This is a genomic window from Komagataeibacter melomenusus (assembly GCF_013155395.1).
Lineage (GTDB): Bacteria > Pseudomonadota > Alphaproteobacteria > Acetobacterales > Acetobacteraceae > Komagataeibacter > Komagataeibacter melomenusus.
Map to the genome: position 1 here is coordinate 1 of NZ_JABJWC010000011.1, position 56947 is coordinate 56947.

The following is a 56947-nucleotide window of genomic DNA, read 5'->3' on the forward strand; positions in this document are numbered from 1 at the left end:
GTGGGGGCGGGCCGGGCGGCCGGGCGGGCGACCTGCAACTCGACGCGGCGTATGGCGGGCACTTCGGCGTGCCACAGCGCGCCGAGCCGGTCGCCGTACTGCCCGCGCACCCAGTCGCGCAAAAAACGCGTGGGCAGGTAGAGGGTGATCTCGTCCTCCTCCACCGGGCCGACCGTGATCTGGCGCAGCCAGGTGCGGTATTCGACTTCGCCCACCTCGGCCTTCAGCCGCTCGCAGATGCGCGACCAGTGGATGGCGAGCACACTTTTCTGCGCGTTGGCTTCCGCAACCGCGTCGTAGCCTTCCAGTCCGCCCGTCATATCCGCTCCCCGCCACATGGGGCACGAAAAGGACACCGCCCGCGCGCATGCCCCTGCCGTCACCCCGCTCCATTCCACCACCCCGCGCCACCGGCCCGTAACCCTGCAGGGCAGGCCACAAGCCGTGCCATCGGCACGACACACAGCCCGACCCTTGCCGCCAGGACCATCGATGACGCTGGAATTATCCCCATAATTAGAGCACGGAATCGGGCGAAGCAACGGGAATCTGCCCCGCCCCCGCCAAAACCCGTTCACACCACCAAGATGTGGATAATAAAAAAAGGCCGCCATCGCCAATAATGGCGACAGACGACCTCCTTTATTACTTCCAGCCTTCTTTCAGATGAAAGAAACCAGCCGTATCTTACGCAGCAGCGAGAGACTTGATACGGGCAGACAGGCGGGAAATACGACGGGCAACCGTGTTGGCGTGAAGGACGCCCTTGCCAACGGCGCGCTGCATTTCGGGCTGTGCCTCACGCAGGGCCACCACGGCGTCTTCCTTCTTGCCGGTGGCGATCGCGGCTTCAATCTTCTTCACGAAGGTGCGAACGCGCGACAGGCGGGCGGTGTTGCGGGCGTTGCGGCGTTCGTTCTGACGGATGCGCTTGCGCGCGGATGCTGTATTGGCCATTGCTCTCAGTTCATCTGCATAAATCAGGTTACGGCGGTCCGCCACCCGATCGTGCGGACATCCCATATCAGGCTGGCGATCTAGTCCACCCTGACCGCATTCGTCAAGACAAGTCTTTGCCTAAATCGTCTCATGCCTCCTGCTGGCGGGGGCAGAAGAAGCTCGAACGCCCCGACTGGGTGATCCGTTCCACCCCGTCACACGCTGGCGGGCCGGGGCAATCGGGGCATCCCAGCCCTTCGCGCCCATATACGCGCCACGCATGCTGGAAATAGCCGAGCTCCCCATCGGGTTGCACATAATCACGCAGGCTTGAGCCGCCTGCGGCAATCGCCTCCTCCAGCACGGCGCGGATCTCGGTGGCCAGTGCATCATATTCCGCGGCACTGATCGCGCCCGCCGCCCGCGCGGGGTGGATGCGCGCGCGGAACAGCGCCTCGGACACATAGATATTGCCAAGCCCCGCCACCACGCGCTGGTCGAGCAGGAGCGCCTTGATGCTCGTGCGCCGCCCACGCCCCTTTGCCGCAAGCCACGGCCCGCCAAAGCGGTTGCCCAGCGGCTCGGGGCCCATGCCTGCCAGCAGGCGGTGGCTTTCCACGCCCGCCACCGGCACCAGATCGACCATGCCGAAGCGCCTGGGATCGACCAGCCCGCAACGCGCACCCTCCCCGGTCTCGATCACCAGATGCTCGTGCGGGGCGGGCGGGGCCGCACGTTCGGCGTCAGTCGGGCGCGAGAGCAGCACACGCCCGGACATGCCCAGATGCAGCACGACCACCATTCCGCCCGAAAGGGTGATGAGGATATATTTTCCCCGCCGGGCGAATCCATCGATCCGCTGTCCTTCCAGCGCCCGGGCCAGACCGGGGGGAAACGGCCAGCGCAGCCCCGCATGGTGCGTGCTGGCACGGGAAATAGTGTGACCTTCAAGATGCACTCGCATCCCGCGCATCACAGTTTCGACTTCAGGGAGTTCCGGCATGGCCTCATCTGGGGTTATACCTGCACATCATGACCGACAATAGCCAGCCATACCATCCCTCCCCTTCCGCCGGCCGTCCCGATGACCGCCATGCGGATACCACCGATTTCGGCTTCCGCGATGTGCCATTGCGCGAGAAGAAATCCATGGTGCGCGAAGTCTTTGACAGCGTGGCCTCCAAATACGACATCATGAATGACGTGATGTCGCTGGGCATCCACCGCGCGTGGAAGAAGATTTTCGTCAACGAACTCGCTCCCCACCCCGACCTGTCGCTGCTCGACCTGGCCGGTGGCACGGGTGATATCTCGTTCGGCTGGCTGCGCGGCGGCGGCGGGCCTGCCATCCTGTCCGACATCAATGTGAGCATGCTCACGGTGGGCCGCAACCGCGCGATGGAGCGCGGGCTGGTCTCGGGCCTCAACTTCATGGCCGTTGATGCCGAGGCCATTCCGCTGGCGGACAATTCGGTGGACCGCGTCTCCATCGCCTTCGGCCTGCGCAACTGCACCGACAAGCTGCAGGTGCTGCGCGAGGCACGCCGCATCCTGCGGCCGGGCGGGCGGTTCCTGTGCCTTGAGTTCTCGCGCGTGCAGGTCGCGGCCTTCGCGCCCGTGTATGATGCCTGGTCCTTCCACGTGCTGCCGCGCATGGGCGCGGCCATTGCAGGCGACCGCGAGAGCTACCAGTACCTGGCCGAGAGCATCCGCATGTTCCCCGATCAGGAAACGCTGGCCGACATGATGCGCGAGGCGGGGCTTGAGCGCGTGTCCTACCAGAACCTCTCGGGCGGGATCGCGGCCATCCATTCCGGCTGGAAGATCTGATGGGGGCACGGGCAGACCGTTCTGTCCTGCTGGTGGTGTGCGGGGGAATCGCCGCCTACAAGGCGCTTGATCTCATCCGCAGGCTCAGGGAACGCGGCGTGCGCGTACGCACGGTGCTGACGCAGGGGGGAGCGCGATTCGTTACCCCGCTGTCGCTTCAGGCCCTGAGTGGCGAGCGCGTGTTCAGCGACCTGTTCTCCCTGACCGATGAAAGCGAGATGGGCCATATTGCCCTGTCGCGTAGCAGTGACCTGATCGTGGTCTGCCCCGCCACGGCCGATATCCTGGCCCGCATGAGCGCAGGCCGGGCCGATGACCTCGCCACCACCGTGCTGCTGGCCACCGACACCCCGGTGCTGGCAGCCCCGGCCATGAACGTGCGCATGTGGCAGCACCCTGCCACACAGGCCAATGTCGCGACCCTTGCCGCGCGCGGGGTGGAATTTGTCGGCCCCGAAACCGGGCTGATGGCGTGTAACGAGCACGGGCCGGGCCGCCTGGCCGAACCCGACTCCATCCTTGCCGCCATCATGGCCCGGCTGGAGGGCGAAAGACCGCTGGCAGGGCGCCGCGCGCTGGTGACCGCAGGCCCCACGCATGAGCCGATCGACCCGGTGCGCTATCTGGCCAACCGCTCATCGGGCACGCAGGGCTATGCCATTGCGCGTGCGCTGGCGGCAGCCGGGGCCGACGTGATACTGGTCAGCGGGCCGACCACCCTGCCTGACCCGGCGGGCGTGCGGACCGTGCGCGTCGAGACGGCGCACGCCATGCTGGCGGCATGCACGCAGGCCCTGCCGTGCGACATTGCCGTCTGCACGGCTGCGGTGGCAGACTGGCATGTGGAAGAAACCCCGCAGAAGATCAAGAAAACCCCGGGCCAGCCACCGCCCACGCTGCGCCTTGTGCCCAACCCGGACATTCTGGCCACGCTGGGCCGCCCCTCGCCCACGCGGCCACGACTGGTGGTAGGCTTCGCCGCCGAGACGGAACATGTGGTCGAGCACGCCACCGCCAAGCGCCTGCGCAAGGGCTGCGACTGGATCGTGGCCAATGATGTCAGCCCCGAAAGCGGCATCATGGGCGGGGCGGAAAACGAGATCGACCTGATTGACGCCACGGGCTGCGAACACTGGCCCCGACTGGACAAGACGCAGGTGGCGCAGCGCCTGGTGGCGCGCATCGCTGCCTTTTTCAACGCCCCGCATGCTGACGGACACACTTCATGAGCCTTTCTCCCCTGCCCATTCAGGTCCGGCGCCTGGCCCACGCGCATGACCTGCCCCTGCCCGCCTATGCCACCGAGGGCGCTGCCGGCATGGACCTGCTCGCCGCCGTGACCGAACCCATGACCATTGCGCCAGGTGGCCGCGCGCTGGTGCCCACGGGGCTGTGCGTGGCGCTGCCGCGAGGCTACGAACTCCAGATCCGCCCGCGCTCGGGGCTCGCGCTCAGGCATGGGGTGATGCTGCCCAACGCGCCGGGCACGATTGATGAGGATTATCGCGGCGAGATCGGCATTATCGTGATGAATGCGGGCGATGCGCCCTTTGTGGTCGAACGCGGCATGCGCATCGCCCAGGGCGTGCTCGCCCCCGTGGTGCGTGGCGAATGGGTGGAATATGCCGAACTTGATGAAACCACCCGTGGCGCGGGCGGCTTTGGCAGCACGGGCACGGCAGGGTGAGCGCAGGCGGCCAACCGGGTAACCTGCGCGTCCGCCCCAATATGGCGGACCTGCTCGGCCTGCTTGCCATCATGGCGGGCGCGGTCGTGGTGGCCACGGCGGGCCGCCACATGCTCGTGCCCATTCCCGCAAGCGAGGCCGGAACCATCCATCTCAGCCCGGCCTACCTGCCCGGCTATGCCGTGCGCACCACGCTGCGCATGTTCGCAGCCCTTGCGGCGTCGCTGGTCTTCACCTTCACCTATGCCGTGTGGGCCGCCAAGAGCAGGCGCGCGGGGCAGGTGCTGGTGCCGCTGCTGGATGTCCTGCAATCGGTGCCCATTCTGGGCTTTCTCACCTTTACGGTCATTTTCTTCCTCGGGCTGTTTCCGGGGCGGATGATGGGGGCGGAACTTGCCGCCATCTTCACCATCTTCACCAGCCAGGCGTGGAACATGGCCTTTGCCATGTACCAGTCGCTGCGCACCGTGCCGCCCGACCTTGAGGAAGCCGCCCGCTGCTTTGGCCTGACACCATGGCAGCGCTTCTGGCGGCTCGAGGTGCCCTTCGCCATCCCCTCGCTGGTATGGAACACCATGATCTCGATGTCCGGCGGGTGGTTCATGGTCGTCTATTCCGAGACAATCACGGTCGGCAATACCGATATTGCCCTGCCCGGCATCGGCTCCTACGTGGGCGTTGCGATCGAGCAGCGCAACCTTGCGGCCATTTTCTATGCCATTCTTACCATGCTGGCCGTGATCCTGGCCTATGACCAGCTTCTGTTCCGCCCGCTGGTGGCATGGTCGGCGCGGTTCCAGACCGATGACGGTGCAACCCTTGCCGCCCCCGACCCGTGGGTGCTGGTGCTGCTGCGCCGCACGCATCTCCTGCGCCAGTTCTGCCAGCGCACGGGCGACCTGATGACCCGCATCGGCTGGCTGGCCCTTGGCCCGCGCCCGTCCGCCCCCGTGCGCGCGCTCATCCCGCCCCGCGTGATGGATGCCGCCTGGATAGCCGGGATCGGGCTATGCGCCCTCACCATCGGCTGGAAGACATGGACCTTCTCCCACACCCATTACAGCATGGGGCAGGTTGTGCATGTCATGGCGCTGGGCGGCCTGACGCTGCTGCGCGTCATGATCACGGTGCTGGTGGCCTCCGTGATCTGGGTGCCTGCGGGGATCTGGCTTGGCCTGTCGCCCCGGCGGGCGCGGCATGCGCAGATGGCGGCGCAGTTCATGGCCGCCTTCCCCGCCAACCTGTTCTTTCCGCTTGTGGTGGTGGCCATCGTGCACTGGCACCTGAACAGCAATATCTGGCTCACCCCGCTCATGCTGCTGGGCACGCAGTGGTATATCCTGTTCAATATCGTGGCCGGGGCCTCGTCCTATCCCGGTGACCTGCTTGAGGCGGCGCGCAACTTCCACGTCAGGGGGGGGCTGTGGTGGCGGCGGGTGATGCTGCCGGGCATAACACCCTATTTCATCACCGGCGCGCTGACCGCATCAGGCGGGGCATGGAACGCCGCCATCGCCACCGAGGTGGCGAGCTGGGGCGACACCACCCTGAGCGCGCAGGGGCTTGGCGCCTATATTGCCCACGCCACCGTGGCGGGTGCTACCGATGAGGTGGGGCTGGGCATGGCGGTCATGGCAGCCTTCGTGCTGCTTCTCAATCGCGCCGTGTGGCGCCCTTTATCCAACTATGCCGCCCGGCATTACACTTTTGACTGAGAGCGCCTGATGCCGCAGCAAGCCACTCCCCCCAAGCAGACCGGCGCGGAACTTGTCCGCATCGTCAACTGCAGGCAGGCCTACCCCAAGGAAAGTTCGACCGACCTCGTGGTGCTCGATGGCGTGAACCTGAGCATCCGCAGTGGCGAGATCGTGGGGCTTCTGGGTCGATCGGGGTCGGGCAAGTCCACCCTGCTGCGCATTATCGCGGGGCTTCTGCCGCCTACCGCGGGCGAGGTGATCTGGAAAGGCAAGCGGCTGGAGGGGCCTGCTGCGGGCATTTCCATGGTGTTCCAGTCCTTTGCGCTGTTCCCGTGGCTGACGGTGCAGAAAAACGTGGAGCTGGGACTCGAAGCACAGGGCGTGCCGCCTGCCGAGCGCGAGAAACTGGCGGAAGACGCGATCCACCTGATCGGGCTGGGCGGGTATGAGAATGCCTACCCCAAGGAGCTTTCAGGCGGCATGCGCCAGCGCGTGGGGCTGGCGCGCGCCCTTGTGGTGCGGCCCGACCTGCTGCTGATGGATGAGCCGTTCTCCGCACTCGACGTGCTGACGGCGGAAAACCTGCGCACCGACCTTGTGGAACTGTGGGCGGAGAAAAAACTGCCCATCCAGTCCATCCTGCTGGTCACCCACAATATCGAGGAGGCGGTGCTGATGTGCGACCGCATCCTCATCTTCTCCTCCAATCCCGGCCGGGTGGCCTATGAGCTTCAGGTGCCCTTCGAACACCCCCGCAACCGCGAGGACATGGCCTTTCGCCAGTTCGTGGACCGGATCTACGCCCTCATGACCCGCCGCGCCCCGGTCGTGTCGGAGGCGGACATGACCGACCCGGACATGAAGCACGTGCAGATCTCGGCCGATGCCGTGGCCCTGCCCGCCCTGCCGATGAACACCATCGTGGGCATGATGGAAACGCTGGCCGCCGACCCGCTGCATGGCCGCGCCGACCTGCCGCTGCTGGCCAGCCGCCTGCAGCTTGAGCTTGATGACCTGTTCCCCCTTGGCGAATCCCTGCAACTGCTGGGCTTTGCCGAGCTTGAGGATGGCGACATCCTGCTCACGCCCGAGGGCATGCGCTTTGTGCAGAGCGAGCACGACATCCGCAAGCACATCCTGTGGCAGAGCATGCTGCACAACATCCCCATGGTGCGCACCATCCGCGCCGTGCTTGACGAGCGCCCCAACCATCGCGCCAGCGCCGAGCGCTTCCGCGATGAACTCGAAGACAGCATGTCACCCAACTATGCCCGCCAGACGCTCCAGACCCTGATCGGCTGGGCGCGCTATGCGGAACTGTTCGATTTTGATGAGGAAGCGGACCAGCTTTTTCTTGATGATGATCCGACGGATCGTAGCTGAGCGCGGGCTTTTGAAGCTTTTTGGGGCCAGTCGGGAATTATCGTGACTTGATGATTGCGGGACAGGTTCCGGGTCATGCTGCATGGCGGCATGCGGCTGCCCGCCCGCACCGCGATTCAAGGATCTGCCAGTCCCACCGGCCGGGACGGGAAGCAGGCATCGCGGCCCGCCCCCACTGCCAGGTCACAACCACGACCGCCCCGGACAGGATTGAACCCGTGGGAATCCTCATCAAGAAGGGCTGAATGCCTGATCAGCCGCCGTCCTCTCCCTTGCTGGCGGCAACACAGGCATCACGGATGGACGTATCGCCATGCCCCACACATTCCATGGCCAGCAGGTTGGCATCGTTGGTGCGGTTCATCTTACGCAACAGATGAATACGGTAGATATAGAAAGAAGGGTCCTCGAAAGCCGCCTGCATCTTGGCCAGATAGGCAAGAGCCTGATCATTCTTTTTCTGGTCTTCCAGGTAGAAAGACTTGAGCAGCGCAATCTGGCGCGTTACGTCGGGGCGACTGGCCGCGCGCTCGATCATGCTGATCGCCACCGGGGAGGGATGATGCGCGCCATCATTGGCCACCGCGCCATAAAACAGCGAAAGCTGGCTGTTGGCCACTGGCGCGTGCAGGCGGGCCTGTTCCGCCATGACCGCCCTGAAATTCTGTGCCTGTATCTGGTCAGCCATCCCGTTCAGGTTCTGCACGTCCAGCAGCATGGTCTGCATGTGGGCGGTCCTGATGAACTGCTGGAATGGAGCACGATGTTCGGGATTGACCACATCGCCATAACTATGGGCAATGTACTGCGCCACACGTTCCTGCCGGGCGGAAGCCGCCGGGTGCGTTCCCGCCAGCGCATTCCAGTTGCGTACCAGCCACGCACCGGTATTGATCTGCACGCCGTAACCCTGCTGCCCGTTGGCATTGCGCGCGCGACCGGCTTCGAACAGGCTCTTCTGGCCCTTGGCCTTCTGTGCCTTGCTCTGTTCCTCATCCTGCGCGATCAGTCCCAGCATGGTCGTTGCGGCATCAAGTTCGTAACCGGCCCGTGCCATAAGGTCGACCGCCATGACATCGGCTTCCTTTTCCTGCTTGCGTGACCAGGCAGGGAAGGCAGTCTGTGCCGTTAGCAGGTTGCTGCCAAAATCGGACAGAAGCGCCATCTGCGCCATCTGCCCGGAGCCAGCGATATTGAGCTTGGACGCAACGGACGCCGCAAGGTCAAGCCCCCCCATGACACGCTGGGTAGTATTCTGTGTTTCGGTGCGGTGGCGGGTATGGCCCAGCAGGATATGGGACAGTTCATGCGCCAGCACGAAGGCGATCATGTCCTCCGTCTGTACGTCAGGGGTCTTGCGCATGTAATCGAGCGTGCCAGCATAGACGAACATCACGCCACCGGCCGAGACCTCGCTGGCAAATGACATGCTGGGCACAAGGAAAATAGGGATTTCAGGCCGCGGCCCGTTCCACCCCTCCAGCAGGTGATTGACGATCTTGCGCAGATAGGCCTCTGTCGAGGGGTCGTTAAACGTCCCGGTTTCCTGCAGGTTGAACGGCGCCAGGGCCAGTGTCTCGGGCGGTGGGGGCGGGTAGGCTGCGGGAACGCTGACCCCATCAATGAATTTGCCCCGTGCCTGTGCCGTACCCAACAGGCCAGGGGCGGTCAGTACCGCCGCGCTGCACAGGCCAAGGGCCAGGCGTGAAAGGAAGCTGCGCGCCATTGGTTCAGCATCCATCAGTCAGGCCGTTGCTGCCACGCATCTGGCTGGTGACGATACCAGGGGCGATGCCCTGCTTGCAGGTCAGCATCGGCAGGCTGCTGGGCGGCACATCAACCTTGACCGCAGCGGGACGGACAAGCACGACCCCCTGGTCCGTCTGGATCTTCAGCAGCTTGTAAGCACCCGGCACAATGCCCACGACCGGCTTGCCAATAACGGCGGATGCCGGAATCCTGTCCACCGGTTTGCCATTGGCGGTAAAACTGGTGACGGTCGGCAGATCAAATGTACCCAGAACCGTCGCGGCCGAAGCGATGGACGGAAGAATGGCCAGAGCCATGGCAATAAAATACTTTTTCATTCTTGAACTCTTCATATCCTGTATTCAGGTTGGATGTGGAGAAATGGACCGATCACTGGCAGCCGATGTTGCCTAGCTGCTTTCCTCGGGCTTTTTTTCACCCGTCAACGGGGTCAGTACACTCCATACAAAACCCGTATCCTCGCCCGCCTCGCTCAGAGCCAGCCACAGCAGGACAAAACCGATCCAGTCTTCCATGGGCCAGAGCAGTAAATCCTCGTTAATGACAAACATCACGGCCACGACAGTCACACTGAGCAGCAGCTTGCTGAAATAATAGCGCTTACCTTTTTCTCTCTCCTTTTCCGTATTCTGGTCATTCGAAGCAGAAGTAAGGATGGACAGGCACAGCAGCACCGCCAGCAGGCCATAGACCAGGAACAGCGCCCAGAACCCGTAGGTGCTGTGACGGAGCAGCCCGACATCCACCCCCAGCATGCTGGCGGAAAACACGAATGCCGCCATTATGGCACGGCTGCGGTTCGTGCTTATCCATAGCCCGATGCTGCGCGTTGCATGATGGGCATATGCCCACGCCGCCAGAGCCACGCCAAACAGGCCCAGCGCCGGCAGCATCAGCATGTGCCACCGGTCAGGGTTCGTGGCGTACAGCCCTGTCGCCACCCCCAGCAGGACGGACATGGCCACGCAGGCTGCCGTCAGGACCCTGCTGGCACGCGCGCTTACGCAAGCCGGTTCGTGGATCATGCTGTAGCTGTAGGCGGCGAAAAAAAGCCAGACGACGAATTCCAGACATTCCGCCGAATCAATCTTCAGCCACCTGGTACTGATCCACTCACCCGGTTCGCGAAAGTATCGTTCATTATAGGTCAGCAGGTTATCCAGGGCCATGGCATGCTCATGAACCCCGGGTTCCTGACCGATCATGGGAACATCCACCACATCGTGGTCGCCATTGATGCGGGTGCCGTAAAACACCACCCGGTTCCTGAAGGCGGGTTCCAGATTCCTGACATCGGGTTCCAGGTTCCGGTCCAGATACCGGACGGGAACCGTCAGATGGTACTGGCATTTCTGGCGGATATCCTCGCTGAAGTAACCAAAAAGGGCACGCGCCCCGATACGTGCGGCATCCCATACACGCAGGACGGGCATATCATGGGTATCAGGCAGGCAGCCGTCGGTCTTGGCATACAGTTCCTGGTATCTGGGCGCGCGCAGGCCCCAGCGTTCTACCAGCGGCTGCCCGAATGTATGGTCGGACATATCCGCCGGACAGGATTTCTGCCAGCCGGAGGCACAGAGCGTCCGGTACAGCGCGAAGGCTCCGACCGGCACGGTCTTGGGCGCTTCCTCCCCTTCTTCCTCGTCGCCACCGTCATCATCGGCCGCCTGCGGCGAAGGCGGCGCAAGCAGGAGCGGATAGAAACCGGCTGGCATTTTCCAGCCATTGATGATCTGGGACTGCGTCAGCGGTTCGGGCAGGTCATCATAGCCCCCGCCCAGCTGGCCACGGGCAAAGAACAGCGGCACCCCCATCCGTTTCGCACGTGCGATGACAGGGCCAAAGGTATCCTGCAGGCTTTCACCCGCACGTTCGGCATTGAAACGGATATCAACCATGATCGCCGCGGGGCCGGCATCCAGCATGCGGTCAATCACCTCGGCATGGCGGGCATAGGTCAGCGGCCATGTTGTTGCGAAGTATTCACCACTCAGGTCCTTGTCCGTCACTTCGACCACGGAGATCCGGTCACGCGCGGGCGAATCCTGCATGCCGTAGAACGCATCGGACAGACCGGCCAGGAAACGGGCGGATGACTGCTTTGTGGCACTTTCCATTGCCAGCGGATCAAGCAGCTTGAACAGCACCCAGAACATGATCATTATTCCAAAGTAACATACAGGATGCCACCAGGAACGGACTTTGCGGGATTCCACTACACCCAGCGGGTGTGGATTTGATGAGTTTGTCAATACAATACTATGTGTAATTAGGTTTGAAATCTTCCGTTACGTTTTTTAACAGACCATGTCAATCGCTTCATGCAGTACAGTGTTGATTTTCATCGAGCACTGATGGTGTGGACGGCTCCCTGTGGTCGTGGAAGGATGCCAAGGGGTTGAATATCCGGTAAAAAAACCATCATGCATCAGTTGGTCCGTAGCAGCATGAATACCTCGCAAAAAGTATTCCAGCGCCACGGTGCGGAGAGCGGGTTGTACTGCGCCAAAAACCAGGCCGACATCAGATGATCCGTTTTTTTTCGAGAGACGGCCGCCGGCAGTGACTGGCATTGAAGCCTGCGGTGCCCCCGTCACTGGGTCAGGCTCCTTGGCGCCCCCGGCCACGAGGGGCGACTGATGGCGCCCAGCGTGTCAAACCCTATGTCAGGCGCAGCAAGAAGGATGCGGCGGATGTCCAGGCTCTCTGCGAGGCAATGAGTCGGCCAACCATGCGCCTTGTGCCCATCAGGACTGTAGAACAGCAGGCTGCCCCCATGCTTGCCGGCCAGCGGGAGCGGCTCTTCTGCGCATAACGGCTCCGAATCCGCATCTGTTCCGTTCAGGTCGGGACTTTGCAGCCTGGATAGGTGGTCTCACCCCTTGGGATCATGCGCCTAGCGGCAAAGTCATACATACGTCATTTCCGCGACCCTGAGCGCGGCGCCCCATGTGCTCGACGGACGACTGCATCATGTCCGTCAGACAGACCTGCACAAAGCTGCACCGAAACCTTTTCTCCTTAACCGGCGGTGTCCACCAGCCGGTCGCGGAACAGGCGGCGCATCTTGGCGATCTTGGGCGGGATGACCGCGCTGCAATACGGATTGCCGGGGTTACGGGCAAAATAGTCGCGGTGATAATCCTCGGCGGGCCAGAAATGGTCCAGCTTCGCAATCTCGGTCACGATCGGGTCGGGCCAGACATGCTGGGCCGCGATCTCGTCGCGCACGGTATAAGCCGTCTTTTCCTGCGCCGCATCCTGCCAGAAAATGGCGGAGCGATACTGCGTGCCCACGTCATTGCCCTGCCGGTTGAGCGTGGTGGGGTCGTGCATGACAAAGAAGATGCGCAGCAGGTCGGCCATTGAAAGCTCGGCGGGGTCGAAGGTGACGCGCACCACCTCGGTATGCCCGGTGCGGCCCGTGCAGACCTGCTCATAGGTGGGATTGGGGACATGCCCCCCCGCATAACCCGGCTCAAACCCATGCACGCCGCGCAGTTCCTTGAAGGGCGCTTCGATGCACCAGAAGCAGCCCCCGCCGAGCACCAGTGTCTCCAATGCGTTTGCGGTCATGGTGGCTTCCTTCCCCAAAATGACATGAAGAAAATGTTTCAGAAGTTTCTGGTGAAGCTTTTTTCAAAAAGCTTTGAAAGAAAGCTGCCTTTTTGAAAAAAGGCAGCACCCAAAAACTTTTCTTCCTTTAGGCAATCCGCGCAAGGGCCGCCTTGAGCCGCACGCGCTCTGCCTGGAACGCTTCCAGCCGCTCGCGGTTTTCGGCCACGACTTCCGGCTTGGCGCGGGCGACGAAATCAGCATTGCCCAGCTTGCGCTCGACCTTGGTAATCTCGCCATCCACCTTGGTGCATTCCTTTTCAAGCCGCTGGCGCTCGACACTCAGGTCAATGATCCCGGCCAGCGGAATGACCAGCGTTGCTTCATCCACCACAAGCTGGGCTGCCCCCTGCGGCATCTCACCCACAAGCGGCTGCACTTCGGACACGCGGGCCATGCGGCCGATGGCTTCCGCCCATTTGGCGGCACGCGCTACGGTGGTGGCGGAGGCATCCCGCAGCAGCACGGGGGCAAGGCGCGAAGGCGGCACGTTCATTTCCGAGCGCACGGTGCGGATGGCGGAAATGAAGCGGATCAGCCATTCCATCTCCTCGCGCGCGTCCTTCGCCCCTTCCAGATGTTCGGGCTGCGGCCAGGCTGCGGTCATCAGCGAGCCTTCGCCGCCAAAGCCGAAATGCTGCCACAGGCGGTCGGTCATGAACGGGGTCACGGGCTGGAGCAGGCGCAGGATGGTGCCCAGCACATGGGCGGCCACCGCACGGGTCTCGACGGCCTCCGCCGTGTCGCCCGCGGCAAAGACCGGCTTGGCCAGTTCAAGGAACCAGTCACAGAAGCAGTTCCACACGAAGCGGTAGCAGGCACCCGCATATTCATCGAAGCGGAAGGCTTCCAGCGCCTTCGTGGCCTCTTCCACCGCCTGCGCCAGTTCGGCCAGAATCCAGCGCCCCAGCGGGGACCGCACGCTAGTCGGGCTGAATCCTGCCACGGGGGCCACGCCATTCATCTCGCAAAAGCGCGCGGCATTCCAGATCTTGGTGATGAAGGAGCGGTATTCCTCCACCTTTTTCGGGCCAAGCTTCACGTCGCGGCCAAGGCCGGTGAGCGAGCAGATGCAAAAGCGCATGGCATCCGCGCCGTAGCTGTCGATCATCTCCAGCGGGTCGATGCCGTTGCCCTTGGACTTGGACATCTTCTGCCCGCGCTCGTCACGCACCAGCCCGTGGATGAACACCTGCCGGAAGGGCACATCCTTCATGAAATGCAGGCTCATCATCATCATCCGCGCAACCCAGAAGAAGATGATGTCAAACCCCGTGACCAGCACATCGGTGGGGTAGTAACGCGCAAGCTCCGGTGTCTGCTGCGGCCAGCCCAGCGTGGAGAACGGCCACAGGGCGGAGGAGAACCATGTGTCGAGCACGTCCTCATCACGCGTGAGCACCGTGTCCTGCCCGTAATGAGCGCGGGCCTGTGTTGCGGCATCCGCCTCGTCACGGGCAACGAACACATGCCCATCAGGACCATACCAGGCGGGAATGCGATGCCCCCACCAGAGCTGGCGGCTGATGCACCAGGGCTGGATGTCGCGCATCCAGGCATAGAAGGTATTTTCCCACTGCCTGGGCACGAATTCGATCTTGCCGGTCTCAACCGCCTCGATGGCGGGACCGGCGAGGGTCTTGGCATCGCAGTACCACTGCGTGGTCAGGCGCGGCTCGACCACGGCGCCACTGCGCTCGGCATGCGGCACCTGGTTGGTGTGCGGCTCGATCTTTTCCAGCCATTCCAGCCGCTCAAGCTCGGCCACCATGGCCTTGCGCGCCTCATCGCGCGGCATGCCCGCCAGCGTGCGCACGAAGGCGGGGTCGGCCAGCCCGTCCTCGGCGCGGAGTTCGCCCTCGATCTCGGCCAGGGTGATGCGGGCTTCCTCATCAAGCACGCTGGGCATGTCGAGCTTGTGGCGACGCCCCACCTCAAAGTCATTGAAGTCATGCGCGGGCGTGATCTTGACCGCGCCGCTGCCCTTGGTGGGGTCGGAATGCTCATCGGCCACGACGGGAATGCGGCGGCCGGTCAGCGGCAGGATGACGTTTTTGCCCACCAGGTCGGCAAAGCGTTCATCATCGGGGTGCACGGCCACGGCCATGTCGCCGAGCATGGTCTCGGGGCGGGTGGTGGCAACCGTGATGGTGCGGCCCGGCTGGCCTTCAACAGGGTAGCGGATATACCACAGGCTGCCCCGGCTCTCGCGGTTATCGACCTCAAGGTCGGATATGGCGGAGCGGAAGGCGGGGTCCCAGTTGACGAGGCGGCGGTCGCGGTAGATCAGCCCTTCGCGGTAGAGGGTGACGAACACCTCCTTGACCGCATCCGACAGGCCATCATCCATGGTGAAGCGCTCGCGCTGCCAGTCGAGCGAGCCGCCAAGGCGGCGGAGCTGCTTGGTAATGCCGCCGCCGGACTCGGCCTTCCACTCCCACACGCGCTCGACAAAGGCGTCGCGGCCCATGTCCTGGCGTGATGTGCCTTCCTTTTGCAGCATGCGCTCGACCACAAGCTGGGTGGCGATGCCTGCATGGTCGGTGCCCGGCTGCCACAGCGTGTCGCGCTCCTGCATGCGGCGCCAGCGGATGAGCGTGTCCTGCAACGTCATGGTCAGGGCGTGGCCGATATGCAGCGTGCCCGTGACGTTGGGGGGCGGGATCATGATGGTATAGGGCTTTGCCGCGCTATCGGGCCGGGCGCTGAACGCGCCGCTGGCCTCCCACAGGGCATAGAGGGAGGTTTCTGTCCCGGCGGGGGAGAACGACTTGTCAAGCATCACGAAAAACCAGATCCACCATAATCAGACGCAGGGCAGGACAACGCGCCCGGCCATGGGCAGATATACCCCAAACCGGCGCGAAGGGAACGCCTGCCCGCACAATCTTTATGCCCAGACCCATGCCGGATGGATCGCGCTCCCTGAGTGCCCAGCCGCACTGCACCCTTGCCACGTTCCGGTTCGGCAGCGGTGCACGTGGCCTGCGGGGCGGCTTACCTGTCCATGCGGGCAGGAACAGTCGTGCCCGGGGCTGCACGGGATGGAAGTGTGACTTTGAAAAAAGTCCTTTTCCTACCCTTATCGACTGGCATTATCATCAGCCATGACGTGGCAGGTCAAGCTATTATGACTGTGATCGTAATCAATGACCGAACTGGACTGATCGGAATGAATGACCCTGGTCGATGACTTCAATGACTGAGAAAAAATGGACAGGGCAGGATCAAAATCTGAAAAGCGCAGGTCTGCCGAGTCAGCTATCGTATCTGACAGGACATGGGTAGTCATTGGCGTGTTGAGGTGACTTTTGGCCGCCGCGTATTCAGCCGGATGCTTATCGATCCATTCAGGGGAGAACCATGCGAGGAAGGGCACTTCATAGCTCTGCCGGATATCTCCGTGATATGCGCCGGGGACACATTCGTTAACACGCAATCCATGATCCGACACATAGAAGAAGGTTGTCTCTCCCTTCTGGGCGCGAGCCATGTCCAGCACCTGTGATATGATGTAATCTGAGTACAGGATACTATTATCGTACGGATCATCAAAACGCGAAAATGCAGACGGGTATCGATCGCTGGACAACTCATGGCTTCCATATATGTGCACCACGATAAGCTTGTTGCCGACCTGTTCTTTCATGGCTTTTTCTACGTAAGGCAACATTTCTCCATCCAGATGAGGTCGGCTCATCACACCGTTGCCTTCGGTTACATACTTGCTATGTTTGGCATGGAAGGCAAACAGACTGACCATGCTGTCATAAGGACCAAGCCGTGGATGGTTGCTGATCCAGTATGTCTCGTACCCCGCCGCATTGAAAATGGTCATCAGATCAGGATGCAGGATCGAATGATCCATGACCCGGTCATAACGTGACAGGATAACGGGCACTGATCCGATTGTATAATCAAAGGGCGTGATCATGTCGGAAAAAGCCAAAAGGTCCTTTTCCTGGTCCAGCATGGGTGTGTCAGGAACCTTGTAACCGAACAGATGATGGTGGTCACGCCGCCCGCTTTCTCCCAGAACCAGAACAACAGTATGGTTATTCTGGTATTTTTCCGGATAAGTAATGTGCAGGGAGGCGTGGTTCAAATTTTCCTCCTCTTTCGTGATGCGGGCAACCTCAAATTTTGCATCTAAATATCCAGAAAATATACTCCATGGAAATAAATTTGAAAAATATTTATTTATATCACCATAAGGCGTATAAAAAACTTCATGAAAAAAATTTGTTTTATTTTTATGTATTTTAATTATAGGAAAAATGAGCGGCAGGCAAAGCAGAATTCGTAGAATTTTTGACCTGAAGATAGGCCCCTTTCCCCACGAAACCCATATACAGAGATATCCAATAGAAATACAAACAATACACCATATTATTATATACAATATAACAGATTTTACATAACCAAAAGCAACCGGCACACTGCAATAAAACAGAATCAGCCAAAGATCGGTTCCTGGCGATACGCCAGAAATACCTTCATAAAACAGGGCGCCAGGGAGCAGAAAAATCAATATTGTGGATAAAAATAAAAGTACAGACTTTCTATTTATTATTGCTACGATCGGGATTAAGATAAATAAGCTTCTCTGTATGGGATGTACACCCCGAAAGCATGCCATTAACGGAAGCAGGAGCCATAACCAAAAAAGTGCATCTGATTTATTTTTATTTAATAAAAAAATAAACTTTTTTATCAAGGCATCTTCTTCCGACATCTTGCAAAGAACATTACTTTATTGATTTCATATTTTTAGTTTCAATATTGAAATCAGCCCATTCCATCCCGTTCATAAACACAACGGAGGGCAATCTAGGGAGCTTGAGAATGGCGGAACAGTATGAATTTTATTGCGAAATGTTACGTAGTTACTTTGTAACACGGCAGCGATTCCAACATAGCCTTCTTGCTGCAGTTCTTGAATATATCAGGGGCTGCCGCGCTTCGCGCATTCTCGGGCTGGTCATTCATTCTGCCTCCATCCCGTTCTGTCATCTCCACGAGCAGAACAGGCAGATAAGACGATGCAAGCCTCTTTCAGAATACCGGAAGGATCGGAGCACTACCTTATACGGGCAGGACACGCATCCGGTACGGCATCCATGCCCTGTGCCCACCCGCGATCCGGCACAGGTTCGCCACCCGGAGGTCACGATCCATGTGGCTTGATAAAAAAATGAAGATCGTCCGCGTCTTGCAGTTTACATGAAACTTCTTGGGGCTTTGCGCGCCGGATGACGGCATCGGTCAGCATCGATACCCCCACATGCCTGTCATTCGGCACCTCTCCCTGCCATCGGCTGCCACAGCCAGAGGGAAGAAAACGACAGATTTTCGGGAGTTATGCCAACGTCTGCCCTCCCCTGTCAGGGAAGGATTGGAGGTCTGGGCGGCCACTTAACGGTCCTAGCTGAGGCATGCTCAAACAGCCTTAAGTTAATTGATTTCAATAGGAAAATTATTTTCTGGCTGTCAAGTCCTATCTCAAGCTATCTAGGGAAAGCGTAATTTAAGAGGGGCGGCAAGATGGGCAAGATAGGTTAATGAAGGTAGCACCACATAGGCTAAAAGCACGGCAGGTTGACGCGCTTAAGGAAGGCTCATTGTCAGACGGGGGTAATCTCTGGGTCGTGGCGAGGGGCGGTTCTAAAGCATGGTCCTTCCGGTTTAAGTCCCCTGTCACCGGAAAGCGTCGGGAGATGGGTTTTGGCCCGACCCACGATATCTCTCTTGCTGAGGCTCGTGAGCTTGCCTCTGCTGCCAGAATATTGCTGCGGGAGGGAATCGACCCGATAGACAACCGGAGCGATGAGAAAGCCCAGCGTAAGCGGGAACGTGGCATCAGCTTTGAAGAACTGGCGGGGCGCTATATCACCGAACAGAGCGCAGGATGGCGTGATGAGCGGTGGCCCGCTCTCTGGCGCTCATCATTAGAAAAGCACGCTTACCCAATCCTGCGTCAGAAACCCGTATCGGCCATAGATACGGATGATGTGCTGGCCGTTCTACGTCCCATTTGGACCGAAAAGACTGAGACCGCCAGCCGGGTTCGAAGTCGCATCGAAAGAATATTGGATTATGCAAAAACACAGAACTGGCGGGAGGGTGAGAATCCGGCCCGTTGGCGCGGCCACCTGTCCAACATTCTGCCAGCCCCCGGCAAGGTGGCTCAGGCAGGCCATTTTGCAGCCCTTGATCGGAAGGACGTTCCTCGGGTTATGGCAGCACTTACCACATCGGAGGGTATTGCAGCCAAGGTGACGCGATTTATCTGCCTAACAGCAGCTCGGTCGGGAGAAGCACGTGGGGCGGTTTGGTCCGAGATTGATCTTGAAAATCACGTCTGGACCATTCCAAAAGAGCGGATGAAAGCAGCGAAGGAGCACCGTGTGCCGCTCTGCGATACTGCGATGGCAATCCTCCGGGAAGTCATGGCGCTCCGGGATCAGCGACACGGTGATTTCATCTTCCCGGGACAAAAAGCGGGCAAGCCCCTATCCGACGTCGCCGTTTCAAAAGCGCTCCATATTGCAGCCGGGACTAAGGACGTAACTGTGCATGGCCTCCGGTCGACCTTCAGGGACTGGGCTGCCGAGGAGACTGATTACCCCCGCGAGGTGGCTGAGATGGCACTGGCTCATGCTATCGGCGACAAGGTTGAGGCCGCCTACCGGAGAGGTGACCTGTTCGCCAAGCGGCGACAGATGATGGATGACTGGGAGAGGTGGTGTAGCGGGCCATGACAACGCCGGTGGAATGGGGGGCGTAAGTCTAATTTTCTTATAATAGTAACCCCGGTTAGCCCCTCCGATCACTCGATAGCTTGTGTCATGTTAACGACGTTGAGGGAGTAGTCAGATATTTTTTACTCTATATCGATAATAAAAAACTGGGGCTTTCGTCGTGCCTTGGTCTTTAATTTCCGCTACCAAGATTTTATCTATTCCGTCGTCGCCGCACTTATTGAAGTACACTTCATATAAATCCCCGTCAGCAGCCCACTCCTGACCAATAATATGTCTTACTCTTACAACAACCTGATCAATACGAGTTGCGTCTGGGTATGACAACCATCCCGACCATTTCATAGTAGCCAAATCATCCAACGGCGTGTCTATGCTAATCTCCGTTTTCTTCATCGTCTTCGTTCCTTCCTCAATAATTATACTGCCAGCGCCATTCTCAGGCTAGCGCGTGTCAGCATTTCACACCCGACAGACGGCTTTCCAGACCGCTGGTGTCCTTTTGGACACAACTGGAGCATAAGCCCTCGGCCGCCGCCCTACCGATCCCAGTGGTCTGCTATGACGCCCGCTTGCTTCATTTAGGCATTGCGTGATCGTGCAAAGTAATTGACCGTGTAAAACAATGTAAAAATGAATGGCATGTCACTGACCATCCGAATTATACTAGCTACAGAGTGATAATATCGATGGAGATGTGATATGATCGAGCAGACTGGGAGGCCTGTCTATGCTTCTATCCCCGGCATCATGGCAGCCTTTTCTATCAGCGAGGCCACCGTGCATCGGTTGCTGAACGCCGGGGCCTTCGGGTCGTGCAAGATTGGCCGAGCACGACGGATCAAGATTGCCGAGGTTGAGGCTTATTTTGAATCACGCAGGGATCAGCCTGATGCGACCGGCACCCGGATCGCTCGTCGGTCCATTAAGTAATAATGAGATATTTTCGTAGATTAGATATCATAATTCTATGACATCAAAAACAAAACCCCTCCTGCGACAACAAGAGGGGTTTTAAATTCAGTAAAAATAGCGAATAGTCAAGAATGAATATACTTTATACAGCCCAAGAGCACAAGCCAAATCTTAGTGATGCTGAGCGGATGTTCCGTCTGTTCGTTGGCAATGATGCTGGACACGGTACCTATATGGCGGCGGCCTCCGAGCCAACTCCTATCGGGCAGAAAGTCGAGATCAAGGGCACCGCCCGGACTATTACGACATCTGGTCCGACAGCCGATCTCTGGCAGCAGCATCTCAATGGAACAAGGCCCTTGGGCGTCATCCCTGTTATGCCGACAGGTACCTGTCATTGGGCCGGTATCGATATCGACAAATACGATATGATCCACGCGGATATCGTAAAGGCGCTGGCAGAAAGGAACCTCCCCGGGATTGTTTGCCGGTCAAAGTCCGGTGGCGCACATATCCTCTTCTTTTTCAGTGAGCCGATAAATGCCGGAAAGGTAATGGCCAAACTAAAAGGTATGGTCTCTGATTTAGGCTGGCCCATCGAAACAGAGGTATTTCCCAAGCAAGCTGTCCCCAATATCGGCAACTGGCTCAATATGCCTTATTTCGATGCCGAGCACGGGACACGCTATGCTGTTGGACAGGACGGTCGTGGATTATCACTCTACCAGTTCCTCAAAACGGCCGAAGCGGGGCGTATCACAGAAGCGCAGTTCGATACTCTGCACACAGCAGAGGCAGCCCCGGCCCCTCAACGGGAAGTAATGCCCCTCCGTGAACTGAGCGATGCAGAGAAGGCCCATGTCGAACGGACCGGAGCCACAGAAGCGGCACTCCAGGAACTCGACGCGGCGGTTGCCCGCATCACGGATACCGCTGAAGGAGGACGCAACAACCGGGTGTTTGCCTGTTCCGCAGGTATCGGCGAACTTGTCGGTGGCAAAGAGATCAACCGCGCCTTTGCCGAGGAAAAGCTGATTGCAGCGGGAATTGCGACCGGGTTGCCTTTGGGAGAGACCATACAAGCCGTCCGTAACGGGTTGGACACGGGCATTAAGAAGCCCCGCAACGCAGTGATCGTTGATTGGAAAAAGGCCGGTATGTTGTCCCGACGGGTTCCTTTCCTTGCAGACATAGATAGTGCCGCGCAAGGCAGTCCTGTGGCGCGAACGTGGGTCGGAAAGCTTGTGGCCGAGCGTAAGGCGTTCATCCTCAGCACCATGAGCATTCCGCCTGAAGCGCAGAAGAAACATCATTACGAAGAACGGGCGACTTTACCCAATCTGACTGGGGAGGATTACCGGGGCGTCATTATTTTGCGTGCGCCCATGGGGTTGGGCAAAACCAAGGTCGTAGGCCGACGGTTCGCTGACTGGGTAAAGAGTCGGCCTCCGCTTGAAATGCCCGATCCTCTGGGCGACGGGATACGGACACAGAAGCCGGGATTCATTGCTCTATGCCATAGGGTCACGCTCACCGGAAGCCTGTCCGGTGTTCTTGACGTCGCCTACTATAAAGATGCGGATGGACAAGAGAGCAATCTGGCAACATGCCTCCCGTCATTAAAAAAGTCGCGGTTTTCCGGAGTAAGGAATGCCTGCGAGTATATTTTTATAGACGAAGTGTCACAGGTTCTTCGGTTTCTTGCCTCAGATATCAATGACCGGGCTATTTACAATGCTCTGAAGGATGTGGTCCGGCAGGCAAAGTGCGTGGTTGCAGCAGATGCGGGTGCAGATGCCCGGACAGTACGATTTCTTGAAGAGTGTAGGCCAGGAGAAACCTTCCGTATCATTGATGTAATCCCGGAAAAGCGGCCTGAACTGGACGTCGAATATCTCGTGCATAATGGTCAAGGTGCCGCGTCAGCCATTTGGGGCCGAATAGATGCTGAGTTGGAGGCGGGCGAACGGATTTGGGTCTCGTGCGAGAGCGTAAAAGAAGCCAAGGCCCTGACAGAACATCTTGCAAATCGAGGGCAAAAAGTATTGGGAATCTGGGCAGAAAATAAATTCAACCGGAATCAGGAAGCTTTTCTCCTTTCTCCGGAGAACGAAAGCCGGAAATATGATGTAGTTGTACACTCTCCGGTGATTAGTTCTGGAATTTCCATTGAACATGGAGAGAATGAACATTTCACCCTTGGGGTATTTATTGGGGCAGGTTACACCGCAACCCCAGCAGATGCAGCACAGATGATGCGGCGAGTCCGCTATCTGAAAAAACTGGTCGTATCGCTTCCGGAGATCAATAATCTCAGACAGCGCGATGACCTTGAAGGCATCATGAAAGGACAGCGGGAAGCGGCACTACTAGCTGGGGTAACTGTTCTTTCTTATGACACGTTCCGGTCGGAGGTCTCAGTTGATGACGCCAACAGTAAGGCAGACTTCGGCAACGGCCTTCTCTGGATATTAGAAGAGATGGGCGCTTCCATCCGGAAGGGTGATGCCGGGACGAATGCAGTGCTGGCAGACGAACGCAAGGCCCTCCGGCTGGAGAGTGAGGCGGCCTATATTCGCGGGGTGCACAATGCAGCAATCATCGGGGAAAGCCGTTTCAATGAGTTGAAGCAAACGGAAGGACTGATTGAAGAGCAACGCTATGAGATTGAGGCATTTCGCATTCGACAAGAGCTTAATGTCGCCGATCTTGATGACACAACCATTGCGCTGTGGGACCATGGCCGAGGGACAAGTGTGCTGGACCGCATGGCGTCGGTCATGGGAAAAGAGGTGCCGGATCGCGGGGAGATGACTATTTCGAAGCGAAAGCTGTGGAGCCAGACACGGGAAGCCTACCGACGTATTCTTGCCGGGATGGACCTGAAAGAAGGGATGCGGCTCAGTAAGAAAGATGCACAGGATATCACGGACCGGGCTTGGGATGAACGATTCCTGATGGCGCACCTTGGGATCGTGTCAGTGAGATGGCGGGTAGATGCGAAGCGTCGACGGCTTGGCGATGAATTGAAGGACATTTTTGAGCGGCTTGGGCTGACGGTTAAGGTAAGGGACAATGGGAAGTCAGGAGCAAAACCCTACACAGTGACAGGGATTAGTTTCCTGCAAGAAGCCGCAGCTCGCCGGTGGGATGGGGTGCGGAAGTCTAATTCTCTTATAATAGTAACCCCGGTTACGCACCCCAAGCAGCCTTCGATGCCATCCCTTCCGGTCTATCTGGAACCATCCCCGGCTGACTCGCCCAATGATAACCCGGCCTCTTGGCCTGAGTTCGCCGAAAAACCCGACGCACCGTTCCCGTGGATGGAGCTAAACCCCGCAGATCTCCCGGATTTTATCCGGCATGACCCCGAATTTTGGGACATAGCCGCCTAATAGCGATCATTTCGTTATGGTAGCTCTCGTAGTAAAATACTCTGTGGCAAGAGGAGAGCATTAAATGCCTTGGACCACCACCAGTGGCCCGCACCCGATGCGGATGTATGAATTCACAGCCGAAGAAATAATGATCTTGGACGCAGCAGGTTATGTGTTCGAAAATCCGGAGATATGGGATCATGATCCCTACCGTGCTGAAGATGCTCTCATGGAAGCAATTCCGATTTATTACCGGCTACTTGGGGAGACCATCGGCAACCTGACGGCTCGGGGAGCCACCTTTTTTTCAGTTATCCGGGACTTCTTGGCTGAGGCAGTTCCCGACCAGTATCGCTATCCCGGCCCCATCCCAACTGAGGCGGAAAACAAGGCTATGGCCCGCATCGTCAAAACGGTCCGACATAAGGTATCTCTGCAATAGACTCATGTATCGCCTTTGGCATCCTTTTGCTCCAGGCGTCGGTAAGGGGTAGCGCCTTATGGCGCATGTCCTTCCTGTGTCTGCTGTGGAGCTTAAGGTGTCTGTATGGCCGCAAAGTATGCTCTCAAGTGCTCTCGGTCTGCCCTGCTTATTCTGGAACCGCTCAGATGAACTGTTCCAATCGCTTCACAGTCCCATAAGGTGCCTTTACGTGTCAGCACCCGGCCCTTCTCTCCATATAGGGATGGCTGACCTTCAGTCAGCCAATCGAATGTTCCGAGACCAATGACAATTAAACACTTCGGCCGGAGTGTCCGCACTATTTGCTCGGCATGCTGTCGACTAAAATTCTCAAGTTGCTGCCGAAGAGGCTTGGCTATTTTATTCCATGCGGCAACACTGGGTGCACGGAAAAAGATTACGTTGAGCCCGGTGCAGCGTTCAACAATATCAAGGCCCCAAATAGAACGAACTTGTTTGGCGAGAGGCCAATTTTGGATCACATAGTCGCTGACCTCTGGCCATGTATCGTGGTGTTCCGCACAGTCAATCCCTCGGCCACCCGGTTGATACCCGATGAACAAAAATGGAGCATCAATTACAGGCGGCCCATACAGGATACGAAAACCGAGGGCGTATTCACCAAGCGTTCCAGTAATTTCAGAATAGTATTTGCGAGTTTCTTCGTAGATGTTCTGACAAATATTTTTTGCTTCTTCAGATAAATCTTGCATCGCTGTTGCCCTTCTTTGGGCAAGTAACGAGCATTTTGTTTTGGGGCAGTCAAGCTTGACATGGCGAATTATAGCCTCAACCCCTTGGCCGCCATTCCTAGACCAAAGAAACCCATTTTGCGGTAATACTTACGCCAACTTTTTCCCTGCGACCTACTAAAATGTCAAAATGATTGGCATAAATGGAAAACAAATATATCATTACCGAATGATAGAGCTATTAAATGAAAACAATAACCCGCTAAAATACACCCTAGTTAAGCCCCTGTTACCGACAGGTTAGGGGGCTTTCATTATTTCTGTATTTGCGGAGAAAAGAAAATGACCACCGATGTGGTGGGACCATACACAAAAAGCGATGCCCGTTTGATCGCTGATGGCCGAAGTGCCCCGGCCCGTAGGTACCGCCGTTACGTCAAGGAACTGACGGACGACCATGGGGGCGTGCTTGTCGTAGGCCAGCGCTTGCTAATCGAGCGTACGGCCATGCTTCTGACCCGGCTGCATTATCTCGATAACTTGGTCCTGCGAGATGCCGAGTTCACCCAGCACGATAACAACCAGTATATCGCGTGGCAGAACGCTGTCCGCCGCAACCTTGTAGCCCTTGAGGGTGGACGCCGGTCCTTCCTTGATGGGTTCGTTTAAAGGGCACCCCATGGCATTCAAATTCCCCCGGTCGGGTGGCAGGAGCTTTGCCAAGCCCCGTCCCCGGCCTGCCCCTCGGCCTCGTGCCCGAACCAAGGATAAGCCGATACGGATGCCTCTGGCTGATCCCCGTGCCTCTGTCCGGCCGCCTAGCGATCGGGCTGGCCTTCCCCCGGTAGGGCTGGTCCAAAAGAAACAGCAGGACCGCGCGGCCGAGGTTAACGCACCCCCTTCGGACGAAGGCGCAGACCGGGAAGCCCTCTTGAGAGACACCCTCCGCCGCAAGGCCGAAGCCGATGCAAACCGGCTGCAGGACATGATCCGACGCAATAAAGAATACTGGAACAAATCATGAACGAACTAGAAATTAAGCTGGCTGCGGCCAAGAACCGCCGCCATGACGTCCTAAAGGCACTGGACGAAGTCGGCGCCAAGCAGCGCAAAGCCGGGGCGCTCCTTGAGCGGCTCAAGGCCGAAAAGGAATCTCTCTCCGAGGTCCAGGAGCAGGTAAATAACATCCGTCTGGACGCCATGGAGGCCGGGGAGACAACGATATACCTTCCGGCTGCGCTATCGAGGCAGTACGAGCGGGTTCAGGAAATTGATACCCTACTGGCGGCGGCAACCAAGCGGGCGCAGTCCCTGAGCGCTGAGCGGGCAGTTACAGATGCGGCCATGCAGGACGCGGACGAAGCTATCCGTAAGGAAGCAGGGGCTATCCTGTCGGCCGAGCAGGCGGACGTATGGGAGCGGGCTAAGTCGCTGTGGGCTGAATACCTTGAAGCCGTACGAGAGACTCACGCCCTCGGCGCAACCGGTCGTGCGGGGATCACTTGGAACACAATCTCAGGCAACCTTAGCCAGCTCACGCCCTCTGCCTTTGAGGCGCTAAACGGGGCTGGGAACCTAAAGACGGACAAGGCCCGGGAGCAGGTGCAACAGCGGTTTGCCGACCTGATTGCCCCGGTCGATCCAGCGTAGCGCCGATATAAAAACCCCTCCGCTGGGTTGAGTAGCGGAGGGGTAGGAAACCACCTCTTACGAGGTGACACAGACGTATCCGGCCATGGCTAACCGTCAACCTAAACAATATAATCCCATTTTTGTATTTATACTAATTCTTATTTAACTCTAATATTTCATATGTATTATTTTTGTTTCTGTTGTTTGCTTCAAAATAGCCTTTTTTGACTAACGAAACACTCGAATGGAACGTAAAATATCAGCAATTCTGTCCCTAATTTTTCGAGAGGAATTATGGTTGCCCCTCCCTTATGAGGACAGCGCCGCCCGGATATGTGCCGGATGAATGGCCCGAGTCGCCTATTTAACTTTTTTGCACGCCCGATATAGACGCCTGATGTCTTTTCTGTGATCGCCTCTTTCTTCCATGAGAAAGGGCCACGCCCCGGCAATCCAGCCCATTCAAATAAATCGTACGAATCCCTGTCAGGCAGGACACTCATGCGAATCCTGCTCAGGTTTGCATTCTCGGAATCGCTTGCATGGATAATTGACAGGGATGTAAGGCGGGTCAACGACTCCCGCTCTTATGTTCCACGGGATTAAACTGCTCGGGGAGTGCCGTTAGGAAGAGGGGCCGCAAGAGGGGCGGATCTTATGGCTTTTACCCTAACCTTTTGGAATTGCTGTCAATTTATAGAGATATTGGAGGTCTGGGCGGGAATCGAACCCACATTCGCGGATTTGCAGTCCGCTGCATCACCATTCTGCCACCAGACCTTAACGGTGCAAGGGGTATATCTGCTGAAATGCCTCTCAGGTCAAGCCGTTGTGTGCAGCCTTCCTGTTGTTTCCCGATCAAAGCGGCGCATAAATACAAAAAAGCCGGAAAAAATTTCGCCCGTCCGGCCGGGTTGCGGCTTCAGCACCCTGCGGGGCAGCGTATTTCAAGGAAACGTTATGAACAGGACAGATGCCGATTACGTCCCACTCGATTTTGTCGCGGCCCGGCAGCGCATGGTCGATGCCCAGATTCGCCCCTCGCAGGTGGGCAGTGCCGTCATCATCGCCGCCATGCGCGCCGTGCCACGTGAGCGCGCCGTGCCCGACGCGCTACAGGCCTTCGCCTATTGCGACCAGAACCTGCCATTGGGCGAAGGACGCTACCTGACCGAGCCACGGGTGACAGGACGCATGCTGCAGGTGGCCGACCTGCGCCATGGCGAGCGGGTGCTGGTGGTTGCAGCGGGCACGGGCTACCTCGCTGCCCTGCTGGGCACGATGCCGCTGGAACTGCATGTCACCGCCCTCGAATCGGAGCCACGACTGGCCACCATGGGCAAGGCCCTGTGCGCTGCCTGCGCGCCCGGGGTGCAGTGGTGCGACGGGCCTCTGGTCAGGGGCGCGCCAGCCTCGGCGCCGTATGACCTGATCTTTATTGATGGCGCGGTGCGCACGGTGCCGCAGGCCATTGTAGAACAACTCGCGGAGGGCGGGCGCATCATCGCCCCCATCTGCCCGCCATCGGGCGTGACATCGGTCAGCCGTATTGCCGCGACAGCGCAGGGCAGTGCAGTGCAGCCCCTGTTCGAGGCCGCCGTGCCCGTGCTGCCTGAACTGGCCCCTGCCCCCGCCTTCGTGTTCTAGGCGGTTAACCCCCCTGCAATATCCTGCGGCTAGAACGGGCGGGGGCGGACGGTAAGGCGTTCGCCTGGCATATCAGGCTGGCAGGGGCGGACATGAAGGGAAACTGGGCGATCGGTGCAGGGAGTGCGGCACTTTTATGCTGCGGCACGGCGCTGGCGCGCGTGCCGCAGGCGACAGACAGCCCACGCACGCTGAGCGCAGCACTCGCCGCCGCCTATCTGGGCAATCCGGTGCTGCGGCAGGAACGCGCCACCCTGCGCGCGACCGATGAGCAGGTGCCCCAGGCCCTGGGCGGCTGGCGGCCCACGATTACGGGCACGGCGAGCATGTCCTATTATTCCGGCCTGATGCGCATGGAGCCGACATCGGGGGAAAGCGGCTATGCCCGCCGGTATGAAAGCCCCGGCTATTCCGGCGGGGTCAGCATCTCGCAGCCCATCTATACCGGCGGCAAGACCACGGCTGGCACGCACAAGGCGCGCCATGCGGTCATGGCCGAGCGCGCGCGGCTGATCGCGGCAGAGGAGCAGGTCTTCTCCGATGTGGTCAGCGCCTATGTCAATGTGGTGGAGGATGAACAGATCCTGCGCATCGACATCAATAACGAGCAGGTTTACGCCGCCCAGCTTCATGCCACCGAACTCCGTGCCCGTGGCGGCGAGATCACGCACACCGATGTGGCGCAGGCCGCTGGCGCCCTGGCCAATGCCCGCGCGGTGCGGCAACTTGCCGAAGGCACGCTGCAGGCCGATCGCGCCACCTACCGGCAGGTGGTGGGCGTTGACGCGCCCGATGATCTTGCCCCGCCGCAGCCCCTTGTCCTGCCCCTTCATACCGAGCAGGATGCCATGACGCAGGCCGTGCAGAACAACCCGGACGTGATTGGCGCCCTGTTTGACGAGGCGGCAAAAAAGGATGCCGTGGGCGTGGCCTTTGCCGCCCTCATGCCCACGGTCAGCGCGCAGGCGGCCTATATGCACGGCATCAACCAAGATGAGGGCCGCTCGCTCAACAATAACAAATACGCCCTCGTCAACGCCTCCATGCCGCTTTATCAGGGCGGGAGTGAATATGCCGCCGTGCGCATGGCCCGCCAGCAGGCCAATGAGGCCAGCCATACGGTGGATGTAAAGCGCCGTGCCGCCGTGCAACTCGCCGCGGCAAGCTGGCAGCGCATGCAGGCCAACCGCGCGGCGATAGAAAGCAACCGCGCTGCCGTTGAGGCCGATGCCACCGCCCTGCACGGCATGCAGCGGCAGGTCATGGTCGGCACCACCACGACGCTTTCCGTGTTGCAGCAGCAGGAAACCCTGCTCCAGGCCCAGATTGCATTAGTACACAGCGCGGGCAATCTTGTGATCTCGTCCTATCAGGCCACTGCCGCCATTGGCCGCCTGACCGCACGTGACCTGAATCTTGACGTGCCACTGTATGATGAACGCGCCTATTACCGCGCCGTGCATGACCGGCTGTGGGGCATCAGCGATTACGCCACCGACCAGCCGGGGCGGTAAGGCGCAAGACCCGAAGCGGCCTTGTGCAATGTGCATTGACGTTTATGCGGGCTGCGTCATCTGAAGCTTTTTTTCAGGGGCTGGCTTCATAGCCGGGTATCATTTTTACCAAGGATACAGACACGCATCCCATTGCGCTTATGCAATCTGCTCAATGCGGCACCGGGCGCAAAGGGGATCGGACTGGATATGATCGGCAATCGCCGCCCTCATGGCCGCAAAACGACTGCCATAGAAATAGAGCGCCGTTTCGCTGTTCCCTTCCCAGTAGCCACGCAGTTCTCCTGTCTGGTCGAGTGCCGCAGCCAGAGCCTCAATGGTTTTGTTAATGTCAGACCTGGCATAGGTTTCGGCTGGCAGGTCAGTGCCGTTCAAGAAAATGGCCATGCCTTCCATCACGCCAAACGCGATGGGTGCAGCGCTGCCCGGCAGGCGCAGTTCCGACCCCTTGGGCGCGCCAAGCTGGTCAAGCGCCTGCATGACCTGTTTCAGCACGGTTTCCGAGCCATCCTTTACGGCAATCTCCACATCGCAGGCTGAAACGCCAACCGGGTCAGGGGCAAGGGCCGTGCCACCACCCGTCACGGCACCAATGCCCATCTTTTTAAGGATGGCATCAAGCGGATCTTCAAAAAAGTGGCCGCGCTGGACTGGCTGGAGGCGGGCATTGAGATGGGCCACCACAACGATGGGTGCGGGGGCGGCGTGCGGTGTATCAGACACTGTCTGTTTTCCTATCCTGCGGTATATAAAGACAGAATTATGTTCATAATGGTTTATTTTCAATCACCACAGGCATTTTTCAGGTCGCCATTCATCTTCTATCATTTCTTTCAAAGAGGCATAATTGACTATCCATTTTATGGGAAGTTTACGCTGTTCATCAGTATGTTTTCAACAGCCCACTCCTTGTCGCCATCCCAGAAGCACCAGACAGGAACTTTTTTTGTTCTGGGATCGGGTATGCCGTAACGAAATATCGGTATTTTCTGACTTTCCGCATCAAGTGGAACGTGCCCGATTTTATGGGCCAGCCTGTGTCTGACAGCCGAAAATATTGAATAGAACGTCAGAAATACTACGGGATATTTTGATACTCCTGCGGCGTCAGGATAATTTTCGGTATAAAACCCGGAAAAAACCCTGATCATCCACCCAAAATTTTTAACACGCTTTATGTATTGCAGATATGCCCTGCCCTTATTGGTATCCATATAAAAAATATCTCCAATCTTTACCATATCAACCTCAAAAAATACTGCTTATAATAAAATAAAAACATACTTGCGTGCCTTGCAGTCACCTTCATATTTCTGGTGGACATGCTGCGCCGCCGCCTCCGGCCTTACCCGTTTTCATTCAAAGCCAGACTGGCCCGTCATTCATCTTTTCCAGGAATTTCAATTACGGATCATACAATATTCCGTCCGTTACCACGGATGGTTCTCCGGCCTCCAGCCATTATCTATCTTGTATATCAGGGAAGCCGCATTCGCGATCATCTTAAGGGGAAGTTTACGCTGTTCATCGGTAATGTTTTCGACAAACCATTCCTTCTCTTCATCTGAAAAACACCATACCTCGACCCTGTTTGTTTGAGGATCGGGAACACCGTTGCGAAAGACAGGTATTTTCTGCCCTTCTTCATCAAGCGGAACATGCCCGCATTTATGAACCAACTTTCGTCTGTCCGCGGCGCCGAGTGGAAAGAATATCAGAAAAGCAACGGGAGAGTGAACTATACCGGCTATATTCTGGTCTTCATCAGGGTAGATCCCCTCAAAAACGCGGATAAGATATGAAAATCGGGGGTAATGCTTTACATACTGAAAATAACCTCTTCCTTTTGTCGTATTGATGTAAAAAACATCACCAACCTTGACCAATGCACTTCTCCCGCAGATTTAATATGAAAAATTCATTTTCAATTAAGGATATACTTCATGATTGAACACCGAAAGATAGAAGCAATTACAGAAAATGGGAGTGCAAAGAACATTATTCTGGAAATTTCCACACAATACCCATGGTTTGTGAATATCATCCATCCGGAAAAATGGGCCAGACGATATGAAGCACCTGACCTTTTTTCGGCATTCCAGACCATGCGACTTGATTTTGAAAAAGCGGGAATATGTTTCCTCTGCATCGGCGCCCGCCCCGATGTCATGGCATCAGGCATGTCCAGAAACATGAGCGGCGGCAGGAAAGTCTATGTCGTCAGGCATGGAGAACAGGCGGACAGAGAAAATATCGTCGATATATTTGATTATGCCCCGCCCGACAGGATAGGAACGGTAAAGCAGCAACAGGATTTTGCAACGCGCTGGCTGGCGTCGATAACACATCGATCATGATTGGCACGGGCAACTGCCCTGCGCCTGAATGCCGCAGCACCCCGGCCGCTTCTGTTGCGAACATGATCACAATAATGCGAATACCGCGCCATGGCCCTTACCTGTTAACGCCAAAAAAACGGAGCTAGCCTTACGCTTCATCCGGTACCGGCGGACAGGTTTTGACACACAGCTACCCGATTTTTCCTGTGGGGTTGACCGTCCGGTGTCTGTTACATGAGGTAACATTGACCGACTGACAGGAAACCTATGAAAAAGATTCTCCTGTGCCTGAGTGTTCTGGGTATGGCCGGATGCGCCGCCAATCCATCGGATATCAGCGCACAATATACCAGCCCCGAACCCTTCATGCGCCAGAGTTGCGCCCAACTGGCCCAGATGGACCAGATGGATACGCAAAACCTCGCCTCAGCCGAGATGCACCAGCGCCGTATGCATCAGTCCGATGCATGGGGGGTGGCCCTGATCGGCGTGCCCGTGGGCAGCGCAGGCGGTGACAGGCACAAGGAAATTGGTGAACTGAAGGGCCAGCTTGAGGCCATCCACACCGCCGAGCGTGGCAAGAACTGCGTGGGCCGCTATTCCGCCAGCGATTATGACCCCACCGGGGCGCTTGCCGCACCTGCCGGCCGCCTCCCCACCGGCGGCGATCCGGCCTATGGCTATCGTGGCGCGGGCAGCGCGGTCCCTGCGGCCACCCCGGATTACCCGCCCCTGCAAACCACCCCGACAGATATCAGCACAGGCACAGGCACAGGCACAGGCACAGGCACAGGCACAGGCATCACAAGCCGCTCCACGCCCGCGCAGGAAGGTCTTTCCGCGCCTGACACGTTCGGCGGCGCCCCCAGCCATGCTCCCACCTATACCGCGCCGCATTACGTGGTGCCGCCCGCGGGCTATACCGCGCCATCGTATTCGGGCAATCCGTTCCAGTAACGCCCGCCCCCGTGCCGCCGCACTGCGCCCGCGGCGGTACGGGCGGATCGTAACGAAAACCGATCAATATCGTGGCGGACATATATCCATAAGGCCGTTCATCAGGCATAACGCGTTTGATGAGCACGGCGTTTGAAACCCACACCATACACCAGATTCCACCCGACCAGCGCCATGGCCGCGCGCGCGACCTGTTCGCGGTCTGGTTCAGCACCAACCTGACCCTGCTCACGGTGGTCACCGGCGCGCTGGGGCCGGGGCTGTTCGGGCTGTCATTTACGTGGTCGGCCATTGCCGTCGTGCTGGGCAATCTGGCGGGAGCCGTGTTCATGGCGCTGCATGCGGCCCAGGGGCCCATGCTGGGCGTGCCGCAGATGGTGCAGAGCCGGGGGCAGTTCGGCTTTTATGGCGCGGTGCCCATCATCGGGCTTGTCGTGCTCATGTATATCGGCTTCGTGGCCTCGAACTTCGTGGTGGGGGGCGAGGCGCTCCATGCGGCCCTGCCCATGACCGGGCGGCGCAACGCGATCCTGGTCATTGCGGTGCTGAGCCTTGTGCCGTGCTGCATGGGCTACCACACCATCCATGCCTGGTCGAAGGTGGTCAGCTGGGTGGCGGGGGCGGTGATCCTGTACTGCCTGTGGCTGGGCTATGAAGCCTTCCCCCCCGGCACGCTGGGCGACATGCATGGTTCGGTCGCGGGTTTTTTCAGCACCTTTTCCACGGCGGCGCTGTGGCAGATCGCCTATGCGCCCTATGTATCGGATTCATCGCGCTACCTGCCCGCTGATGAAGCCGGCCGCCGCACCGCCTTTCTCACCACCTATTTCGGCACGGTCACCGGCACGGCGCTCCCCATGATTCTGGGCTGCATGATCGCGCTGCACGGGCCGGGCGTATCCATCGCGACCACGCTGGCGCAACTGGCAGGCAGCCAGGCGACACCGATCATGATCGTGCTTTCGCTCTCCATCGCCCTTGGCAACGCCATGAGCCTGTATGGCGGGGCGCTGTCGGCCATAACCGTGCTCCAGACCTTCATGCCGGACTGGCGCGCCGCGCTGCGCGAACGCATCCTTGTCACCTGCACGCTGGTGGCGATCGCGCTGGGCATGGCGCTGGGCATGGCCGACAGCTTCATGAAATCCTATGCCGCCTTCCTCGACCTGCTCATGGCCATCATGGTGCCGTGGACGGCCATCAACCTGACCGATTACTACCTGCTGCGCCGGGGCCGTTATGATGTCGCCTCCTTTTTCCGCCGCGATGGCGGGGCCTATGGCTACTGCAACATTCCCGCCCTGTGCGCCTATGGCATCGGCATAGCCATTGAAATGCCCTTCATGCAGAACGGGTTTCATACCGGCAGCCTGGCCCGCCGCCTGCATGGGGTGGACATATCATGGGTGGTGGGGCTGCTTGTCACCGCCGCCTTCTATATCCGTGCCACCACCACGCGCAGGCGCGCGTAGTGGCACGCTACTCTGCCCCGACCCGGCGCGGCATGATGGCGGGCGGCCTGGCGCTTGGCCTTTCGGCCTGTGCCGCCCGCGCGCGATCCGATGCGCGCATGCCCATGCCAGGCGTTGACGCAAGGCTGCGCCGCGCGGTCAGCCAGCATGAAACCCCCGGCGTTGTCTGCGCCGTGGGCCATGCGGGCGCGGTCGTGCACCGGGCCGTCTATGGCCTGCGCGCCCTCATCCCCCGCCATGAGGCCATGACATGGGATACCATGTTCGACATGGCCTCCCTCACCAAGGCGCTCATCACCGCGCCCGCCATCATGCAGTTATGGGAGCGCGGGCTGGTGGGGCTGGATGTGCCCGTGTGCCATTACCTGCCGGAATTTGCCGCCAACGCCAAATCGGCCATCACCATCCGGCACCTGCTCACCCATTATTCCGGTCTGCCGCCCGACCTTGACCTGACATCACCCTGGCAGGGCGCGGCGGAGGGCCGCAAGCTGACCCTGAACGCCCGGCCCGACCACCCGCCGGGGCAGGGTTTCGTGTATAGCGACATCAATTACCTTGCCCTTGGCTTCGTGGTGGAAAAACTGACCGGCCAGCCCCTTGCCACCTATGCCACGGACACCATCCTGCGCCCGATGGGGCTGGCGCAGTCGTGTTTTCTGCCCCCGCCCGCCCTTGTGCCGCGCATCGCGCCCACGCAGATGGATGAAACCGGCCACATGCTGCGCGGCGTGGTGCATGACCCGACCACGCGCCGCATGGGTGGGGTGGCGGGCCATGCCGGGCTTTTTTCCACCGCAGGTGATCTGTGCCGCTACGCCCAGGCGCTGCTCGACCGCCGCGCGGGGCGGCCGGGCACGCCCTTCCCGCTCCGTCAGGACACCGTGGTGCTGATGACCACGCCCCAGCAGCCTGCGGGCAAAACCGACCTGCGTGGGCTGGGGTGGGATATTGCCACGCATTATTCCAGCGCGCGGGGCGGGCGTTTTCCTGCCGGGTCGTTCGGGCATACCGGCTTTACCGGCACTTCGGTATGGATCGACCCGCAGAGCGACAGCTACGTGCTGATCCTGACCAACCGCGTGCACCCGGACGGGCGCGGCAACGTGGTGGCCCTGCGCCGTGATGTGGCGACGGCTGCGGCAACAGCACTCCTTGATGGCTGAAAGAAGTACGCGAAGACCTGCTGGAGCGCGGCTATTCCCGCTGGCAGTTCGGGCGCATTTCCGCCCTGCTCGGGCTTGGCTCCGCCGCGATGGCCGCCTCCCCGCTCATCAGCCGCGCCGCAGCGGCCAGGAGCGTGCCCGCCAAGGCACCGATAGAAGAGGTACAGAGCAAGGTCGGCATGGTGCGCCTTGGCAGCAATGAATGCTGGACCGGCCCCTTCCCCGAGGCCGCGCAGGCAGGGGCTGCGATGGTACAGTATGGCAACCGTTATGAACCCTCGAACCTGCACGCGCAGTTGATCGACACCGTCGCGCAGGTCGAGAAGGTGCCGCAAACCCATATCCTGCCCTGGCCGGGATCGAGCGACCCGCTTTCACGCACGGTTGTGACCTTCTGCTCGCCCACGCGCGGGCTGGTCACGGCCGACCCCACGTTCGAGAACGCCTGGCGCACCGCCGCATGGCTGGGGGTGAAAGTAACCAAGGTGCCGCTGCGGGCGGAAAACGGATATGCCACCGATGTCAGGGCCATGCTGGCGGCTGACCCGAATGCGGGCATCTATTATATGTGCTCGCCCAACAACCCGACCGGCACCGTCACCCCGCTGGCCGATATCAAATGGCTTGTCGCCCACAAGCCCGCAGGGTCGATCGTTCTGGTTGATGAGGCCTATATCCACTTCGCAGGCACGCCGAGTGCGGCAAAGCTCGTGGCGGAGAACAGGGATGTGGTTGTTCTGCGCACCTTCTCCAAGCTGTTTGCCATGGCGGGCCTGCGGCTGGGCCTGAGCATGGCGCGGCCCGACCTGCATGCCAAAATGATGCGCTATGACGGCACCAGCCAGTCGGGCACGCTCTCGATCGTAGCACTTGCCACCGGCACCGCCAGCCTGACCCGGGCTGCCGCGATTGCCGAACGCCGCAAGCAGATGATCGCCGCGCGGGAAGAAACCTTCGCCCACCTGAAAAAACGCGGCCTGACCTACCTGCCCAGCAATGCCAACATGTTCATGGTGGACTGGAAGCAGCCTGCCCAGACCATGCGCGATGCCTTTGCCAGAAGCAAAGTGGATATCGGCCGGAGCTGGCCCATCTGGCCTACCATGTCACGCGTGACGGTTGGCTCGGCGCAGGACATACAGGCCTTCTGCGCGGCGCTTGACCAGATCATGGCCTGACCGTTCTTCGGGCAATCCTTCGGTTTTACATATGCCCCTGCACCAGCCCCGCAATGCCGGGGGTAATGGCCTGGAGCAGGTCACCCGCAGGCTGCGGGTTCGTGCGCACCGCCAGCATGGATGCCGAGGCAGCAAACTGGGCCTGCGCTGTCTGTAGCACCGCATCCACCTGCACCTGATGCGCCGCGAGCGTGCCATCAAGCGCATACAGCCCCACTGTTGCCAGTTCCGCCAGTTGGCCCGATGCGGGCAGGGCCTCGCGCAGGGCGGGGCGGGTGGCCACGACCTGGCGCAGCCGCGTATCGTTATCACGCCAGATTTCCAGCCGGGCGCGCAGGCTGGCGGCAAGATCACGCTGGCCGCCTACATAGGCTGCCACGTCGCGCATAAAGGCTGTGGCCTGAAAACTGTCAGGTGTCGCGATATCAGCCACCCGGTCCAGCGCGGGCGGGGTGGATGTAGCCGCCACATGCCCCGGGCCGAATACATGGTTGAGCGCGTAATTGCGCACCGGGGTGGTCACGGCCAGCAGGGTGGCAAGCGGGGCAACGCCATCAGGGGCAAGACGGGCCATCATGCGGTGGCGATCGGCTGCGGCGCGGTTGCCCAGCACTTCCAGTTCCGCCTGCACCACGGGCAGGCGGCGGTCCAGTGCAGCCTCATCGCGCACGGTGGCGGGCGACCAGAAGCGCTCGGCCAGGGCAGCCGCGCGCGGCCACAGGCGGGCATCGAGCATTTCCTCGCTCACGATCTCGGTCCACAACGCTGCCTCCGCCCCCAGCACCAGCCCGTCCTGCGCCGTGGTCATGGAGGCGGCGGGGTCAAGGGCAAAGGAGGCGAGTGCCGGGGCATGGGCCGCGGCGACCTGATCGGGCGGCAGGCCATTGCCCAGCGGGTCGAGCGGGTCCACACGGTAATGATCGGCGGCAGGCAGCAGCAGGTCGAGATAATACCCAGCCGAGACCACCACCGGGTGCCCTGCCGCCGTAGCCTGCGCCGTATAACGCGAGCCACGCCACGGCTCGATCACGATGCCGGGGGGTGTCGGCGCATCAAGCAGTTCATCCCAGCCCATCATGGTCTTGCCCTCATGCGCCACGATGGCGAGCACGCGGCGGGTGAAGGCGGCCTGCAGGGCCGGGGCACCGGCATAGCCATGCTGCTGCATAGAGGCGCTGATGCGGGGATTGGCCGTCCATTCATCAGGCCGCACCTCATCGCCGCCCACATGGAAATAGGCATCGGGGAACAGGCCCGCCATTTCATGGTAGAGCCGGGTCAGGAACACATAGGTATCGGGGTTCGTGGGATCGAGTGCGGCGCGGACCACCCGTTTGGGGTCGAGCGGGGTTGTGACGGGCTGGGCGGCATATTGCGGGTAGGCCAGCAGCATGGCGTAGCTGTGGCCCGGCACATCGAATTCCGGCACGACGCGGATGCCGCGATCGGCAGCAGAGGCCACAAGGTCGCGCACCTGCTGCTGGGTATAGTATTGCCCATGGGATGCCACCTGCTGAAGGCGCGGATAGACCCTGCTTTCCACCCGGAAGCCCTGCCCGTCAGACAGATGCAGGTGCAGCACGTTGAACTTGGTCAGTTCCATCATGTCGAGTTGCCGCTCAAGGGCCGCAGGTGACATGAAATGGCGGCTGACATCGACCAGCAGGCCGCGCCATGCAAAACGCGGGCTGTCATCAATCTCGGCCCCATCGAGCATCGGCCCCGCCTCGCCGGGTTCAACGAGTTGCAGCAGCGTGGCCAGCCCGCGCAGCACGCCTGCCGGGCCATCGGCCACCAGTGTTGCGCCATCGGGCCCCGTTCGCAACTGGTAGTGCTCGCGCATGCGAACCGACAGCATATCCGGGTCGGGATGCTGGCAGTTGATGCGCAGCACCAGCCCCGCAGGCGCGCCCGCTACCGCCGGGCGTGCGCTCAGCGCGGCCAGGCGCTGCCCGAAACGCGCCACCGCCCGCTCCAGCAGGGGGGAGCGCACGCCCTGCCACTGCACCTGCACCCCGCCCGCAAGCGGCAGGGCACTGCCTTGCGGCTGGTACCGCACGGGCTGCGGCATCAGCGCCGGGGCGGCCAGGGCAGGCGTGCAGGCCGTGCCCGCGCAAAGAACAGCCATGGCAAAAGGGCGAATACGGGGTGGAAAGCGCATGATGACCATTATTCCGTTAAAGGCACGGCCCATGGTGCCCCATCACGCAGCACGACCCAAGCCCCACGCGCGCCGCCATGCGCCCAGCGCAAAAAGCCCGATCACCCCATAGCCCGGCACGACCAGCCCCATGAAGGCCGCTTTCATGCCCCATGCCCCCTGCAGCAGGGCAAAACATTGCGGCATGACAGCACCCCCGCAAAACGCCATGACCAGCAGCGCATTCACCCGCGCCCGCCATGCCCCCGCCCCGTGCAGCACCAGCGGAAAGAGGATTGGCATCATCATGGCATTGGCCAGCCCCAGCAGGGCCACGCACAGCACCGAGCTCATGCCGTGGGCCATGATGGCCGCAACGCACAGCCCCACCCCCATGGCGGCAGACAGGGCCAGATAGGGCGCGGGCCTGACCACGGCAGGCACCATCATGCTGCCCAGCCCATACCCGCCCAGCATGGCAGCCAGCGTGAACGCGGTGAGAAAACGGGTCTGCTCCACAGCCAGCCCCATGCCGCGCGCATAAAGGCCGATACCGTCGCCCGCCATCACCTCAACCCCCACATAAACAAACACCACCCCGATCCCGACCCATGCCCGCGCTGGCATGCGCCCCGTGGGTGGCGCGACATCCCGGCAGGTCAGGCGCAGGTCAGGCAGGCCCGCATGGCGCAGGGCCAGCGCCACAAGCAGCAGCGCAGCCGCCATGCTCCGATAGGGCAGCACCACCGCGTGGGCAAAACCGGTCAGCATGGCCGCATGCTGGCGGGCGGGACCGGCCTGCGCCAGACGGGCCACCACCCCGCCGATATCAGGCATGACAAGGATTGAAAATACAACAGGTGCGATAATTCCGGAAAGCTTGTTGGCAATTCCCATCCACGCAATGCGCCGCGCCGCCTGCGCGGCCGGCCCAAGCAGCGTAACATAGGGATTGACCGCAACCTGCAGCAGCGTCAGCCCTGCCCCCAGCACCGACAGCCCCGCCAGCGCGCCGGGGTACCATTGCCGCCCCACGCATTCGCCAAACCCCAGCGTGCCCGCCGCCATGACCCCGAGCGCCAGCCTGATGCCACAGTACAGGCCCAGGCGCCGCGCCAGTGCCGTGGCAGGAAACGCACAGAAAAAATAGGCAAGGTAAAAACACATTGGCACCAGAAAGGCCCCCACCGGCCCCAGCCCGAAGGCAACCTGCACAAAGGTGATCAGCGGCCCATTGAGCCACGTGACAAACCCGATGATGAAAAACAGCCCCGCCATGACCAGCAGCGGCCGCGCGCCATAAGCCTTGCCGGTTCCGGCCCCTCCGTCATGGTTCAGATCCGCTTGCCCCATTCGCTGCATCCCCCGCGCCCTGGTCCGTGCGCATCATCACCGCGCAAGACAGGCCAACATTGGTCCTGTCATACCGATACCGTAACAGCGCGGGCAAAAAAGCGGCAATCGCACGGCGCCGGTTCCGCCCCCTGCCCTGGCCTGCTATGGCTGGGCCACCGCAACAGGATTCAGGTCTGTCACGCATGCGCCTGCGTTCCCCCTGGCCGCCACGCCTGCCCGCAGGCGACGGCCCTCCTGCCGAAAGGCTGGCCGAAGCCCTGGCCGGTGACATACTCGGCGGCCGGCTGCAATCAGGCGACCGCCTGCCCGCGCACCGCCCGCTGGCCTGGCAGCTTGGCATCGGCATTGGCAGCGTGACGCGGGCCTACGCCACGCTGGAGCGGCGCGGACTGGTGCGCAGCGTGCGCGGGCGGGGCACCTTTGTCGCCGCCAGCCCCAACGGCACGGCGCAGATGCTTGACCTTTCCGCCAACATGCCGCCGCCCATGTTCAGCGACCGCGCGCTGGCCCGCACGCTGGGCCGCCTTGCCCGCACGGTCGATCCGGCGCTGTTCAATGTCTATCCGCCCGTGGCGGGTCATATCGAACACCGGCGCATCATGGCCCACTGGCTGGCGGAACTCGGCGTGGACCTTGCGCCCGACCAGTTGCTGCTGACCAGCGGGGCGCAGCAGGCGCTTGGCGTGGCCCTTGCCGCCGCGCGCGCAAGCACCCCCGTCATGCTGACCGAGGCCCTGACCTATCCCGGCATGCTGTCCCTTGCGCGGCAGGCGGGCCTGTGCGTACAGGGCCTGCCGATGGATGCGCAGGGCCTGCTGCCCGCAGCACTTGACCACGCCCTGCGCCAGCACGCCCCCCGGCGCTGCGTGCTCTATGTCACGCCGACCATGCACAACCCCACCACCGCCACCATGAGTGCGGGCCGCAGGCGGGACATCGCGCGCCTGTGCAGCCGCCATGATGCGCTGATCATTGAAGATGATGTCTATGACTGCGCGCCCGATACCGCCCTGCCCCCGCTGGTGACACTGGCGCCGGAGCGGACCTTTTATGTCAGCAGCCTGTCAAAGACCCTCAGCCCCGGCCTGCGCATCGGGGCACTGGCGCCGCCGCAGGGGTTCATGCAGGCGGCCCGCGACGCATTGCTGAGCGCATCGCTCATGATCGCCCCGCTCTCCTATGCCATGATGGCGCAGTGGATGCTTGATGGCACGGCGGCCTCCGTGCGGCAGTCGCTGCGGGGCGAGGCGGAACGCCGCCGCGCACTGGCGCAGTCCGTGCTTGGCCCTCATCTTGTGCTGCCGCCTTATGATGCCTTTCATGCATGGATGCCCATGCCACTGGCCCGCGCACAGGCATTCGGGGCACAGGCTGCCCGGCAGGGCGTGACGGTCAGCCTGCCCCGGCCCTTCATGGTCCACGCGGAGGAAGCCGGTGCGCCAGCGGGCATTCGCCTGTGCCTTGGCCCGACACCCCTGCCCGACCTGCGTGAGGCCCTGCACCGGCTGCGCCATGTGCTTGATGGCATGGACAATAGTGTCACGTGACACTTTCTTCGTGGAAGAAAAGTGTTACACGCTCCTATGCTCGCCACACCATAAAACACATCTGGCGAGGATATTGTCATGACAGCGCAGCCCATCACGGTCATTGCCACGCTCCGCATCCTGCCGGGGCATGAAACGGCAGCGCTCGACGCCATCCGCCAGTGCGTGGCGCTGTCACGGCGGGAGGCGAGCAACCTGTCCTATCAATGCCACCGTGACATCAACGACCCTGCCGTTTTCGTGTTTGTCGAGCGCTGGGCCAGCCCCCAAGCCCTGACCGCCCATGAAGAAACACCCCACTTCCAGGCCATGAAAGCCGTGTTCGCCACGGCACTGGCCGCGCCGCTTTCGGTGCATGTGACCCGTGAACTCTGAGGCCGCATCCCTGCGCCAGCTTGGCCGTCTCGCCATTGCGCTGTTCCTGGCCTACATGGCCGTGGCCCTGCCGCTGGCCGCCATTCCGGTGGCCGTGCTGCACTGGCCGGGTTATGGCAACGGGCTGGCGGGGCTGGCGGTGGGCATTGCCTTCTTCTCCACCATTCTCAGCCGCAACCATGCGGGCCAGATGGCTGATACACGAGGCGGCAGGCCATGCATGCGCACCGGGCTGACGGTGTATGTGGCGGCCAGCCTGCTCTGCGCCCTCGCTGCCCTGCCCGGCCTGGGCAACGGCGCGCGCTACGCCATCGTGGTCGCAGGCAGGCTCCTGCTGGGCGTGGGCGAAAGCCTGACCATCGTGGGCATGCTGGGCTGGGGCATCGGGCTGGTGGGGCAGGCGCGCGCGGGCCGCGTGCTGGCCTGGACGGGGGCGGCCATGTACGGCGCCTTTGCCGTGGGCGGCCCGATCGGGCTGGCGCTGTACCAGCAGGCGGGGCTGGGCGCGCTCATGGGCGTGGCCGCCCTGCTGCCGCTGGTGGGGCTGGCACTGGTGCAGACCATACCCGCCACCCCGACACATGCGGGCGGCAGGCCGCCATTCTGGCAGGTGCTGGGCACAATCCGCTGGCAGGGCATGGCCGTGGCCCTGCAGGGCGTGGGCTTTGCCGCACTGGGCGCGTTCCTGCCGCTGCGCTTCATCCACGCCCACTGGCCCGGCGCCGGGCTGGGGCTGACCTGTTTTGGCGCGGCCTTCGTGGCCGGGCGCTTTGTGTGCGGGCACCTGCCTGACCGGATGGGCGGGCTGCAGGTCGCGCTGTTCTCGCTGGTGGTCGAGGCGGCGGGGCAATACCTGCTCTGGCTTGCGCCCTCGCCCGCGCTGGCGCTGGGGGGCGCGCTGCTGACCGGGGCGGGCTGCTCCATGGTCTTCCCCGCCCTCGGGGTCGAGGTGGTGCGGCTGGTAGCCCCTGCCATGCGGGCCACGGCACTAGGCGGCTTCGCGGCATTTCAGGACCTGGCCTATGGCGCCACCGGCCCGCTGGCGGGGCTGCTGGCTGACCGGTGCGGGTACGCGGGCGTGTTCGTGCTGGGCGGGGCCTGCGCCACGCTGGGCGCGGGCATTGTGCTCGCCCTGCTGGCCCGCCAGCGTGCGGAGGCATGACATGAATTCAGGCCATGTTTACATTCTGGGCACCTGCGACACCAAGCAGGCCGAACTGACCTATCTGCGCCAGACCCTGCGCGAGAGCGGGATTGCGGCGCTGATTGTCGATACCGGCACGCGGCATGCGGGGCACGAGGCCGATATCAGCGCCCGCGCGGTCGCCCGCTGCCACCCGAAGGGAGAAGATTACGTTTTCTGTGGCGACCGGGGGCGAGCGATTGCGGCAATGGCGGAAGCGCTGTGCGTGTTCCTGCGCACGCGCACCGACATGCGCGGCGTGCTGGCCATTGGCGGCTCGGGCGGCACGGCGCTGGTGGCTCCTGCCCTGCAGGCGCTGCCCATCGGCCTGCCCAAGCTGGTGGTCTCGACCGTGGCCTCGGGCAATACCGCGCCCTATGTGGGGGGCGCCGACATTGCCATGCTCTATCCGGTGACGGACATGGAGGGGCTCAACCGCATCTCGCGCGTGGTGCTGGGTAACGCGGCCCATGCCATGGCGGGCATGGCGCGCAGCCCATGCCGCCCCGCGCCCGACCCACGCCCCGCCATTGGCCTGACCATGTTCGGCGTGACCACGCCATGCGTGGAGCAGGTGGTGCACCAGCTTTCCGGCCGGTTTGACTGCCTTGTGTTCCACGCCACCGGCACCGGCGGCCGCGCCATGGAGCGGCTGGCCGATGACGGGATGATCAGCGGCTTCATCGACACGACGCTGACCGAGTTCTGCGATTACGTGGCTGGCGGCATCTTTGCGTGCGATGCCGACCGGCTTGGCGCGGTCATCCGCACCGGCCTGCCTTACGTGGGCAGTTGCGGCGGACTGGACATGGTCAATTTCGGTGCCCGCGCCAGCGTGCCCGCCCATTACAGGGGCCGCGTGTTTGTCGAGCACAATCCCCAGATCACGCTGATGCGCACGAATGCAGCCGAATGCCGGGCCATGGGCCACATGATCGGCCACCAGCTCAACCGCTGCGCGGGCGAAGTGCGCTTTCTCTATCCCGAGGGCGGGTTTTCCGTGCTCGACCAGCCCGGCGGCCCGTTCCATGACCCCGAAGCCGATGAAGCCTTTTATGCCGCCCTGGCCGAGACACTGGAGCAGACCGCGCAGCGTCGGCTGATCCGCCTTCCCCATGCGATCAACGACCCGGCCTTCGCCGCGGCGCTGGCGCATGAATTTTCGCATCTTTATGGAGACCAACCCTGATGCCCCGTATTGCCCGTAGTGAAATCCTCGCCCGCTTCCGCAGCATGATCGCCGCGCGCACGCCCATCGTAGGTGGCGGCGCGGGCACTGGCCTGTCCGCCAAATGCGAGGCGGCGGGCGGCATCGACCTGATCGTCATCTACAATTCCGGGCGGTACCGCATGGCGGGCCGTGGCTCGCTGGCGGGGCTGCTGGCCTATGGCAACGCCAACCAGATCGTGATGGACATGGCGCGCGAGGTCCTGCCCGTGGTGCCCAACACCCCCGTGCTGGCCGGGGTGAATGGCACCGACCCGTTCGTGGATTTTGACGTGTTCCTTGATGACGTGAAGCGGGTCGGCTTTTCGGGCATCCAGAACTTCCCCACCGTGGGGCTGATTGACGGCAATTTCCGCAAGAACCTTGAGGAAACCGGCATGAGCTACAGCCTTGAGGTGGATGTGGTGGCCCGCGCCCACAAAAAAGACCTGCTGACCACGCCCTACGTGTTCGACCCCGCCCAGGCGGTGGACATGGCCAAGGCGGGTGCTGACGTGCTGGTGGCCCATATGGGGCTGACCACGGGCGGCGCGATCGGCGCGGAAACGGCGCTCACGCTCGATGACTGCACGGCGCAGATCAACGCGATCATCGAGGCTGCGCGCAGCGTGCGCCCCGACATCATCATGCTGTGCCACGGCGGCCCGATCGCCATGCCCGCCGATGCGCAGAAAGTGCTTGCCGCCTGCCCGGGCTGCCACGGCTTTTATGGTGCATCGAGCATGGAGCGCCTGCCCGTCGAGGTCGCGCTGACCGAGCAGACCCGCAACTTCAAGGCGCTGACGCGCTGATGGTAAAATAATAAACGTTTTCGGGTGCCGCCTTTTTTTTAAAAGGCGGCGTTCTTTTCAAAGCTTTTTGTGAAAAAAGCTTTACCAAAAACTTTTATTCGGCTTCAGGTGGCCCCTCGGTCCATGGCTGCTGCTCGATCGCAGGGGGACTATTGGCGGGGCCGCACAGGGTACGGGCAAAACCATGCCGCACCTGCCCGTGGCGCAGGGGCATTACCACTGTTGCCGGTGTCATGCACGCACCGGGGTCGAACACATTGCCAGAGACCCAGCGCAGGGCGGTTTTCACCTGCCCGCCCGCAGGCAGCCCCATGGCCGGCGCGGACACGACTGGCTGCCATGCCACGGCAAGGGGATGATGGTGGCCATCTTCAAACAAAAGCGGCCGCATCCCCGCAACCGAGCAGGCACGCGCGCCGGTGTTGCGCACGATAACCCATGTGCCGCTGTGCATCATGCCATTGAATACGCCTTGCCCGTCATCAAGGCTCACCACGATCTGCCGCGCCTTGCAATCAGGCACGGTCGTGGCCCGCGCCTGTAATGACAGGCTCCATAGCGTAAGGGCCACGAGCCCCGCGATCCGACCCTTCATGGCCCGGCCTGCACCGGCCCGGTGGGGCTTGCATCAAAATGCGCCACATGCCCGGTGGCGGGATCAAGATGGCATGCCCACGCAAAACCGACCCACTCGATGCCCCTGCCCGCCCGCAGGAACTGCCCCCGCCCCGACACCAGCGCGGCACTGGCCACGACCTGGCTGCCCGGCCCCGCATCCTGCAGGAAAAAACGGTGTGGCTCGCTGCCCATGCGCACCAGCACGCGCCGCGCCGCATTCTGGCACAGGAAGGTGGTCATCTGCCACGCCATGTCCTGCCCCTGCACGGCGCGGCGCGTGGCGGGATCGGCAATGTGGCTGATCTGCCGGTCGATGATCCGCTGTTCAGCCATGGAGGGGCCAGCCCTGACCGGCGCGCCACAGGCAGGCCGCAGCATGGCCAGCAGGCCAAGCCCTGCGCACAGACCACGCATCATGTTCATGGTTCCGGTCTCCCCATGCGGGCCTGCCGCAATGCCATGCCAATCATGCCGCGCGCCTGGTGCCGCTTGGGCACGGCCACGCGCTGGGACAGGTAGATGCCTGAATGACCCGAGCATATATAGGCCACGAAACAGCCGGTGGCGAAATAGACGATATCCGCCGTGCCGAACAGTTCCACCCCCATGAGCGTACAGGCCAGCGGCGTATTGGCCGCCCCCGCAAACACCGCGACAAACCCCACCCCCGCCAGCAGGTCCGCCGGGGCGTGCAGCAATGGGGCCAGCGCATTGCCCAGCCCCGCCCCGATGAAGAACAGCGGCGTGACCTCACCCCCCTTGAAGCCCGCGGCCAGCACGACCACCGTAAAGACCAGCTTCCACGCCCAGGCCAGCGGGTAATGCCCGCTGCCAAAGAAATTGGTAATGGACGCCCCGCCAGCCTCGGGTGCGATAATGCCCAGCCCCAGATAGTCACGCGATCCACACAGCCACACCAGGGCGATGGTCGCAATCCCGCCCAATGCGGGTCGCAGCCACACCACCGGGCAGACCTGCCGCAGGCGGGCCGCCAGCCGGTGCACCGATTCAGCAAATACGAGGCTGGCCAGCCCGAAGGCCACCGCCGCCACCATGACCTTGCCCAGCAGCAGCAGGTCGGCATGGAAAAAATGTCCATCCGCCCCGGCATAACCCTGAAAGGCCAGGTGATAGGGCACATGCTCCATGCCCCATGCATGGCAGGTCCAGTCCGCCACGATGGCGCTCAAGGCCACGGGAACAAGGGCATCATAATCAATGCGGCCAACCCGGATCACTTCCATGCCAAACACGGCGCCCGCCACCGGCGTGCCGAACACGGCGGAAAACCCCGCCGCGATGCCGGACATGAGCAGGACCCGGATCTCGTACGGGTTGATCAGGCGCCACACCCGCCCTACCGTGCTGGCAATGCTGCCGCCCATCTGCACCGCCGTGCCCTCACGCCCCACCGATGCCCCGAACAGGTGGCTGACCACCGTGCCCACGAGCACCAGCGGCGCCATGCGCAGGGGCACGCCGCCGCCAGGTTCGTGGATCTGGTCCACGATCAGGTTATTGCCCCCCTCGGCCGCGCGCCCCCATGCGTAATAGAGCAGCCCCACGGCAACACCCGCCACCGGCAGGCCGTAAAGCAGCCACGGGTGCAGCAGGCGTGTCTGCGCCGCCCGGTCGAGCAGCCACAGGAACAGGGCGCACAGCGTGCCCACGCAGGCCGCCATGGGCAGCAGCAGGCTGGCCCATTTGAGCAGGCCCTCCGACTGGCGGGCCACAGCCCGCGCAAGTGCAGCAATATTCATGATGGTTCGGTAAACCCGGCATTCAGGATGGAACAGTTGGCCAGTTCTTATCTGGCCGTGGATCATGGCTATGCGAAACGCTACACGGACGCCTCCCCTTGTTGCCATAAAGGCAGTGGGCAGGAATCATCAGCGCCCTTGCGGGCAGCGGTTCGACCAGCATGGTCCGGCAGAATCCATTGCCGTATTGATTTAAAAAAGCCCTTGCGGGCGCGGGGGTCAACCATGAAAACACAAGGAAGCCGGAAGAACACCGCCTTTTTGAAAAAGGCGGCACCCGGAAACTTTTATTGTTTTCCGGCATGTCCTGCCGGTTTCAGTATCCCCGCCGGGGGTCGCACAGCAGGGCGGGCCGCTCGTTGCGCTCCATCTGGCCAATGACCTCCACCACATAACGCGCCTGTGCCTCCCGCGAGGCCTCGGAGGCCACATGCGGGGTAATGGTCACGCGCTCATGCGACCATAATGGGTCATCCGGCGGCAGGGGTTCAGGCACCACCACATCAAGCACCGCGCCGCCAAGCACGCCCTCATCAAGCGCGCGGAGCAGGTCGGCCTGCACCACATGGTTGCCGCGCCCGACATTGACCAGCCCCGCCCCGCGCGGCAGTTGCGCCAGCAGGGCGTAATCGATCATGCCGCGCGTCTGCGGCGTGCTGGGCAACAGGTTGACCAGAATATCCACATCACGCAAAAAATCAGGCAGTTCCGAAGGTCCGGCAAAGGTGCGGATGCCCGGCACCATCTGCGCCGAACGCCGCCAGCCTGAAACCTTGAAACCGACCTGCCGCAACACCTGGCCCACATGCGCGCCAAGATGCCCCATGCCCATTATGCCCACGCGGGTCTGGGTGCTGGTACGCGTGCTGGTGCGCGGGTTATGCCATTGATGCGCGTTCTGCTGCACCACCCACGCCCGCGCGCCCCGCACCAGGCCAAGCGTGGCCCATAACACGTAATCGGCCATCAGGATTGCTGTCTGCTCGCCGCCCATGCGCACCAGCGGCACATGCTGGGGAAAGGCCGGGTTGTCGAGCAGATGATTGACCCCTGCGCCCGTGCAGATGATGGCCTTGAGCCCGCCCATCCGGCCAAGGTCATCCGCCGTGGGGTTCCAGACCAGCGCATAATCATCAGTCCCGGGTTCCAGCGCGGGGTCATGCCATGCGGCCAGCGCCAGATCGGGCGCCACGTCATGGAAAGCCGCCCGCCACGAGGCCATGCCGGCAGGCCCCTCCGCACAGATGATAAGCCTTGGCATCCTGTCTTTGTGCTCCCCTGCGCCGTTCAGCCTGCCAGAAGGGATTTACGGCGTAGCGGCATGGTCATGCAATGAATACTGCCCCCACCCTGGGAAAACTGGTCAAGGGCCGGGTCAAGCACGCGCAGCCCCTCGGCGCGCAGCATCTGGTTGATGCGGGTGCAGTGATGCGGACTGACCACGCGGTCGCGGCCAAGGGCCAGCACGTTGCAGCCCATGTCGCGCATCGCCTCCTTGTAACTGACCGGCAGCAGGCGGATGCCGTGGGCGCGGAACCAGTCAAGGTCTTCATCGGCAATCACATCAACCGCGGCGATGGCAAGATTCTCGGCCACCATGGTGAAAATGACATCAAGATGCAGGAAGTGCTCGGCGAAGTGGATCATGCGGCACTCCCAGCCTGCCGCCTCGAACCAGCTTATGAACTCGGCGGCACCCGCCTCATCCGTGCGGCCACCGCTCACGCCCACCGCCAGCAGGCCGGGGCGGATGACATGGATGTCCCCGCCTTCGATATGGCCTGCCGTGCAGGTCTTCCAGATTTCGCCGGAGCCGTAGAATTCATGGATCGGCCCGATCTCGGCCCTGCGCTCGGGGCGGGCCAGGCGGGTGACCACGGTGCCGAATGGCGTGGTCTGCGAACTGTCGCGGGTATAGACCTCGTAGGGCATGCCCTCATGCGGGGTCAGGTAGTGGCAGGCGACCTGCTCGCCTTCCAGCGCCGCCACGAGTTCACGGAACTGCGTGCCCAGGGCCGCGCGGTCGGGCCGCCTGCCCTGCGCCATGCTGCGGATGGCGATGTCATTGCTTGGTATCCACGCATAATGATCGGGGGGGCAGAGCAGCACGTCGGCCAGTTCGCCTGTTTCACTGTCGATAAACCAGCGATTTGCCACCATAATGCCTGTTATCCTGTACCGTTCAAACGTTACGATACCGCATATTTCTCCTCCTTCAAGATACCAATGATCTGGAGTTTACTTTAGCGACAAGCAAACCGAACCCTGCCCCCGGCACGGCAACACGGGGCACGGTACGGTCAGTTGTTCACGCCAAAGGCCGGGCGGGTTGCTTCAAAAAGGAACCACGTGCGGCGCTCGGTCTCGTCGATCCAGTTTTCGAGCAGGCTGGCTGTCGCCACGTCATTGCCTTCGTCGCACACGGCATGGACGGCACGCAGGCGCGCGGTCAGGGCCAGGTTGTCCTCACGCAGTTCAGACAGCATGTCCTCGGGGGTCACGTATTCAGCATCGTTATCGGCCACCCTGGTCAGGCGTGCGATCTCGCCCACCGAATGCAGGGTATTGCCACCGATCCTGCGCGCGCGCTCGGCCAATGGATCGGTCATGGCGAAGATCTGGCTGCCCTGCTCATCAAGCAGCAGATGATAATCGCGGAAATGGCGGCCACTCATATGCCAGTGAAAGTTCTTGGTCTTGATATAGAGCGCAAAAACATCGGCCAGAACCGCCTTCAGTCCTGCCGCGATGTCACGCACCGCCTCCTGCGCGAGGTCGGTCGGCGTGCCGAGATAGGTCCGCACATGGGCCGTGCCTGCTGCGACTGCCTTGTCTTTCATCATGATCTCCGTGGTCTGTCATCGGGCCGGACATGAATGCCGTGCGGCATCGGCCCCTGCCCTCAACGCATGGCGGGCCGGGGGGTTCATGGCTGCCGTTTTTGTATTGCAATTGATATTCGTTTGCATTATCAGTCAGCTTACTCACGGCGTCATCAGGCAGTTTTCCCAACCGTCGATTTCCCAGCACAGAGCCGTGAAAACTCATGCGGCATCGCCACCATGCGGTGGCGATGCCGCCCTTTTCCTTTCCTGCAGGGATCATGCCATGAGCGAGACAACAGGCTGCACGGCCGACTGGCACCTTGAACATTCCACCCCCGCGCAACTGCTGCATTATCTTGACCCCCATTATCCTTTTGCCCGGCAGGCCAATGTGCTGGCCCGGCGCTTTAAAGATGTGCAGGCCTTGTGTGGTAGCGGCGAGGCGACACCCGCGCTGACCCGGCTGCGCAATGCGCTGGCGTTCCACCTGATCAAGCTCTCACGGTGGTGGCGGTTTGATTTCTGCCCGCGCGGGGTCACGGGGGTGAACAACCCGCTGTTCCTTACCTACGTCAAGAACCATGCCGAACGCAGCGTGGATGATGAAAGCCTGCTCGATGTCTTTACCGCGCAACGTTACATGCATGCGGGCGATGGCGGCCATATTGCCATACTGGGCCATGATCCGCTGACCGACCCCACAATTTCCATCCTGTATGGCATCGACGGGCAGCGTGCGTTCCGGTTTGCAACCGGCTCGCATGGGGCCGAACCGTTATGGAACGGCCAGGCCTATCCTGATTTTGCCTCCGCCTGGCTTGCGGCGCGCGCGGTGCATGCGCTCGTGTGCGATGACAGCACCGACATGCATGAATTCGAGACCGCGCAGCGCGAGCATATGTGGGCGCGCGCCTGGCACCGGCAGCACTTTCACCGCAGCCGCAAGCAGCCGCTCATTGCGCTTTACGCGCAGGCACACACGCAGCTTTCCAACTGCCAGTCGGCCTTTGGCCGCGCGGAAATGAAAACCGTGACCGACCGCCTGGCCTTTACCCTCGCGCAGACCGCCTTCGAGCGGCGCATGACCGTAGCCGACCTGATTGAGGAGAGCGACATGCTGGCCATCAACCTGCGCGCCGCCAACACCATAAAGCAGCGCGCACGCGCCTATGTGGCAACGTGCATCGACCCCGTTCTGCGGCCCGAGATGGATATCCTGCTTGACCGCGTGGTCTCTTACGTGCCCCGGCGGTGCCCCTGACGCCTGCAGCCGCCCCGTATGATCGGGAATGCACAGATGGCCTGGCATCGTATAGAAAAACCTGAAATATCGGTCAGGATTCAACTGAAATGAAACTGTAGCTTATACATTTCTTCTTTATCATCCTGATCCATCTGCCCGTTCATGTTTTCCAAAACAGCATACATGATTCCCTTTACGGGCGGACTGCCATAAACATCGCGCCTGTTCAAACCCAGGTCCATGAGCTTTTCTTTAAGCGCAGGATCTGAAACATATTTGTCAACAAAATACAAAAGTAACCTTCTGGCGTCTTCATTATTCATTGACAGGACCTTCAGGAGCCGTCTTTTTTCCATTAAAGACGGCTCCACCCGAAGCCAGTCGTGACTACTGCGCGGTATAGCCACCATCAATGACCAGTTCGCTACCGGTCATGAACTTTGACTCATCCGATGCCAGGAACACGATGCCGTAGGCAATGTCATCGGGCTCGCCCAGATGGCCAAGCGGGTGCAGGTCAACCAGCTTCTGCCGGGCGGCAAGCTGGTCGGGGGTTGCAGCGGTCAGGCCCTGCACCATGGGGGTCCAGATATAGCCGGGATGCACGGAGTTCACGCGGATCTTGTAGCCCGATTTGGCGCAGTGCAGCGCGGCCGATTTGGTGAACAGCCGCACGCCGCCCTTGCTGGCATTATAGGCCGCGAGCGTGGGGTCGCCCACCAGCCCCTCGATGGAGGACAGGTTGATGATCGACCCGCCGCCATGCGGCTTCATGGCCTCGATGGCGTAGCGCGTGCCTAAAAACACGCCATCGAGATTGACCGCCTGCACGCGCCGCCACTCGTCAAGGCTGGTCTGCTCGACCGTGCCGGTATAGGCGATGCCCGCGTTGTTGACCGCAATGTCCAGCCGCCCGAAACGCGCCTGCACGGCGGCCATGGCCTGCTGCCAACTTGCCTCATCGGTGACGTTGAGCTTGACGAACATCGCCTCGCCACCGGCGGCTTCAATCTCGGCCACAACGGCCTCGCCTTCGGTTTCCTTCAGGTCACCGATGACAACCTTCGCCCCCTCGCGGGCCAGAAGCTGGGCCGTGGCCCGGCCAATGCCGAGTGCGGCCCCGCTGACAAGGGCGACTTTTCCCGATACCCGTCCCATGAATACTCTCCTGCTGTCCATGAACCTGCGCAGGCGCCCCGGCAATCGATCCGCCTGGCCCGCCAGGTTTTCCTTACCCTGCCGGATCTGCCCGCATGCCTCAATGACGCGCATCAGGCTCTTCTGAATATGAACGCTGGCCTGAAAAAAAAGAATGCCGCCCTTTTTCTCAAAAAGGCGACATCCGGAAACCTCTATTCTTTATAGAGGCGTTTCATGAAAGGCGCGGCCCCGCCCTTACCCCTCGCCATGGGCAATGGCCATGAGCGACTGGCCGAGTTCGGTCTTGATCATGCCCCGGGCATAGGCTTCAAGCCCTGCGGCATCAATGAACCCCATGCGGAAGGCCACCTCATGCGGCGAGCCCACCAGCAGCCCCTGGCGGGACTGGATGGTCTGCACGAACTGCCCGGCCTGCATCAGGCTGTCGGGCATGCCGGCATCAAGCCACGCGCAGCCGCGGCCAAGGCGCTGCACATGCAGTTCATCGGATTGCAGGTACAGGCGGTTGAGATCGGTAATTTCAAGCTCGCCACGCGGCGAGGGCTTGAGGCTGCGGGCATATTCACGCACGCGGCCATCATAGAAATACAGTCCCGTCACCGCCCAGTTTGACTTGGGCTCGGTGGGTTTTTCAACAATATCGAGGGCGTGCCCGTTTTCTGAAAAGTTCACCACGCCATAACGCTCGGGGTCGCGCACCTGATAGGCAAATACAGTCGCCCCGCTCGGCCGGGTGGCGGCGGCGCGCATCTGCTTGCCCAGGTGGTCGGCAAAGATCAGGTTATCACCCAGGATGAGCCCGCAGGGAGAATCATCAAGCCAGTCATCGGCAATGACAAAAGCCTGGGCAATGCCATCGGGCGCAGGCTGCTCGCGATAGGTGAAGGTCACCCCCATATCCGCGCCATCGCCCAGTAGGCGGCGGAACAGCGGCAGGTCGGCCGGGGTGGAAATGATCATGATATCGCGTATCCCCGCCAGCATGAGCGTGGAAAGCGGGTAGAAGATCATCGGCTTGTCATAGACCGGCAGCAACTGCTTGCTCACCGCCAGTGTCATGGGGTGCAGGCGCGTGCCCGACCCGCCCGCCAGAAGAATGCCCTTGGTCGGTTTTGCGCTACCGTGTTCGCTCATGCTGCTGTTCCCATCTTGTCACCTGTCTGGCCAAGGCGCTTGCCATCGTAGCGGGCGGCGCGGATGCCCTCCCACCAGGCGCGGTTATCGAGGTACCACTGCACCGTGCGGCGGATGCCGTGCTCAAAATCATGCTTCGCCCGCCACTCCAGCGCCTGCTCGGCATGGGTGGGGTCGATCTCGTAACGGAAATCATGGCCCGGACGGTCATGCACATGCCGGATCAGGCGCGCGTGGGGGCCGGCAAGATCGGGGCGCAGTTCATCAAGAATGGTGCAGATCGCCTCGACCACCTGCATGTTGGTGCGCGGCTGGCGGGCGCCGATGGCGTAGGTCTCGCCGGGCTGGCCGCGCTCGACCGCGCGCACGAGTGCCTCGGCATGGTCCTCGACGAACAGCCAGTCACGCACGTTCTGCCCGCTGCCATAAACCGGCAGTTCGCGCCCTTCGATGGCGTTGATGGTCACCAGCGGGATCAGCTTTTCAGGGAAGTGCCAGGGGCCGTAATTGTTCGTGGTGTTGGTGACAAAGGTGGGCAGGCCGTAAGTATGGTACCATGCCCGCACCAGATGGTCGGATGAAGCCTTGGAGGCGGAATAGGGGCTACGCGGGTCATACGGCGTGTGTTCGTTAAACGGCGGGTCCCCCATCTCGAGCGCGCCAAAGACTTCATCGGTCGAGATGTGGTGGAAGCGGAACGCCTTGCGACGGGCCTCATCTTGCCGCATCCACCACCGGCGCGCGGCCTCGAGCAGCGTATAGGTGCCCACGATGTTCGTGCTGACAAACGTGCCCGGCCCGTCGATGGAGCGGTCGACATGGCTTTCGGCGGCAAGATGCATGACCGCGTCGGGCGCGAACTGCTCGAATACGCGGTCCATGGCCTGCTGGTCGGTAATATTGGCCACCTCCAGCCGGTAGCGACCGCTCTCGGCGGCATCTTCCGTCGCTTTTATACTGGCCGCATAGGTCAGGGCATCCACATTGAGGATCTCATGCGTGGTGTGCCGGACCAGATGCCGCACCACCGCCGAGCCGATGAACCCGCAGCCTCCCGTTATCAGTATACGCATTTCCTACTCCTTCCCCTTGCCGCGCCAGCCGGATGACAGGCTCCGGCCCGCGCGGCAGGCCAATTATTTCGCATGGTTACGCCAGACGGAAATATTGGCAATGATATCAGAACCACCATGACTTAACACTACAGTTAAGGGCGCTTGTATGTCATAAATATGAATAAACCCTACCTTCGATCGTGGCGCTCCGGGGCAGGCCCGGATCAGGCCATATGCCGTGCGGCCGTCATGGCCTCGCGCGCATCGATGCGCTGCATGATGCGCCGCCCCAGGCGCTGGGACGGACGCTCGACCAGATGGTAACAGACCACCCCCACCAGCAGGCACAGGGCAGATATGGCCACGACCGCAACCAGCCCTCCGGCCAGATCAAGCTGCCGCAGCCACGGCCCCATGCCCCAGGCCAGAATGCCGATGATGAGGTAATGCGTCAGGTAAAACGAAAACGATATGCGCCCCAGCCACACCACCGGCGCCGAGGCCAGCAGCGTATTGACCACCCCGCGCTGGTAGGCCAGGCCAAAGACCAGGACAGTAAACCCGAACACGTCACACACCGGCACGACCGGAAAGAACAGGGTCACGGCAACAAAGCCCACCGCGCCCCATGTAAGGGCCGCCGCGTAACGCGCCGTGCTGTCGGGTGCCAGGTGATAGACGCGGTACAGCACGACCCCGGCGGCAAAACAGAAGAACATGCGAACGGCACCAAACGTGCCCGTGGGGTTGTTGTTGGCGTGGTGGGCGGCAAACAGGATCACCACCAGCGCCGTGAGGCTCGCCGCGCACAGGGCGACGGCACTGCGCACCGACGTGATGCGCATCGCCACCATGGCCAGCATGGGGAAGAGGATATACCCCAGCACTTCCGCGCTCAGCGTCCATGATACGATATTCCACTCCCCCAGTTTGAGCACCGTCCAGCTCTGCACCAGCAACAATGTCTGCACGAAGCCGGGCCAGGACAGGTTATGCGCCCTGTAGGCAAAAGCGGGGTCACTATAGGCGCGCTGCATGGCCACGTAACCGGGCGCAAACAGCACCAGCGGCACGATGGCCAGGAGCACGACTGTATTGAGTGGATAGACGCGAAAGAAACGGACAATAAAAAAATCCCGTATCACCCGCCAGGTGGGCATGCGGAACTGCGCCTCATGCACATGCATGAGAATGAAGCCCGACAGCACGAAGAACAGGTCAACGCCCCGAAAGCCGTTGAACAGGAAAAGCGAGTGCAACAGCCACGGCATATGCAGTATATCGGCAGCCAGACCATAGAAATGGGTGGTGAAAACCCACAGCGCCGCAACACCACGCACTCCTGTCAGGCTGGGGATGGAACGGGCCCTGGGCATGTGATTCCCCCTTCAGAGACTGTTTGAACAAACAGTTCATCAACATAAAAACAATAAAAGTTGCCAGCCGCCGCCTTTATTTCAAATAAGGCGGCATGTGCGCAGGCCTTATAAAACA

The 56947-nt window shown here is 61.0% G+C and carries 51 protein-coding genes, 1 tRNA gene, 1 pseudogene and 1 riboswitch; of the genes and pseudogenes, 24 read left to right on the forward strand and 29 right to left on the reverse strand.

Annotated elements, in window-relative coordinates; genetic code table 11:
* The 3 genes from HNW77_RS06305 to mutM all read right to left on the reverse strand — a co-directional run.
* Positions 1 to 320 (reverse strand): DnaA N-terminal domain-containing protein (locus HNW77_RS06305; RefSeq protein WP_275942140.1); only part of this gene is annotated, 320 nt, incomplete at its 3' end.
* Between the two features lie 367 nt (positions 321 to 687).
* Positions 688 to 957, reverse strand: coding sequence for a 30S ribosomal protein S20 (gene rpsT, locus HNW77_RS06310; RefSeq protein WP_172156167.1), 270 nt, complete (start codon positions 955 to 957; stop codon positions 688 to 690).
* A gap of 130 nt (positions 958 to 1087) precedes the next feature.
* Positions 1088 to 1942, reverse strand: a complete 855-nt coding sequence (gene mutM / locus HNW77_RS06315; protein ID WP_172156169.1) for a bifunctional DNA-formamidopyrimidine glycosylase/DNA-(apurinic or apyrimidinic site) lyase — start codon at positions 1940 to 1942, stop codon at positions 1088 to 1090.
* A gap of 29 nt (positions 1943 to 1971) precedes the next feature.
* Between mutM and HNW77_RS06320 the strand changes: the two genes are divergently transcribed.
* Genes HNW77_RS06320 through HNW77_RS06340 form a run of 5 tightly spaced genes read left to right on the forward strand, consistent with a single transcriptional unit; the run spans position 1972 to position 7536 of the window.
* On the forward strand, positions 1972 to 2769 hold the full coding sequence (locus HNW77_RS06320) for a class I SAM-dependent methyltransferase (RefSeq protein ID WP_078527037.1): 798 nt from the start codon (positions 1972 to 1974) through the stop codon (positions 2767 to 2769).
* Positions 2769 to 3998, forward strand: coding sequence for a bifunctional phosphopantothenoylcysteine decarboxylase/phosphopantothenate--cysteine ligase CoaBC (gene coaBC / locus HNW77_RS06325; protein WP_172156171.1), 1230 nt, complete (start codon positions 2769 to 2771; stop codon positions 3996 to 3998). Before HNW77_RS06320 ends, coaBC begins: the two co-directional genes overlap by 1 nt.
* On the forward strand, positions 3995 to 4456 hold the full coding sequence (gene dut, locus HNW77_RS06330) for a dUTP diphosphatase (protein WP_172156173.1): 462 nt from the start codon (positions 3995 to 3997) through the stop codon (positions 4454 to 4456). Before coaBC ends, dut begins: the two co-directional genes overlap by 4 nt.
* A 41-nt stretch (positions 4457 to 4497) precedes the next feature.
* Positions 4498 to 6171 (forward strand): ABC transporter permease, encoded by a 1674-nt coding sequence (locus HNW77_RS06335; RefSeq protein ID WP_172156267.1) that lies wholly within the window; start codon positions 4498 to 4500, stop codon positions 6169 to 6171.
* Between the two features lie 9 nt (positions 6172 to 6180).
* Positions 6181 to 7536: an ABC transporter ATP-binding protein gene (locus HNW77_RS06340; protein WP_172156175.1), complete on the forward strand. Its 1356-nt coding sequence runs from the start codon at positions 6181 to 6183 to the stop codon at positions 7534 to 7536.
* A gap of 253 nt (positions 7537 to 7789) precedes the next feature.
* Here the strand turns inward: HNW77_RS06340 and HNW77_RS06345 are convergent, their stop codons facing one another.
* The 3 genes from HNW77_RS06345 to HNW77_RS06355 form a co-directional block, all read right to left on the reverse strand.
* Entirely contained in the window at positions 7790 to 9262 is a 1473-nt protein-coding gene (locus tag HNW77_RS06345; protein ID WP_172156177.1) for a M48 family metalloprotease, read from the reverse strand.
* A gap of 4 nt (positions 9263 to 9266) precedes the next feature.
* On the reverse strand, positions 9267 to 9623 hold the full coding sequence (locus tag HNW77_RS06350; protein ID WP_172156179.1) for a hypothetical protein: 357 nt from the start codon (positions 9621 to 9623) through the stop codon (positions 9267 to 9269).
* Positions 9624 to 9695: 72 nt separating this feature from the next.
* A complete protein-coding gene (locus HNW77_RS06355) occupies positions 9696 to 11465 on the reverse strand; it encodes a CHASE2 domain-containing protein (protein ID WP_172156180.1) in 1770 nt (589 codons plus the stop codon).
* A gap of 267 nt (positions 11466 to 11732) precedes the next feature.
* On the opposite strand from HNW77_RS06355, the pseudogene HNW77_RS17685 reads away from it, so the two are divergent.
* Positions 11733 to 12112, forward strand: a pseudogene (locus HNW77_RS17685) (IS110 family transposase); the annotation flags it as partial.
* Between the two features lie 218 nt (positions 12113 to 12330).
* On the opposite strand, the gene msrA reads toward HNW77_RS17685, so the two are convergent.
* The 3 genes from msrA to HNW77_RS06375 form a co-directional block, all read right to left on the reverse strand.
* Positions 12331 to 12885 carry a peptide-methionine (S)-S-oxide reductase MsrA gene (gene msrA / locus HNW77_RS06365; protein WP_172156184.1) on the reverse strand — a complete coding sequence of 185 codons (555 nt, stop codon included), beginning with the start codon at positions 12883 to 12885 and terminating at the stop codon, positions 12331 to 12333.
* Positions 12886 to 13012: 127 nt separating this feature from the next.
* A complete protein-coding gene (locus tag HNW77_RS06370; RefSeq protein ID WP_172156276.1) occupies positions 13013 to 15706 on the reverse strand; it encodes a valine--tRNA ligase in 2694 nt (897 codons plus the stop codon).
* 300 nt (positions 15707 to 16006) lie between these two features.
* On the reverse strand, positions 16007 to 17659 hold the full coding sequence (locus tag HNW77_RS06375; RefSeq protein ID WP_172156186.1) for a phosphoethanolamine transferase: 1653 nt from the start codon (positions 17657 to 17659) through the stop codon (positions 16007 to 16009).
* Between the two features lie 826 nt (positions 17660 to 18485).
* On the opposite strand from HNW77_RS06375, the gene HNW77_RS06380 reads away from it, so the two are divergent.
* Entirely contained in the window at positions 18486 to 19685 is a 1200-nt protein-coding gene (locus HNW77_RS06380) for a tyrosine-type recombinase/integrase (protein ID WP_172156188.1), read from the forward strand.
* Between the two features lie 111 nt (positions 19686 to 19796).
* Here HNW77_RS06380 and HNW77_RS06385 read toward each other — a convergent pair whose 3' ends face one another.
* Entirely contained in the window at positions 19797 to 20081 is a 285-nt protein-coding gene (locus tag HNW77_RS06385) for a hypothetical protein (protein WP_172156190.1), read from the reverse strand.
* A gap of 306 nt (positions 20082 to 20387) precedes the next feature.
* Here HNW77_RS06385 and HNW77_RS06390 point away from each other — a divergent pair, with 306 nt between their 5' ends.
* The 3 genes from HNW77_RS06390 to HNW77_RS06400 all read left to right on the forward strand — a co-directional run bounded on the left by HNW77_RS06390 (position 20388) and on the right by HNW77_RS06400 (position 24419).
* Complete coding sequence (locus HNW77_RS06390) at positions 20388 to 20618, forward strand: helix-turn-helix domain-containing protein (RefSeq protein WP_196781826.1); 231 nt, start codon at positions 20388 to 20390, stop codon at positions 20616 to 20618.
* Positions 20619 to 20788: 170 nt separating this feature from the next.
* Entirely contained in the window at positions 20789 to 23995 is a 3207-nt protein-coding gene (locus tag HNW77_RS06395) for a plasmid replication protein, CyRepA1 family (protein ID WP_172156192.1), read from the forward strand.
* 64 nt (positions 23996 to 24059) lie between these two features.
* Positions 24060 to 24419: a hypothetical protein gene (locus HNW77_RS06400; protein ID WP_172156194.1), complete on the forward strand. Its 360-nt coding sequence runs from the start codon at positions 24060 to 24062 to the stop codon at positions 24417 to 24419.
* Between the two features lie 92 nt (positions 24420 to 24511).
* Here HNW77_RS06400 and HNW77_RS06405 read toward each other — a convergent pair whose 3' ends face one another.
* Both HNW77_RS06405 and HNW77_RS06410 read right to left on the reverse strand, forming a co-directional pair.
* Entirely contained in the window at positions 24512 to 25153 is a 642-nt protein-coding gene (locus HNW77_RS06405; protein ID WP_172156196.1) for a hypothetical protein, read from the reverse strand.
* 468 nt (positions 25154 to 25621) lie between these two features.
* Positions 25622 to 25813, reverse strand: a complete 192-nt coding sequence (locus tag HNW77_RS06410) for a hypothetical protein (protein ID WP_172156197.1) — start codon at positions 25811 to 25813, stop codon at positions 25622 to 25624.
* Between the two features lie 339 nt (positions 25814 to 26152).
* Between HNW77_RS06410 and HNW77_RS06415 the strand changes: the two genes are divergently transcribed.
* Entirely contained in the window at positions 26153 to 26782 is a 630-nt protein-coding gene (locus HNW77_RS06415) for a hypothetical protein (RefSeq protein WP_172156199.1), read from the forward strand.
* Positions 26783 to 27470: 688 nt separating this feature from the next.
* Here the strand turns inward: HNW77_RS06415 and HNW77_RS06420 are convergent.
* Positions 27471 to 27544: transfer RNA gene (locus HNW77_RS06420), tRNA-Cys, on the reverse strand.
* A 180-nt stretch (positions 27545 to 27724) separates the two neighbouring features.
* On the opposite strand from HNW77_RS06420, the gene HNW77_RS06425 reads away from it, so the two are divergent.
* Positions 27725 to 28411, forward strand: a complete 687-nt coding sequence (locus HNW77_RS06425; RefSeq protein WP_172156200.1) for a protein-L-isoaspartate O-methyltransferase family protein — start codon at positions 27725 to 27727, stop codon at positions 28409 to 28411.
* 92 nt (positions 28412 to 28503) lie between these two features.
* Positions 28504 to 29925 (forward strand): TolC family outer membrane protein, encoded by a 1422-nt coding sequence (locus tag HNW77_RS06430; protein WP_172156202.1) that lies wholly within the window; start codon positions 28504 to 28506, stop codon positions 29923 to 29925.
* Positions 29926 to 30063: 138 nt separating this feature from the next.
* Here the strand turns inward: HNW77_RS06430 and HNW77_RS06435 are convergent, their stop codons facing one another.
* From HNW77_RS06435 to HNW77_RS06445, 3 genes are all read right to left on the reverse strand, one after another.
* Entirely contained in the window at positions 30064 to 30648 is a 585-nt protein-coding gene (locus tag HNW77_RS06435; RefSeq protein WP_172156204.1) for a hypothetical protein, read from the reverse strand.
* A 137-nt stretch (positions 30649 to 30785) separates the two neighbouring features.
* Positions 30786 to 31139 carry a hypothetical protein gene (locus tag HNW77_RS06440; RefSeq protein ID WP_172156206.1) on the reverse strand — a complete coding sequence of 118 codons (354 nt, stop codon included), beginning with the start codon at positions 31137 to 31139 and terminating at the stop codon, positions 30786 to 30788.
* 216 nt (positions 31140 to 31355) lie between these two features.
* A complete protein-coding gene (locus HNW77_RS06445; RefSeq protein ID WP_172156208.1) occupies positions 31356 to 31811 on the reverse strand; it encodes a hypothetical protein in 456 nt (151 codons plus the stop codon).
* Positions 31812 to 31868: 57 nt separating this feature from the next.
* Here HNW77_RS06445 and HNW77_RS06450 point away from each other — a divergent pair, with 57 nt between their 5' ends.
* The 5 genes from HNW77_RS06450 (at position 31869) to HNW77_RS06470 (ending at position 37037) form a co-directional block, all read left to right on the forward strand.
* Entirely contained in the window at positions 31869 to 32282 is a 414-nt protein-coding gene (locus HNW77_RS06450; protein ID WP_172156210.1) for a hypothetical protein, read from the forward strand.
* A gap of 249 nt (positions 32283 to 32531) precedes the next feature.
* Entirely contained in the window at positions 32532 to 33221 is a 690-nt protein-coding gene (locus HNW77_RS06455) for a hypothetical protein (RefSeq protein ID WP_172156212.1), read from the forward strand.
* Positions 33222 to 33340: 119 nt separating this feature from the next.
* On the forward strand, positions 33341 to 34693 hold the full coding sequence (locus HNW77_RS06460; protein ID WP_172156213.1) for a purine-cytosine permease family protein: 1353 nt from the start codon (positions 33341 to 33343) through the stop codon (positions 34691 to 34693).
* Positions 34694 to 34725: 32 nt separating this feature from the next.
* Complete coding sequence (locus HNW77_RS06465; protein WP_172156280.1) at positions 34726 to 35859, forward strand: serine hydrolase domain-containing protein; 1134 nt, start codon at positions 34726 to 34728, stop codon at positions 35857 to 35859.
* Between the two features lie 20 nt (positions 35860 to 35879).
* Entirely contained in the window at positions 35880 to 37037 is a 1158-nt protein-coding gene (locus HNW77_RS06470) for a pyridoxal phosphate-dependent aminotransferase (RefSeq protein ID WP_241694329.1), read from the forward strand.
* A gap of 25 nt (positions 37038 to 37062) precedes the next feature.
* Here HNW77_RS06470 and HNW77_RS06475 read toward each other — a convergent pair whose 3' ends face one another.
* A complete protein-coding gene (locus tag HNW77_RS06475) occupies positions 37063 to 39198 on the reverse strand; it encodes a beta-N-acetylhexosaminidase (RefSeq protein WP_172156215.1) in 2136 nt (711 codons plus the stop codon).
* 42 nt (positions 39199 to 39240) lie between these two features.
* Complete coding sequence (gene gluP, locus HNW77_RS06480) at positions 39241 to 40530, reverse strand: glucose/galactose MFS transporter (protein WP_172156217.1); 1290 nt, start codon at positions 40528 to 40530, stop codon at positions 39241 to 39243.
* A gap of 185 nt (positions 40531 to 40715) precedes the next feature.
* On the opposite strand from gluP, the gene HNW77_RS06485 reads away from it, so the two are divergent.
* The 5 genes from HNW77_RS06485 (at position 40716) to HNW77_RS06505 (ending at position 45657) form a co-directional block, all read left to right on the forward strand.
* Positions 40716 to 42080 carry an aminotransferase-like domain-containing protein gene (locus HNW77_RS06485; protein ID WP_172156219.1) on the forward strand — a complete coding sequence of 455 codons (1365 nt, stop codon included), beginning with the start codon at positions 40716 to 40718 and terminating at the stop codon, positions 42078 to 42080.
* Between the two features lie 78 nt (positions 42081 to 42158).
* On the forward strand, positions 42159 to 42455 hold the full coding sequence (locus HNW77_RS06490) for a putative quinol monooxygenase (protein ID WP_172156221.1): 297 nt from the start codon (positions 42159 to 42161) through the stop codon (positions 42453 to 42455).
* A complete protein-coding gene (locus HNW77_RS06495; protein WP_172156223.1) occupies positions 42445 to 43617 on the forward strand; it encodes an arabinose transporter in 1173 nt (390 codons plus the stop codon). Before HNW77_RS06490 ends, HNW77_RS06495 begins: the two co-directional genes overlap by 11 nt.
* A 1-nt stretch (position 43618) precedes the next feature.
* Positions 43619 to 44827: a Tm-1-like ATP-binding domain-containing protein gene (locus tag HNW77_RS06500; RefSeq protein ID WP_172156225.1), complete on the forward strand. Its 1209-nt coding sequence runs from the start codon at positions 43619 to 43621 to the stop codon at positions 44825 to 44827.
* Positions 44827 to 45657: a phosphoenolpyruvate hydrolase family protein gene (locus HNW77_RS06505; protein WP_172156227.1), complete on the forward strand. Its 831-nt coding sequence runs from the start codon at positions 44827 to 44829 to the stop codon at positions 45655 to 45657. Before HNW77_RS06500 ends, HNW77_RS06505 begins: the two co-directional genes overlap by 1 nt.
* Before the next feature lie 94 nt (positions 45658 to 45751).
* On the opposite strand, the gene HNW77_RS06510 is transcribed toward HNW77_RS06505, so the two are convergent.
* From HNW77_RS06510 to HNW77_RS06535, 6 genes are all read right to left on the reverse strand, one after another.
* On the reverse strand, positions 45752 to 46252 hold the full coding sequence (locus tag HNW77_RS06510) for a DUF4232 domain-containing protein (RefSeq protein ID WP_172156229.1): 501 nt from the start codon (positions 46250 to 46252) through the stop codon (positions 45752 to 45754).
* Positions 46249 to 46698: a hypothetical protein gene (locus tag HNW77_RS06515; RefSeq protein ID WP_172156231.1), complete on the reverse strand. Its 450-nt coding sequence runs from the start codon at positions 46696 to 46698 to the stop codon at positions 46249 to 46251. The genes HNW77_RS06510 and HNW77_RS06515 overlap by 4 nt, the downstream gene beginning before the upstream one ends.
* Positions 46695 to 48035, reverse strand: a complete 1341-nt coding sequence (locus tag HNW77_RS06520) for a voltage-gated chloride channel family protein (RefSeq protein WP_172156233.1) — start codon at positions 48033 to 48035, stop codon at positions 46695 to 46697. Before HNW77_RS06520 ends, HNW77_RS06515 begins: the two co-directional genes overlap by 4 nt.
* Positions 48036 to 48148: 113 nt before the next feature.
* Positions 48149 to 48228, reverse strand: a riboswitch (Fluoride riboswitch).
* Between the two features lie 123 nt (positions 48229 to 48351).
* Positions 48352 to 49296: a 2-hydroxyacid dehydrogenase gene (locus tag HNW77_RS06525; RefSeq protein WP_172156235.1), complete on the reverse strand. Its 945-nt coding sequence runs from the start codon at positions 49294 to 49296 to the stop codon at positions 48352 to 48354.
* Between the two features lie 26 nt (positions 49297 to 49322).
* The gene (locus HNW77_RS06530; protein WP_172156237.1) at positions 49323 to 50195 is read right to left on the reverse strand and encodes a dimethylarginine dimethylaminohydrolase family protein; all 873 of its coding nucleotides are present in this window, start codon (positions 50193 to 50195) and stop codon (positions 49323 to 49325) included.
* A 140-nt stretch (positions 50196 to 50335) separates the two neighbouring features.
* Positions 50336 to 50878, reverse strand: coding sequence for a Dps family protein (locus HNW77_RS06535; protein WP_172156239.1), 543 nt, complete (start codon positions 50876 to 50878; stop codon positions 50336 to 50338).
* 265 nt (positions 50879 to 51143) lie between these two features.
* Between HNW77_RS06535 and HNW77_RS06540 the strand changes: the two genes are divergently transcribed.
* Complete coding sequence (locus HNW77_RS06540) at positions 51144 to 52121, forward strand: hypothetical protein (protein WP_172156241.1); 978 nt, start codon at positions 51144 to 51146, stop codon at positions 52119 to 52121.
* An 80-nt stretch (positions 52122 to 52201) separates the two neighbouring features.
* On the opposite strand, the gene HNW77_RS06545 is transcribed toward HNW77_RS06540, so the two are convergent.
* The 5 genes from HNW77_RS06545 to HNW77_RS06565 form a co-directional block, all read right to left on the reverse strand.
* The gene (locus tag HNW77_RS06545) at positions 52202 to 52426 is read right to left on the reverse strand and encodes a hypothetical protein (protein ID WP_172156243.1); all 225 of its coding nucleotides are present in this window, start codon (positions 52424 to 52426) and stop codon (positions 52202 to 52204) included.
* Between the two features lie 64 nt (positions 52427 to 52490).
* On the reverse strand, positions 52491 to 53261 hold the full coding sequence (locus HNW77_RS06550) for an SDR family oxidoreductase (protein ID WP_172156245.1): 771 nt from the start codon (positions 53259 to 53261) through the stop codon (positions 52491 to 52493).
* A gap of 237 nt (positions 53262 to 53498) precedes the next feature.
* Positions 53499 to 54398 (reverse strand): glucose-1-phosphate thymidylyltransferase RfbA, encoded by a 900-nt coding sequence (gene rfbA, locus HNW77_RS06555; protein WP_172156247.1) that lies wholly within the window; start codon positions 54396 to 54398, stop codon positions 53499 to 53501.
* Positions 54395 to 55471, reverse strand: coding sequence for a dTDP-glucose 4,6-dehydratase (gene rfbB / locus HNW77_RS06560; protein WP_172156248.1), 1077 nt, complete (start codon positions 55469 to 55471; stop codon positions 54395 to 54397). Before rfbB ends, rfbA begins: the two co-directional genes overlap by 4 nt.
* A gap of 206 nt (positions 55472 to 55677) precedes the next feature.
* Positions 55678 to 56829, reverse strand: coding sequence for an acyltransferase family protein (locus HNW77_RS06565; protein WP_172156249.1), 1152 nt, complete (start codon positions 56827 to 56829; stop codon positions 55678 to 55680).
* Positions 56830 to 56947 lie beyond the last annotated feature (118 nt).

Bases quoted from the DNA above. Each gene is read 5' to 3' on its own strand.
- rfbB (WP_172156248.1), bottom strand. From the start codon at position 55,471: ATGCGTATACTGATAACGGGAGGCTGCGGGTTCATCGGCTCGGCGGTG.
- HNW77_RS06375 (WP_172156186.1), bottom strand. From the start codon at position 17,659: ATGTCGGAAGAAGATGCCTTGATAAAAAAGTTTATTTTTTTATTAAAT.
- HNW77_RS06395 (WP_172156192.1), top strand. From the start codon at position 20,789: ATGTTCCGTCTGTTCGTTGGCAATGATGCTGGACACGGTACCTATATG.
- HNW77_RS06540 (WP_172156241.1), top strand. From the start codon at position 51,144: ATGAGCGAGACAACAGGCTGCACGGCCGACTGGCACCTTGAACATTCC.
- HNW77_RS06335 (WP_172156267.1), top strand. From the start codon at position 4,498: ATGGCGGACCTGCTCGGCCTGCTTGCCATCATGGCGGGCGCGGTCGTG.
- rfbA (WP_172156247.1), bottom strand. From the start codon at position 54,398: ATGAGCGAACACGGTAGCGCAAAACCGACCAAGGGCATTCTTCTGGCG.
- dut (WP_172156173.1), top strand. From the start codon at position 3,995: ATGAGCCTTTCTCCCCTGCCCATTCAGGTCCGGCGCCTGGCCCACGCG.
- HNW77_RS06460 (WP_172156213.1), top strand. From the start codon at position 33,341: ATGAGCACGGCGTTTGAAACCCACACCATACACCAGATTCCACCCGAC.
- HNW77_RS06450 (WP_172156210.1), top strand. From the start codon at position 31,869: ATGATTGAACACCGAAAGATAGAAGCAATTACAGAAAATGGGAGTGCA.
- HNW77_RS06475 (WP_172156215.1), bottom strand. From the start codon at position 39,198: ATGCGCTTTCCACCCCGTATTCGCCCTTTTGCCATGGCTGTTCTTTGC.
- HNW77_RS06550 (WP_172156245.1), bottom strand. From the start codon at position 53,261: ATGGGACGGGTATCGGGAAAAGTCGCCCTTGTCAGCGGGGCCGCACTC.
- HNW77_RS06425 (WP_172156200.1), top strand. From the start codon at position 27,725: ATGAACAGGACAGATGCCGATTACGTCCCACTCGATTTTGTCGCGGCC.
- HNW77_RS06510 (WP_172156229.1), bottom strand. From the start codon at position 46,252: ATGAAGGGTCGGATCGCGGGGCTCGTGGCCCTTACGCTATGGAGCCTG.
- rpsT (WP_172156167.1), bottom strand. From the start codon at position 957: ATGGCCAATACAGCATCCGCGCGCAAGCGCATCCGTCAGAACGAACGC.
- HNW77_RS06400 (WP_172156194.1), top strand. From the start codon at position 24,060: ATGCCTTGGACCACCACCAGTGGCCCGCACCCGATGCGGATGTATGAA.
- HNW77_RS06430 (WP_172156202.1), top strand. From the start codon at position 28,504: ATGAAGGGAAACTGGGCGATCGGTGCAGGGAGTGCGGCACTTTTATGC.
- HNW77_RS06415 (WP_172156199.1), top strand. From the start codon at position 26,153: ATGAACGAACTAGAAATTAAGCTGGCTGCGGCCAAGAACCGCCGCCAT.
- gluP (WP_172156217.1), bottom strand. From the start codon at position 40,530: ATGGGGCAAGCGGATCTGAACCATGACGGAGGGGCCGGAACCGGCAAG.
- msrA (WP_172156184.1), bottom strand. From the start codon at position 12,885: ATGACCGCAAACGCATTGGAGACACTGGTGCTCGGCGGGGGCTGCTTC.
- HNW77_RS06410 (WP_172156197.1), bottom strand. From the start codon at position 25,813: ATGGGGTGCCCTTTAAACGAACCCATCAAGGAAGGACCGGCGTCCACC.
- HNW77_RS06530 (WP_172156237.1), bottom strand. From the start codon at position 50,195: ATGGTGGCAAATCGCTGGTTTATCGACAGTGAAACAGGCGAACTGGCC.
- HNW77_RS06520 (WP_172156233.1), bottom strand. From the start codon at position 48,035: ATGAATATTGCTGCACTTGCGCGGGCTGTGGCCCGCCAGTCGGAGGGC.
- HNW77_RS06370 (WP_172156276.1), bottom strand. From the start codon at position 15,706: ATGCTTGACAAGTCGTTCTCCCCCGCCGGGACAGAAACCTCCCTCTAT.
- HNW77_RS06485 (WP_172156219.1), top strand. From the start codon at position 40,716: ATGCGCCTGCGTTCCCCCTGGCCGCCACGCCTGCCCGCAGGCGACGGC.
- HNW77_RS06380 (WP_172156188.1), top strand. From the start codon at position 18,486: ATGAAGGTAGCACCACATAGGCTAAAAGCACGGCAGGTTGACGCGCTT.
- mutM (WP_172156169.1), bottom strand. From the start codon at position 1,942: ATGCCGGAACTCCCTGAAGTCGAAACTGTGATGCGCGGGATGCGAGTG.
- HNW77_RS06340 (WP_172156175.1), top strand. From the start codon at position 6,181: ATGCCGCAGCAAGCCACTCCCCCCAAGCAGACCGGCGCGGAACTTGTC.
- HNW77_RS06320 (WP_078527037.1), top strand. From the start codon at position 1,972: ATGACCGACAATAGCCAGCCATACCATCCCTCCCCTTCCGCCGGCCGT.
- HNW77_RS06515 (WP_172156231.1), bottom strand. From the start codon at position 46,698: ATGAACATGATGCGTGGTCTGTGCGCAGGGCTTGGCCTGCTGGCCATG.
- HNW77_RS06535 (WP_172156239.1), bottom strand. From the start codon at position 50,878: ATGATGAAAGACAAGGCAGTCGCAGCAGGCACGGCCCATGTGCGGACC.
- HNW77_RS06490 (WP_172156221.1), top strand. From the start codon at position 42,159: ATGACAGCGCAGCCCATCACGGTCATTGCCACGCTCCGCATCCTGCCG.
- HNW77_RS06565 (WP_172156249.1), bottom strand. From the start codon at position 56,829: ATGCCCAGGGCCCGTTCCATCCCCAGCCTGACAGGAGTGCGTGGTGTT.
- coaBC (WP_172156171.1), top strand. From the start codon at position 2,769: ATGGGGGCACGGGCAGACCGTTCTGTCCTGCTGGTGGTGTGCGGGGGA.
- HNW77_RS06385 (WP_172156190.1), bottom strand. From the start codon at position 20,081: ATGAAGAAAACGGAGATTAGCATAGACACGCCGTTGGATGATTTGGCT.
- HNW77_RS06390 (WP_196781826.1), top strand. From the start codon at position 20,388: ATGATCGAGCAGACTGGGAGGCCTGTCTATGCTTCTATCCCCGGCATC.
- HNW77_RS06345 (WP_172156177.1), bottom strand. From the start codon at position 9,262: ATGGCGCGCAGCTTCCTTTCACGCCTGGCCCTTGGCCTGTGCAGCGCG.
- HNW77_RS06355 (WP_172156180.1), bottom strand. From the start codon at position 11,465: ATGTTCTGGGTGCTGTTCAAGCTGCTTGATCCGCTGGCAATGGAAAGT.
- HNW77_RS06440 (WP_172156206.1), bottom strand. From the start codon at position 31,139: ATGGATACCAATAAGGGCAGGGCATATCTGCAATACATAAAGCGTGTT.
- HNW77_RS06350 (WP_172156179.1), bottom strand. From the start codon at position 9,623: ATGAAAAAGTATTTTATTGCCATGGCTCTGGCCATTCTTCCGTCCATC.
- HNW77_RS06545 (WP_172156243.1), bottom strand. From the start codon at position 52,426: ATGAATAATGAAGACGCCAGAAGGTTACTTTTGTATTTTGTTGACAAA.
- HNW77_RS06405 (WP_172156196.1), bottom strand. From the start codon at position 25,153: ATGCAAGATTTATCTGAAGAAGCAAAAAATATTTGTCAGAACATCTAC.
- HNW77_RS06465 (WP_172156280.1), top strand. From the start codon at position 34,726: ATGATGGCGGGCGGCCTGGCGCTTGGCCTTTCGGCCTGTGCCGCCCGC.
- HNW77_RS06455 (WP_172156212.1), top strand. From the start codon at position 32,532: ATGAAAAAGATTCTCCTGTGCCTGAGTGTTCTGGGTATGGCCGGATGC.
- HNW77_RS06525 (WP_172156235.1), bottom strand. From the start codon at position 49,296: ATGCCAAGGCTTATCATCTGTGCGGAGGGGCCTGCCGGCATGGCCTCG.
- HNW77_RS06505 (WP_172156227.1), top strand. From the start codon at position 44,827: ATGCCCCGTATTGCCCGTAGTGAAATCCTCGCCCGCTTCCGCAGCATG.
- HNW77_RS06500 (WP_172156225.1), top strand. From the start codon at position 43,619: ATGAATTCAGGCCATGTTTACATTCTGGGCACCTGCGACACCAAGCAG.